We start from the raw sequence: 57,671 nt of genomic DNA on the forward strand, positions 1-57,671 counted from the left end.
TGTGATTGCTGAAGATCAGGGGATGCTATTAGGCGCACTTCGCTCTTTACTTAGTATGGAGGAGGATATGGAGGTTGTTGGCTTAGCAAAAAATGGTGAGGAAGCATTGATGCTTGTGGAAGAGCATCAACCTGATATTTGTATTATGGATATTGAAATGCCAGTGAAAACTGGACTAGACGCAGCAGAGGAAATGCATAGTACTGGTTCAGATTGTAAAGTCATTATTTTAACTACATTTGCTAGACCGGGTTATTTCGAACGTGCTAGAAAAGCGAGTGTCAGAGGCTATTTATTAAAGGATAGCCCTATAGAGGAGTTAGTGAGCGCAATCCGTACAATAATGGATGGTAAACGTATTTATGCACCAGAGCTCGTAGATTTTGTCTATGAAGATGATAGTGAAAATCCTTTAACGGAGCGAGAGAGCCAAGTACTGACACTTGTGGCAGAGGGTAAGACGACAAAGGAAATTGCTGCAGAGCTGTTTTTGTCTGCTGGCACGGTTCGTAACTATATTTCAACGATCTTAGAAAAACTGAACGTTGGCAATCGAATTGAGGCCATTGCACGCTTTAAAGAAAAAGGATGGAATAAATAAAAAGAGAACCTTATCGCATCATAAGCGAAAAGGTTCTCTTTTTTACTTGTTACGTTTAGTTAAACGACCAAGAACGAATGCACCTGCTGCTACTGCAAGAACAGTATTCGTTTTTTTCGTAAATACTTGTTTTGTGACAAGATTAAGGTTTTGAGGACGCTCAGCTAAACGGCGCATGAAATAGCCGTACCAATCTTCACCGAATGGAACGTACACACAGAAGTTATAGCCCTCTTTTGCAAGCTCTTTTTGCATATCTGTACGGAAACCATATAGCATTTGGAATTCAAATTTATCAAGTGGGATATTATGATCAGCTACAAAGCGTTTTACATGTGCAATGATATTGTGATCATGTGTTGCGATTGATGTAAATTTACCGTTTAGTAGGTGATATTCAATCAACTCAATAAAGTTTAAATCAATATCTAATTTGTCTTGATAGGCTACTTCAACTGGCTCTTTATAAGCACCTTTTACGATACGTAAACGGTAGTCCTTGAATTTTTCAATATCATCTTTTGCGCGGTAAAAGTATGATTGGATGACAGTACCAACATTATCAAATGTTTTAGATAGTTCTTCCACCATATCAAAGGAAGTTTGTAGGCGTCCATAGTCTTCCATATCAAAGTTTACAAAGATATCATATGAAGCGGCTTTTTCTACAATTTCATACAGATTGTCATAACAAAAATCAACATCAATATCTAAACCTAATTGAGATGGTTTTAATGAAATATGTGCAGCTACACCATTTTCGTGAATAGCTTCGATCACAGTAAGGATTTTTTCTTTAGCAGCAGTCGCTTCTTCTTTACTTGAAACAAATTCACCTAGGTTATCTACAGTACAAGAAATATTATGTGCATTTAGCTCTTTGATGCTTGCAATTGTTTCTTCGATATTTGTACCAGCTACTACACTTTGTGCTCCTAATTTTAGGCCATATTTCTTTGCAGCACTATTTAATAGTTGGTTCTCAGATAAATGGATGAAAAAATCGCGTAATAACATGGTCATTCTCCTAACTGCATTTTCTTTTTAGTATAACATAAATTTTTTAAACTATATTACATTCAGCCTAACAATTATTTCATTTCAAGTATTTGCATACGTTCATTAAATAACGCAGGATAACTTAAAAAACCAATCATAACACTGGATAATGTTGCAGTTGTTAGGAGAGCAAAGATAATTAAAAGTTGAAATTGGACTGCCTGAATAGGGTCAGCTCCTCCGATAATTTGACCACTCATCATACCTGGTAGCTGTACTAGTCCAATTGTCTTTTGACTCTCGATAGTAGGAATCATACTAGCTTTTATAGCATTAATTAATTGGCGATGAATAGCCTGTTTTGGTGTGCCACCTAGGGATAGTATTAGTTCCATCTGGTCCTTATGGTTAATAATTTCAGCCGTAAAACGATTTAAGAATAAAATGGATAGCACCATTGAATTACCGATTAACATCCCGCTAATGGGAATGATATATTGAGCAGTTGCTGGAACAATATGAAAGCCTAGCAAGACACTTTGTGTAATTATTTCTATTATGACAAGAGTTAGCGCTATTTTCCAGGTTATTCCTCTTATGCCTGCTCCTTTTTTTCGGGCATTTAACGTGGCAACGATAATCATTAATGCTACCATGAGGAAAATATAGCTATAACTATTTGCGTCAAAGACAAATTTTAATATATAGCCAACAGCAAGCAATTGAATGATGGAGCGTAATGTTGCGATGAGCGTATCTTTTTCAAGGTCTAACTTTAATATTTTGGATAAGAGTAACGGAATACAAACAAAAATTAATGTCAGTGATAAGGCAGTATAGGTCATTTGTTTACCCCCTGTACAAACTCGGCAACACGTGGATTTGTTGGTGCATTGAGTAAAGAGCTTTTACCAGTTTCCACGAGCTCCCCATTCATCATAACCCATGTATAGTGACCAATCGTTAATGCTTGTTGTAAATTATGAGTAATCCAAATCATGGTGACATTGTATTTTTTGTTAATGGTGACAATCAATTTTTCAATATCCTGTACGGATTGACGATCCAAGGCTGACGTTATTTCGTCTAATAATAAAATAGAGGATTGATTGATAAGTGTTCGAGCGATGGATACCTTTTGACGTTGTCCGCCTGATAGATCATTTGTAGATTGATGCAAGAAGCTTTCGTTTAACCCAACGTCCTCTAAATATTGAATAGCCTCCCGATCCGAAAGTTTTTGTCCTTGCAGTGTACGGGGAAGTGCAAGATTCTCTAACACTGTACCTGCTATCATAGGAGCTGCCTGTAAAGCAATACCAACATGCCTTCTTAAAGCTGTTGGATCATATGTAGAAATAGGTTGATTATCAACGAGTATATGCCCATTTGATGGTGAAAGAAGGCCATTACATAATTTAAGTAACGTTGTTTTACCTGCGCCAGAGGGGCCAACGAGAGTCGTAATTTGTCCTTTTGGAAATGACCCAGTAATTGACTTTAATATCATTTTGTCATTTACTGAAAAATGAACTTGTTGAAAGTGAATCGCAGGCTCATATAACATATTCATCTATTGAAACTCCTTTGCTTTAGTCAGTAAAATAACTGTAGCATGAAATGATGGAAGATGGTGTTGAAAAAAGAAAGAAGGGAATTTGGAAATGGAAATATTGTATTTCGATACTTTGACATATGCACAAGGTGATATGTATGTTGTGGCTTCAGACGAAGGACTTGTTTATATAGGAACACCAAATGCAGCATTCGATGAAGTGAAGGAGTGGGCTAAAAAACCATTCAAAGGATATTGTTTTGAAGAGAATTCGGAAAAATTACTACCATATAAAGAGCAATTAACAGCCTATTTTAAGAAGGAACTTATTGAATTTGACCTTCCAATCCATGTAAAAGGGACAGCATTTCAATTAGCAGTGTGGGATGCATTAAAAGAATTACCCTATGGGACAACAACAACTTATGGGAATATTGCTCAACGCATTGGTAACCCCAAAGCAGTTAGAGCGGTAGGGACTGCTATAGGAGCGAACCCAATTCTAGCGATTATTCCATGTCATCGCGTCATTGGCAAAAATGGTCAATTAACAGGCTTCAGAAGTGGCTTGGCTATGAAGCAATTTTTACTTGAGCTAGAGCAGGAATAATTTAATTGAAGCGAAGTAATTTATTGTAAATGGTAATTAGTTGCTAAATTAAAGAAACAAAGCGGTTCTAACAAAGATAAGAGCGCTTAGCTGAAAAATGATCGATTCTAGAGATTTGATCACTTTATACCAACTCTCCTACCTTTTCTGTAAATGAACGGTTTCCAATGTAGGAAAGTGCCAAAAGAAATCTGCCCCATTATCCAGAGATAAAGGAGCAGATGTTTCTACTAGCTATACATGTTGTTCTTCTTGAACATTGTTCTGTGCTTTACCGAAATGTGTTAAACGATGTGCGAAGGTTTCGCCTCGTACAGCAGAGCTTTTGAAAATATCTTGGTATTCGTACGCAGGCGTTCCGTGTTCCATTACATCTAACCCAGCAATTTCTTCTTCAGCCGTTACGCGTAATGGGACAAATGCTTTGATGATCAATAAACCTGCTGCTACAGATACACTAACCCACGCAATAGTTGCAATAACGCCGATTGCTTGAATACCTAATAGACCAAAACCCCCACCATAAAATAAGCCTTGCCCACCAATATCAAAAAGGCCAACTGCCAGTGTTCCCCAAATACCACAAATACCATGAACAGCAATTGCTCCAACAGGATCATCAACTTTTAGCTTCCACTCTAGGAAGCGTACACCTTCCACAAGTAGAGGTGCAGCAATTAAGCCGATGATAAGCGAGCCAAAAATGCTGACATTCGCTGCACCAGCAGTAATGCCTACAAGCCCAGCTAACGCACCGTTTAATGTAAGAGAGCCATCGATATGTCCGTATCGAAATTTTGTATAGAAGGCAGTAGCAACGACACCAGCCGCAGCTGCAAAAAACGTATTGGCAATAACACTAGGAACTAGCTCTGGATCGGCAGCTAATGTAGAAGCGCCATTGAAGCCGAACCAACCAAACCAAAGTAAAAATACGCCTAAAGCTCCTAGTGGAATACTGTGTCCTGTAATAACATTTACTCGACCATTTTCATATTTACCTAGTCGAGGTCCAACCATAACGGCTGCGACAAAGGCTGCAACAGCACCTGTTAAGTGAACAACTGTCGAGCCAGCAAAATCAACAAAACCTAAATCTGTTAACCAACCTTGACCACTCCAAACCCAGTGGCCTACTACAGGATAAACAACTAAAGACATAAGTATAATAACTCCAACATAAGCGAAAATATTAGTACGTTCTGCAACAGCCCCCGACAAAATAGTGGCTCCTGTTGCAGCAAACATCGTTTGGAAGATAAAGAAAGAAAGATCATCTACTCCTTTTAAAGCAAAGCCACTTGTGCCGAAAATGCCACCTACTGAGTCTCCGAACATAATGGCATAGCCACATAAAAAATAGACGATTCCACCAAGAGAAATGGTAAGAAAATTCTTCATGATGATATTGACTGCATTTTTTGAGCGGGTAAATCCAGCCTCAACCATAGCAAAACCTGCATGCATAAAGAATACTAAAATAGTGCCAAGCATCACCCAAATTAAATTAACAGATAATAGTACTTCATCCATCTATATCGCCCCCTTTATTCTACTGCAATCGATCCGACTTCTTTTGTTCGGATACGAATTGCTTGTTCTACTGGATAAATGAAAATCTTCCCGTCCCCAACTTTACCGGTTGCTGCTTCACGCAATAAAATCTCTACAATGGCATCAACTTTGCCATCGTCTACAATCATTTCTAATTTTAATTTAGGTAAAAATTCAATTTCATACGTATTGCCGCGGAAGAGTCCTGTTCGACCTAGCTGACGACCACAACCAGCGATTTCAGAAACGCTTAACCCTGCAATTCCTTCCTGTGCAAGACCATCCCGAACAGCTCCAAAAACTTCAGGACGAATGATTGCTTCAATTTTTTTCATGAGTACCAGCTCCTTGCGTAAATTTAATTTACATGTTAAAACGGTATTAAAAACAGTGCAATTGTTTTTTTGAATTCTATGTAAGGTTAGTTTACATAGAATATTTCTAGTCTCGAAGTATTTTAGAAAAAAGGTTTTTATATAGGGAATGAAAGCGGTACTAAAATTTGTGTCTAAAATGTGTACAGTTCTAAATTTTCTGACTATTTATGTTAGAAAACCTAACATCTACAAGAGGGAATGTAATACGCAAGAATTTGGGTATATAGTGTATACTAGGACTAATTATCAAAGCGGAAGAAGGGGTTTCTTTTGAGATCAAACTATGCAGATGATAGCTTAGCGCTACACACAGACTTATATCAAATCAATATGGCAGAATCCTACTGGGCGGATGGCATACATAATAAAAAAGCGGTTTTTGAATTGTATTTTAGAAAATTACCTTTTGGTAATGGCTATGCCATATTTGCTGGGTTAGAGCGAATGCTTGATTATCTACGTGATTTTCATTTTAGTGAATCGGATATTGCGTATTTACGTGATGAAGTAGGTTATAAAGATGACTTTATCCAGTATTTAAAGAACATCCGATTTACTGGAGAAATGTATTCCATGGTAGAAGGGGAACTGGTTTTCGCTAATGAACCAATCGTCCGAATTGAAGCTCCATTAGTAGAGGCGCAGCTAATTGAAACAGCCTTACTTAATATTGTTAACTATCAAACATTAATTGCTACAAAGGCTAGCCGTATCAAGCAAATTATTAAAAATGAAGTGGCAATGGAATTTGGTACAAGGCGTGCACAAGAGATGGATGCTGCTATTTGGGGAACACGTGCCGCGTTTATCGGTGGTTTTGCTTCCACAAGTAATGTTCGAGCAGGTAAACTTTTTAAAATTCCTGTCTCTGGTACACATGCCCATGCATTAGTGCAAGCTTATAAAAATGATTATGATGCATTCCATGCTTATGCAAAACGTCATCGCGATTGTGTGTTTTTGGTAGATACTTATAATACATTGAAATCAGGGGTGCCAACTGCAATTAAAGTAGCTAAAGAGCTAGGAGACAAAATTAATTTTATTGGCATACGCTTAGATAGCGGCGATATTGCTTTCTTATCAAAAGAAGCTCGTCGTATGTTGGATGCTGCAGGCTTCCATGATGCCAAAATCATTGTCTCAAACGATTTAGATGAATACACCATCTTAAATTTAAAAGCTCAAGGAGCAAAAGTGGATGTTTGGGGAATTGGTACAAAGCTTATTACAGCTTACGACCAGCCTGCGTTAGGTGCAGTATATAAAATGGTGGCTATCGAGAATAGCGAAGGGCAACTTGAAGATACAATAAAAATCTCAGCTAATGCGGAAAAGGTATCAACGCCAGGCTTGAAAAATGTCTATCGTATTATCGATAAAAAGAATGGAAAGGCAGAAGGAGACTACATCACAATGCACGATGAAAATCCTCAAGCTGAGGAACGTATCAAAATGTTCCATCCGATTCATACGTTTGTCTCAAAGTTTGTCACAAATTTTGAAGCAAAAAATTTACATCAGCATGTTATTAAAAATGGAGCGATCAATTATCAAAACCCTACATTAGAGGAAATGCGTGATTACGCGGCGGAGAATTTAGAGCTGTTGTGGGATGAATATAAGCGTGCGATGAATCCTGAAGAATATCCGGTCGATCTCAGTCAAAAATGCTGGGATAATAAGATGCGTAATATTGAAGAAGTGCATGCGATGGTTAAACGAATGTAAAAAGGAGTGACGGGTGCAATGACTTTACAGCAACAAATTATTGAGGAATTACGCGTACTGCCTAACATTGATGTACAGAGGGAAATACGTAAATCAATTGATTTTTTAAAGGAATATGCAAAACGCTATAGTTTTGTAAAAGGTTTTGTTCTTGGTATTTCTGGTGGTCAAGATTCAACATTAACAGGAAAACTAGCGCAGTTGGCTATTGATGAATTAAATGCAGAAGAGGGAGAAATGAAGTATTCGTTTTTCGCTGTACGATTACCGTATGGCGTACAAGCTGATGAACAGGATTGCCAAGATGCCATTGATTATATAAAGCCAACGAAGGTTTATACAGTAAATATAAAAGACGCAGTGGATGCTAGTGTGAGAGCTCTAACAAATGCGGGGGTTGAGCTGAATGACTTTGTGAAAGGGAATGAAAAGGCTCGTGAGCGTATGAAGGTCCAATATTCAATTGCTGCAATGAATGGAGCGGTTGTATTAGGAACAGATCATGCTGCGGAAGCTATTACAGGCTTCTATACAAAGTTTGGTGATGGTGGAGCAGACTTAATGCCAATCTTTCGTTTAAATAAACGACAAGGAAAGCAATTGTTAGCAGAACTTCAATGCCCTGAGCATCTTTATAAAAAGGTGCCTACAGCAGACTTAGAAGAAGATCGTCCCTCATTGCCAGACGAAGTGGCGCTAGGTGTGTCGTATGATCAAATAGATGATTATTTAGAGGGGAAAGAAATTCCAGAAGAACCTCGCCAAAGATTAGAAGGGTATTATTTGCGTTCCCAACATAAACGTCATATGCCAATTACAATATTTGATGATTTTTGGAAGTAAGATGAGCGAAAAGGGTTATAAAGAAAGTGGTTTCACTTTTGAAAATAGCTCTTTTCGCTCTTTTTTTATGTATTATGGTTCTATGTTGTTAATTGTCAGCATATAATGTCGATATAATTACCTATAAGGATAATAAAATGTAGGGGAGGGTAACTTTTTATGAGGACTTCTAGAGTGAGTGCAACGACAAGTAGTGTTTTTCGGCAGGAACAACAGTATTTACATGCTGGTGATCTCAGCCATAACTTTGGGCAAAATCCACAAAAGCAATTTCGGAATAGATTACAAAAAAATAAAGAGAAGACGTACAATTCAACAACTATTTCTGTAAATTCACAACTGCAGCAACCGATTACACCTATCCATATAGATAGCGCTAGTGATTTGGAAATTCGCCGTGAATTAAATGAAACGGCATTAAAGCTCAGTCGTTTAAACAAACAAAAGAAGCGTCTCAATAGTTACCGTTCTTCCATATAAGCCAAACTCTCCACATCAGTGTGGAGAGTTTTTATTTTTGAGGGGAAGTAAATGAAAGTACTAAATTCAAAATATTTGAAGTGAAGATGTTCATGGAATGTTCAAGGTAATTTTTCCATTTCTTCACAGCGATTTTTAACTAATTTCACAACTAATCTGTAGTGTAGGAGATGGCAACAAAAAACTAAACTTGGAGGATAAAGTTGTGAAAAAATTATGGTTACCTGCACTAATATTATTATTTGTACTTGCAGCTTGTGGTGGCGAAAAAAAACAGGTAGAAGAAACGGAAAATGAGCAAGAAACTACGAAAAATGAATCAGAAACCGTGCAAGTTGCTTCATTAGTAGATACACGGTTACAAGAGCCAGAAGAAGAGACAACTTGTGAAATGTGTAATATGAAAGTTTATATGAAAGACCATGATATGGGTGTATTTTCAGCACAGGCAATAAAAGAAGATGGAACAATCGCTTTTTATGACGATATTGGCTGTTTATTAAATGCAGAGGTTGCTAATGAAGAAAAAAACGAAAAATTTGTACGTGATTTTGTGTCGAAAGATTGGGCAAAGATTGAAGATGTAACAATTATAAAAACAGAGCTGAAATCTCCGATGAACTGGGGCTATATTTATTTCGTGGACAAGGCTGAAGCAGATAAATATATGCAAGAAAATTCGAAAGCTTATGTGGAGGAACTACAAAAAATTAAAGATGATGCATTGGAGAGACGTAAGAAAATGATGCAAAAAAAGGCTGAGGATGAAAAAGATGCATCCGGTTCTATGCATTCGAATGAGATGAATCAAGAAGGGCACGGTCATTAAATCATAGACTAGGGGAAATCCTCTAGTCTTTTCTTGCCGAATGAGGAGGTGAAAAGGGATGAAGCAAATCGTGTTGTTCTTTTTATTTTTTCTATTTACAAGTCAAACGGCATATGCAGAATTTGATATTCAATTTGCAATCGATCAAGCAAAAGCTGGAGATAGTATTCATATTCCTGCTGGTCGTTACCAAGGGAATTTCATCGTAAAGAAACCGATCAAACTGTACGGACAAAAAGGGACTGAGCTTTATGCTCAAAATGATGAACCTGTATTAAAAATTGAACATGCAACGAATGTTTCGATAGAAAATTTAAGGATAACAGCAAAAAATAAAGGAATTGTTGCAAATGAGATGGTGAATTTAGAGCTGAGAGCTATTGAATTAAAGGATATCCAAGTTGGTATACATATTCAACGTTCAAGGCATATTCGAATTTTAGAAAATAAGATCATTGGTAATTACTCACACTTTGCCGAAAAAGGAAATGGAATTGCGGTTTTTAAAAGTGAGGATGTCGCAATTGAACATAATACGATTAAACAAGTACAGGATGGTATATATGTTGAAGAAGTGAAGCGGGTCGACGTGCAGCGAAACAAAGTAACAAATAGCCGTTACGGAACACATTTTATGTATTCAAATGGTGTGAAGGTGTTGTTCAATACGTATTTACAGAATGTTACCGGTCTTATGGTAATGATGACTACTAATTTAGAAATAAGTAGTAATACAATCAGTACTCATAATGGCTTCAATAGTTATGGACTTATGATGTATGACACACAGGAGGCAATGGTAAGAAAAAATAGCTTTCTACATAATCGTGTAGGGGTAGCATTGCAGAAGAGTTCGGTGATTCAAATGCAAGAAAATCGCTTTCAAATGAATCAAACGGCATTAGAAGGTACAAAAGTTGATAAGCGTTCAACCGTTATGGAAAATCAGTTTACAGGCAATATATTAACAGCAAGGTCAGACAAACAAGGTTTACATCTAATGCATAATTTTTATGATGATTATACAGGGCTCGATGTGGCTGGTGATGGTTTTGGAGATGTTCCATACGTGGCTGTGTCGAGTTTTGGACAATGGATGGTGAGACAGCCTGTTTATCAATTTTTTGTGGCATCACCAAGCGTTGTTATCCTGACATCACTAGATCAACAGATTAATAAAACAGAACGAAACCTACTTGTAGATAGTGAACCGAAATTAATGAGTAATATGAAAAAGACAGAGCTTTCGTTAAATAGCAAACAATTGGTTATCGGTTTAGTTGTGACTATATGTAGTTTATGGCTATGGAGAAGGGAGACGAGAGTATGACTAGATGGATAACGATGCTAATTTTATGTGGCGTTATTTTAGTAGGTTGTGGTGAAAAAACATATCATCCGCATGAAATTAATAGTGAAACAGATATTTGTAAAGTTTGTAATATGAGTATTGTTCATAATGAATATGCAGGGCAAATTGTTTTGAAAAATGGAGACTATGAGATTTTTGATGATATTGGATGCTTGATGGATTACCTTAAGCTAAATGGCGATGGTGAAGTTGGAGCAGCCTATATTAAAAATAAAGCAACTAATCAATGGATGGATGTTTATAAAGCAATTTATGTATACAACAAAAATTATTGGACACCGATGAACTATGGTGTTATAGCATTTGCTACAAAAGACGAGGTGCAACATTGGATGAATGATGAAGGAGAAGGTCAACTATTAGCCTATCATGATTTGCTGACATTAAATTGGGGGATTCATGAGTGATGTTTGTAAAAATAGAGCTGAAGCAGATTCTAAGAAGTCGATGGATGCAACTAGTAGCTTTTCTGTTTACATTTGTTTTCGTTGCCATTATCGTGATTCAACAAATGGCATTACCAGATATTGAGGGCTTTACACGGCAAACTGCATCATTTTTAAGTGTGTTGTTATTTCTACTGCCGCTATTTATCATCACCATTGGCAGTATGAGTATAGCTGGGGATATAGAATCAGGTTGGTTATCGTTATTAAAAACATATCCTATGAAGCGGACGCAATATATTACAGGCAAATATGTGGCTATAGCACTTGCGTTTTTATTAGTAATCGTTGTGGCATTTGGTTTTGTATTAACAATAGGGGGCTTACTAGGTGGTGTACGGTTACCAATTGTTTTCGTTGTTCTTTCACTATTATGTATTTTTATCTTTGTGTCTTTAGGAATCTTGCTAGGGGCGTTTGCTAAAACAAGATTATTTGCACTTGCATTATCCCTTGTTGTATGGTCCTTTCTTTTATTGCTCATTTCTTATGCTTTAATGGCTCTAGGTGCAGTTGTACCTGGCCATATTTTACAAAGGCTGATCATCATAACGATACATATTAATCCAGCAGAATGGTTACGCTTTGGCTATTTTATATTTAGCAATCAAACTAGTGTGCTTGGTCCAGCCTTTTATGATATAACGAGGTTCTACTTATCATCAATTGGTCATGTGTTGTATGGAGTAATAACAATACTTTGGATTGTGCTGCCCTTAATGCTTGCTACGAAGTTGTTAAAGGAGGGGCATCAGCGATGATTCTATTAGAAGGAAAAAATGTAGCGAAGGTTTATGAAAATGATAGAGGATTAAAAGAAGCCTCCTTTATGCTGCAAGCTGGTCGAATTCTTGCATTGGTTGGAGGAAATGGAGCTGGAAAGAGTACTTTGATTCGTTTATTAACTAGTCAAGAGAAGCAGCAAGCTGGTGAAATAATATGGCATCAACCACAAACAATTCGTTTTATGCCTGATGATGTAAACTTTCCAACTATGCTAACTGCAGCTGAAATATTAGAGCTGTTAGCATCTTTAAAACAAGTAGATAAATATGAACAACAGAATGTACTGAAGCGTGTTTCCTTGTGGGATGTTCGGAAGCAAAGAGCTAAACACTTTTCCAAAGGGATGCTACAGCGGCTAAACCTAGCTCAAAGCTTACTTGGTAGCGGGTCATTGCTCATTTTAGATGAGCCAACGAATGGTCTAGATCCCTTTTGGATAGCACAGTTGAAAAACATGATGTTGGAGGAGAAGGAAAAAGGTAATACGGTTATCTTCTCTACTCATTTGCTGTCTTTTGCCGAAGAAATAGCGGATGATGTATTAGTTTTACATGAAGGGAAAATTATTCTTTCTGGAGCGATAACTGAAATTTTCTTGCAAGAAAATTCTACATCTTTAGAAGAAATATGGTTAAAAAGATTGAAATTGTAACATTCTAATGAGTAATGACGTTATATAATAAGGATTAAGCTTGTTTGAGTGTTATCAAACAAGCCTTTTTTATGAGTGATAGTAGGGAGTAGAAGTTTCAGATAATTGTTTTACAAGACAGATTTCGCTATGCTTAGAATAAGTTTGCTTGCAATTCACACAATTGCTTGATGGAATGGGAGGCTTTTCGATTAATGAATGCTCAAATACAGAATGTTTTAGAAAATATAGAAAAAGTAATGATTGGTAAAAGAGAAGTTGCTGAACTCAGTATTGTCGCACTATTAGCAAGGGGACATGTTTTGTTGGAGGATGTACCTGGAGTAGGAAAGACTATGATGGTGCGAGCGCTTGCAAAATCTTTTGATGCCCAATTTAAGCGTATTCAATTTACGCCAGATCTATTGCCATCAGATGTAGTCGGTATTTCTATTTATAACCCTAAGACAATGGAGTTTGAATTTCGTCCAGGGCCAATCATGGGGGATGTTGTATTAGCCGATGAAATTAACCGAACATCGCCAAAAACTCAATCAGCCTTATTAGAGGGGATGGAGGAGGCTTCTGTTACAATTGATGGGAATACTCTGATGATCAATCAGCCATTTTTTGTTATGGCTACACAAAATCCGATTGAACATGAAGGTACCTATCCTTTACCTGAAGCACAGCTTGATCGATTTCTCTTAAAGATAAAAATGGGCTATCCATCTAGGGGACAGGAAGTTGAAATTTTACGAAGAGCTGAGAATGGTAAAGCCATTGAAAAAATCGAAGCAGTGTTATCGGTAGCGCAATTAATTGAATTACAGGAGCTTGTTCAAGGTGTGCATGTGAAAGATTCTGTTAAAAATTATATGGTGGAGCTTGCTACACTAACAAGGGAAAATAATTATGTCTATTTAGGTGTGAGTCCACGTGCCACAATAGCGCTAATGAAAGCTTCTCAAGCTTACGCATTTTTGAAAGGGCGAAGCTATGTTACACCTGATGATGTTCAATATTTAGTGCCATTTGTTTTTAGCCATCGTTTAGTCTTAAAACCAGATGCACGCTACGATAACGTGACAGCAGACGAAATTATCCAGCGTATCATTGCCAAAACACCAGTTCCGACAAAGAGGTTTGCAGAACAATGAGGCGATGGAAAGCTTTTGTAGAAAAAAGTAAACATTTCCTATTAATCGCTTTTTTGATGATCATAACATTTTGTTATGCAATGTTCCAAGGTGGATTTGTAAGCTGGTTTGTATTTTTTACGGTTAGTCCGTTTTTAGTATATGCATTCATGTTCTTTATTGTTAGAGAAGATATTTTACTAATCGAACGCAAGATTGACCCGATTCATATTGAAAGAGGTCAATCAGCGAAGGTCCACATTGCGATAGAACGTAAAACACGTTTTCCATTTGCCTATATCGTAATGGAGGAACTTGTGGATAGTGAGGGATTAGTGCAAGCTAAAATACAAAATACGAATGCCATTAAATTTGTTGGATTTAAAAAAAACTTTAGCTGGCAATATGAATTGGAAGATATGCCACGTGGTGAACATCGCTACCTAGGCGTTACAATTGTTTTCTACGACTTTTTTGGCTGGGCAAAAAAGGTTGTCGTAGCAGAAAAGGACCAAACTATTTTAGTTTACCCAAGAATACAAGACATGAAATATGCTGCCCTTCAAACAAAATATGATGTTGGCCCTATGATGTCACCATACTCTATTGTGAAAGACACATCAATGGCTGTTGGATTAAGAGAGTACGTTCCGGGAGATCGTTTTTCATGGATTCATTGGAAATCATTTGCACGTACACAAACCTTGCAGTCTAAGGAATTTGAGGATCGACAATCATCTGAATTAATGTTAGTACTTGACGCTACAAAATCCTCCGTGTTTGAAGAAAAAGTGGAATTAGTAGCTTCAATGTTACAGATGATCGTTCAGGAGCGTGGAGAATTATCATTTATTTCCGCTGGAGAAATGACGAAAGTATTCCCTGCTATACAGGGTGATAAGCATTTAGATCAGGTCATGTATCATTTAGCTGCGATAAAACCTACAGAGAATGTAAAGTTTCGATTCCATGACCAACAAGCCTTTAAGCAAGTGGCAACACTGCTTTATGTGACAAGTGATGTTTCAGATGAATTACTACATACTCTTGCAAATATAGTGAAAAGCTGTATTTGTTTTGTAGTGGCCAAGCAGCCACCAGTGCAATCTGAGCTTACGATGCGGTATAAACATATACAAGTTATTTTTGTGAATCCAGTAGATTTCTATCATTTATTCACGGAGGTGACGAGACCGTGAAGCAATCATTAGGAGAATTTTTAGAATTAGCCATAGCGTATGTTATTGTATTTTTCATTTTGCGAGAATGGCTTATTCCCATTATGCAATTAACGAATACAGGCGGGATGCACCTTTTCTTAGTCTTTATCGGTATGTCTTTAGCGCTAAGTCTTTTCCGCGTACATCCTTTGTTATCAGGATTAGTGAAGTTTGGTTATATTACATGGTTTATTGTTTTTACCTATAGCCCTAGTCCTGTATTATCTGGTGATACTATACCTTTTTTATTGGCTGAATGGAAAGGGAACATGACCACGATCCTGACAGGTGATTTTGGACAGGTTTCAGATGTTTTCAGAACAGTATTATTTCTTGTGTTGATTTGGATGCTAGTTTATTTAATTCACCATTGGGTTTCGGTGAGAAAAAATATATTCTATTTCTTTGCCATGACCGTATTCTTTATTGCTACTTTGGATACATTTAGTGACTATGATGGTAAAGCCGCAATTGTAAAAGTTGTTGTTTTAGGATTAATCATGACAGGGGTACTTTTTGTCAAGCGTCTTTGGCTTCAAGTGGAAACTACAAGTACGGTAATGGAGAAATGGGAAATTGTTATTCCCATGCTAGTATCCGTATTGCTCGTTAGTTCTGTAGCATTCTTTTTACCAAAAACAGGACCAACATGGGCAGATCCTGTGCCGTTTATCCAAGGGGTTACTGGAAAAGATGGAAAAGGAAATGGTCAAAAATCAGTTGGTTATAGCCAAGATGATAGTCAGCTAGGTGGCCCATTCCAAGGAGATAATACATTAATATTCACTGCTTCTTCTCGTGATCGTCATTATTGGCGTATTGAAACAAAAGATACGTATACGTCAAAAGGCTGGATTGTGTCAGAGGGGAACTTTGGGAAAAATGTTTATGAGTCAAATACACCCATTCTGACTTCTTTACAAGTAGGGCCGCCCGAAAATGAACGTCAGATTCAATTAGATATTGCTGTTCCAATGCCATTTTTAATTCAAACCTATGGTATGCTTTCTGTTTCGGCTCAGGATTCCACTTTATTTATTCAAGATGAGCAGACTGAGAGAATGAATATAGAACAACAGGTAGGGGAATCGAAATCATTATCAAACTATTCATTGTCTTATAGCGAGCCTGTTTATAGTATGGAGCAGCTCCAGTTGTCATATCCAGCAACACTTGAAACAATGGATTCTTCATTTGACCGATTTTTGCAGTTACCAAACCAACTTCCCCAACGTGTAAGGGACTTAGCGTCTGAAATAACGCAAAAGAAAGATACCGTTTATGAACAAATTAAGGCTGTAGAAAGTTATTTTAGAACAAATGGTTTTAAGTACGATAAAACGCAAGCCGCCATTCCTGCTGAAAATCAAGATTATGTCGATCAATTTTTGTTCGATACAAAAGTAGGGTATTGTGATAATTTCTCCACGTCAATGGTGGTACTTTTACGTTCAGTAGGGATCCCAGCTCGTTGGGTAAAAGGTTTTGCTCCAGGAACTGCAGGCCCTATGTCAGATGGACTACGCGAATATCGCATCACGAATGACAATGCGCACTCATGGGTAGAAGCTTTTATACCTGGAACGGGATGGATGGAGTTTGAACCTACAATCGGTTTTACCGGCAATGTAAACATTGATTATGATATCCCGTTAGATACGTCTGACGAGGAAGAAGTATTGCAGCCAGAGCAAAAACCTGAGCAGCCACAACCACAAGAACAGGTAACCGAGAAGGAACAACCGAACTCAACATTTAGCTTTGATGCAATATGGTTATGGATGAAAAAGTTTGCTTATGTTTGGGTGATAATTGTTGTATTATTAATAATCACGGGTATTTCTTTATTTTTACAGCGTAAAACATGGATTCCAAAAATGCATGTTCGGGCTTACCGTAAAAAAGTAGCGGATTGGTCAAATTTCGATTCTTCTTACCATGTTTTACTAAAACAATTATCTCGTATTGGCTTGCGCAGAAATGATGGAGAAACGTTAAGTGCATTCGCAGAGCGTGTAGATGCAGCATTAGAAACAGATGAAATGCAAAAGCTGACGGTAGTCTACGAGCAACATATTTATGGGAAAGACAAAGAGGATGTTGATTTTGTGAAGCTGAAAGAAAGTTGGGAATATTTAATCAATCGCACTATCAGTTGATTTTAACGTAGACAAAGAGTAAAATGAAAAAAATTAAATGCAAGGATTGCTTTCATATAAGTTCGATAATAGGGTTCGGATGTTTCTACGAAATCACCATAAATGGTTTCTCTATGAAGGCGGATGTTTTCGTTAGGTGAAAAGTATAGTAAATCACTTTACTTTGCTACGCATTCGCCTTTATCAATATTCTAGAGCTTATGAACGCGTAGAAAGTTTTTTTACTTTCTTCGCGTTTTTCTTTGAACAAATGAAAATATCCTTTAAAAATCATAGAAGAGGTGGAAATTTTGACAGCTAGCCCTTTATTAAAAGAGCAAGAAAAAATCGTTGTACTAGACTTCGGTAGCCAATTTAACCAATTAATCACACGTCGTATTCGTGAATTTGGTGTTTTCAGTGAATTGCATCCACATACAGTAACTGCAGAAGAAATTAAAGATATGAACGCAACAGGTATTATTTTCTCAGGTGGTCCAAACTCTGTTTATGATGAAAATGCCTTCCATGTGGATCCAGCTATTTTCGAATTAGGTTTACCGATTTTAGGTATTTGCTATGGTATGCAATTAATGGCACATACAAACGGCGGTAAAGTTGAAGGTGCTGAAACACGCGAATATGGTAAAGCTGAAATTCAAGTAACAACACCAAACAAATTATTTGGTGAGTTACCTACAGAACAAATCGTTTGGATGAGCCATGGTGACCATGTAACAGAAGTTCCAGCTGGTTTTGAAGTCATCGCAACTAGCGCATCTTGTCCGATTGCTGCAATGGCAAACGTTGAACGTAAACTATATGCAGTACAATTCCATCCAGAAGTACGTCACTCTGTATATGGTAATGATCTATTACGTCAATTCGTATTCGATATCTGTGAAGCGAAAGGCGATTGGTCAATGGCAAACTTCATTGAGCTTGAAATTGCTAAAATTCGTGAAATCGTTGGCGATAAAAAAGTATTATGCGCACTTTCTGGTGGTGTAGACTCATCGGTTGTAGCGGTGTTAATCCATAAAGCAATCGGCGATCAATTAACTTGTATGTTCGTAGACCACAACTTAAACCGTAAAGGTGAAGTTGAACAAGTAATGAAAACATTCACAGAAGACTTTGACATGAATCTTATTAAAATCGATGCACGTAAACGCTTCATGGACAAACTTGCTGGCGTTTCTGATCCAGAGAAAAAACGTAAAATTATCGGCAATGAATTCATTTATGTATTTGATGAAGAGGCATCTAAGCTTGAAGGCATGGATTTCTTAGCACAAGGAACTCTTTACACAGATATTATTGAATCTGGTACTTCAACTGCGCAAACAATCAAATCACACCATAACGTTGGCGGTCTTCCGGAAGATATGCAATTCCAACTAATCGAGCCACTGAAAACTTTATTTAAAGATGAAGTACGTGCGCTAGGCTTAGAGCTTGGACTTGACGAAAAAATCGTTTGGCGTCAACCATTCCCAGGTCCTGGATTAGGTATCCGTGTGCTTGGTGAAGTAACAGAAGAAAAATTAGAAATCGTTCGCGAATCTGATTTCATTCTACGTGAAGAAATCGCAAAAGCTGGCCTTGATCGTGACATTTGGCAATACTTCACGGTATTACCTGATATCCGTTCAGTTGGTGTAATGGGTGATGCACGTACGTATGACTATGCAATCGGTATCCGTGCAGTAACATCTATCGACGGTATGACTTCAGACTGGGCACGCATTCCTTGGGATGTATTAGAGAAAATCTCTGTCCGCCTAGTAAACGAAGTAAAACATGTGAACCGCGTGCTGTATGATATTACATCTAAGCCACCTGCAACGATTGAGTGGGAATAACCTTGTGAATTATAAGGTTGTTTATACGCTGTAAATGTTGATGTATCAACGTTTATCTTGTGTTCTTAGTTAGTGAAATCACTTCTAACGTGCAACTATTTATATGTAAATTTAAACTCTCTTCTATTTAGTTTCAGCGACTAAAATAGGGGGGAGTTTTTTTTATTGGTTAAAATTATGGAACTGATAGATGATTTTGAATTGAATCAACAGGTTCAGGAACGGAAGAAGGAATATATTGCACTTTGTAGGTATCGTTTAAACCGCTGGAAAGACTACATGGAAGAACAGTTTAACATCACTGAAATTGAAGGCGTTAAAACCATTCATATTAAGCGATACATTCGTTTTTGTCAGGAGTTAGGTAAAGAGAAGGCAATTACAATCAACGGTAGTATAGCCACGCTAAGGGTGTTTTTTAATGACCTAGTAGCAGAAGAGTTTCTTGATGAAATGGATAATCCAATGAGAAGGATTAAGAACTTAAAAGAGGAACGTAAAGTCATTCATACTTTTAATGACGAAGAAGTGAAACGGATTTTACGTGATGTAAAGGAGTATACGTATTCAAATGTACGTGACAAGTTAATTCTTATCATTTTATTCGATACAGGCATCCGTGTTAGCGAACTGTGCGACATTAAAGTACAAGACATTACTAGTAAGCACATCGTCATTCACGGTAAAGGTTCGAAACAACGGTTAATTTATGTATCACGTATTATGAGAAGATATATGCGGAAGTACGAAGCGTTAAAAAAGTTACGATTCAAAAATAAGCATCCTGAAGAGATAGCAGACTATTACTTCTTAGACCAATCAGCTGAAAGGTTATCTAGGTCAAGGATAAATAAAATTCTGAAAGAACATTGTAAAAATGCTGGTGTTAGGAAAGAAGTAAGGTGTTCACCACACGATTGTCGCCATTATTTCGCACATAAGCAATTAAGGAATGGTACAGACATCTATAGCCTTAGCCGTCTAATGGGGCATTATGATACCCAAATTACGTCTAACTATTTACGAGGATTAGAAGAAGAAACCATACTACAAATAGGGAGAATAAAGTCACCTTTAAACAAAGTACGACTATAAAAAGAAAAAAGAGAGTGCTAGGAACACCCTCTTGAAGAAGTGCACTATATGTTTTGCGACATAGTAGTGCGAACCCATTAACAAATCGACCAACAATCGATAACTGAATATGAGTTATATTGCCTTTATTTTACTTGAAAAAAAGTTAAAAAGCAAAGGCCTAGTTTGCTATTGCCTTTTTTAGCAAAAACTCGTTGGTGGAAACCTAGTAACACCAATTAAAACTAAACTTGACAGGTTATGACGTTTCCGATGCACACAAACGTCTAGGATACCACTACAAGCTTCCTTGTTGGCTTGGGTATCTGAATGTGGTTGACGCACATAATCGGTCAGGAGTGGAAGTATTGAGTTGTTACGGCAACGCAAGATACACCATAGAATACGATTTTACAGAGTTCCACAATAGTTGGATATGTATTAACGTTTTATAGCAAGAACGCTATTTAACGGATTGTATGAACTCATGGGGGCAATAGTAGTGCAGTAGGTGTATTGTGAGAAATCACGCATTTAAACAAGGGCATACATACGGAAACCATAATTGACGTTTCATGAAAATACATAATGCAGATGTTTGTCTATGTTTCAGATTCTATTAATTTAGTTTTCTGAAACGTAGGCAATCATTTTTTGCACCAGCCGTTTTCCATATCTCGGTTTCATGGTGAAGGGAACTGTTAAAACTGTAAAGAGTTATTTTACTGAAAGTGAGATTTAATGAAGTGGATTTATAATTGTGACAAAGTTGTGCAGTCGATTTGTCTCATGTACTATCGTTATACGATATAACGTAATGTTAGAAAAATAAGATTGTACTTTCATTAAGGATTCAAATTAAGATATAGGTGTATATGTTTTTATTTATGAAGGAGAGGGCATTTATGTACTGGAATTATAGAGTTGTTGAATTTACTAATAAACAGAACAAACCATACTTTGAGATATGTGAAGTTCATTATGATGAAAACGATAAGCCTTATGCGTGGGGTGAAATAATGCCTGCTGAATCATTTGATGAATTAAAAGAAGATTACGAGTATATACGTAAAGCATTTGAAAGTCCTGTATTGAAAGTAGTTGAAGATAAATTAGTACAAGTGACAGATTAAAAGAGAAGTATCTACCTGTAAGGATATATCTTTAGGGAATCTATTATGGGTGAGTGGGAGTGAAAATGTTGGATAAAGTTACAGATGAAAAGCTGGAGTATTTTACTGGTGAAGTGACAAAGTTTTTTATGTTTTGCGTTACTTTAGTAGACGGTGGACAAAATTCTATGAAGATATACCCAATTGAATTAGGATGTAAGATGGCTGATTTTTATGAAAAAAATGAAAATCGCTATAACAAGCATCAGTTAGTCAACCAATTTATTAAAACTTATATGGGAATAGCACTGATAAAGGAGTATTCAAAAGTTAAAGACCATTTAGACAGTCTGTTTATAAAAAATGATGATGGACCAATAGACAGTATATTTGCAAAAACCGAGTTTGTTAAATGGAATCAGAAGGGCTTTTAAGTTCCTTACGATTCTTTCTTTATGGCTGTTGTTGCTATTCAACTAAACTGCCCAGTTATTTTAATAAGAAATAATTATAAATTTACATAAATATTCCATTATTTACTTATATATATCGTTTAGTACTATAATAATGAAAAGAAATAGTTTTAATACTCAGGGGGTATCTATATGATTCTTGGATTACATCATGCACAGATAACTATTCCGAAAGGTGCTGAAGAAGAAGGTAAGAAATTTTATTGTAATGTGTTAGGATTAGAAGAAATTGAAAAGCCCGTTTCACTTCAAGGGAGAGGGGGCTTTTGGTTACAAGTTGATGATAAAGAGATACATGTAGGAACAGAAGATGGCTTTGATAGATTAACAACGAAAGCCCACTTAGCATACCAAGTAGAAGATGTATCATATTGGAGGAGAGTATTGGTGGAAAATGATATAAAAATATTGGATTCAGTACCAATTCCAAATTTTGAACGTTTTGAGTTTAGAGACCCTTTTGGAAATAGAGTAGAGATTATTAAAGCAATTTAAGATTCATTTATTATTCAACTAACAAGTGCTTTAATTCAATAAGATTCAATAAGAAAAGTCGATTCCTTAACATACTGGAACTCGACTTTGTTTTTTATGATTATTGCATGAACTCTTTTAATTCTTTACCATTTTTGGCTGTGTAGCCATCGGAAATAGCTGTGTTCTAACTTCCTTTGCAATTTCTGAATTTCGCAATAGCATTCCTACACGTAGAATCGCACGTTTTGGAAATAGCCGTAAGCCACGTGAAGGAATAGTTATTTCACCCCCACCTAACACTGTAACGATTGTTTTCCCTCTACCAGTTTGTAAAAGATAGAACATCTACCTTTAAAGAATCAATAACTTCATCTTTCCTGTATGTGACAAACCCGTCTGAAATAATTTCGTCTTTGTGATTATGAACTAAAAATTTAATTACATCTTCGCTAACATCATAAAACGTTGCAACTTGCTTCAGTGTCGCCATTTCTAACGCTGGAAGTAGTAACAACCCTTTCATACGTTCAAGCACTTCCACACGCTTTACCAGCCGAAAAAGTTGTTGATACGTTAATTGCAAGAATACAGAATCATACGGGCATGTTTTAAGTTACTCGGAAGTAATATATGCCCGTAAAATCAATCTTTTGGAGTCTGTATATGGGAAAACATTAGTTCTGTTTGTCTACGCCTTTATATAACCACTAGCACAATAAACTGATTAGACCAATTCCAGTTAAGAATAATATTCCTATTCCATGTGGAGAATTTAAGGATTTTAAATAAAAAACGGTATCATGCATTTGCTATCACCCTATATTAGCTTGGGTTTGAAATGTATTATTTATGAATGTGGAAATATGGAATAACACTTAATATATCATTTTAGAAGTGAACCCTGCTTATATAAGTATGTCAATGAGACACCTTTTCTTTTAGCTACTTGTTTAATTAAATCTATCTCGTGGTACATAGAATTAGACAAAATTCCATTCTCTATATTTTTGCTAATATGATAATAAAACCCTGCTAACATTTCTAACGATAATTCACCGTATAAAGAATTTTTGTTATCAACCATTAACAGCCACCTTCGTTCCCCTTTTTAAACAAGTATATAGAATGCTTTTTTTATCGCAATATGGGATTTTAATTTAAAGCTGTTCCTTGAAGTGTTTCTATGCTTTCTTGTTTAACTATTTCGTCTACATAATATTCAATAAGTAAAACCTCCAAGTTCATTCTTTCTTCTGAACTCATATTTGACTTCATTGTTACATGTAGTTCTTTAATAACTTCCTTAGCAGTTTTTAAATTCATATATTTTCACCAAACCTTTCTACAAACAATGTTAATGGTATTCATTTTGCAACTGTATCGCAAGGCACAATTTTTACCACACATTGCATAGCTGATAGGGCATTGGTGTTAATTGTATTATTGAGGTAAATTTAGGGTAGAAAAACCTGGAAAAATAAGAAAAGCCCACCTTTAGTTGATGGGCTTTCTTGAAACGGTGGGCTTATTGGAATTTGAATATCCTATCCTTCAGATTTCCCCTTCGACTCTTTTTCCATACCGTTTAATTGTTGTTGTGTAAGGTCAGGAAATAGCTTCTTTATTTTTCTTGGATGGCGTTCCATGTAGTCCATAAATGAATAGTAACAGTCTTTTCTGCTTTTGCCATTTACGATTTTTTTAATTGTTGCCTTTGATACTGGAAATTGTTTTTCTATCTGATAAGGAAGAAGCTTTTTAACCTTGTTTAGATATAGGATTTTGTAAACATCCTTATCAGTGAGTTTTACGTTATATATGCTATTTGCCATACTACAAGTCCCCTTCCAAATAGTCAGTCAGAAGTGTTCTCATACGCTTTGATGGGATATATACGTTTATTTGTTGCCCATGTCTGATACGGCTTCTAAACAGCCACTGAAGCAATTCAGAAAGGGCAAAAGTATCTTCATCAACCTGAACGCCATGCTTAAAGAAGAAATTCTTTGTTACTGGATTCATAAAACGATTTGCTAGATAAATACATACAGATTTATCTTGATATTGATTGGTAGCCCTACAATTCACGGAAACAAAGGAATTTTTCAGACCCGTTGGTGTTAATGTATCTTGAAATTCTTTGAATGTTGTCCACATGACTTCATCCGTTGAAACCTTGCATTTATTGCGGTAGAAATTATAAGCGTTATCTTTGAGTACCTTTTTTATTGCTGTTTGTTTGGTTCTTGTTCGCAAATTACTCATGCTGAAATCTATACGCTTATCGCCAACTTTGTTCATATCCTTTCTATCAGCTGGTGAAGGTGTGTAAATATTAATGTTGTCCCTGATATGTGCAAGCTGTTCGTTGTGATATTGGTTGTATTCAGTTAGCTGATATGTGCCTTCAATGTTGGCAACAGAATGATAATTATATTGAACTCTGAACAGGTCAAAATATGCCCGTTGAATTTGCCCATCAAATAAATATGTCAGTAAATAAATTTCATCAAAACAATGGAAAGATTCTGCTGGAAATGTCCAATACAAGACAACGGGTTGCCCTTCATCATTCTCATACATCATCAAATTTCCAGCGTTAGCAAGGTTGCGTATTTTAGTGAAATAACCGTCATCGCTATCGTATTCAGGCTTATTCCAGCGTACAAAACCCCCATCATCCACCTTTATAATTCCTTCACTGTATAATAGCCGTAAATCGGACTTTGTATATTCTTCTAATGGTGCAATTACATTCATTACTTCATCCAAAATAAGTGTATAGTTTTCGCTTGCTAATAAGTCTAATAGTTCCGCATCCACACGCTGGAATAACGAATGAGTTGAAGCAATATCAGCACCTTCAGAAATCAGGCGTTTAATATCTTCAAGTTTTGTGCCATCTTCATTTGATGGCTGAACAAATTCTCTACTGATACAATCTGAAATGATACGTTCCACTTCATCCGTGAATGGTGTTATGTAGATGAATTTTTGCCGTGCTGGTGCATTGTTCATATGATGGATAGCCCAACTGGATTTCCCACTTCCCATAATTGAATCAATGACTTTGATTGTTGGTGTGTTCAGTTGTCGTACTGAATTGATTAGATTCATGGTGGTATTCCCCCGATTTCGTAAATGTTTCTTCATCCCTTTAAACAAGGAAATGGGGAAATTCAGACAAGTAATTTGATGTTGAAAAGAATCTTTACTTTCACTGCTTAGTAAACGATTGCTGAAACCCTTGATATGACTGGGTTTGTAGCAGATTTCCTTTAAAAGAGACGAGTATAAAAAAGAAAAAAGAAGATGCTTCGCACGTGGAAGAAAAGCACTTCCACGCTAAAATGAAAACTAAAGTAGTAATCTGAAAAGGGAATCTGAAAAGTAGTACGGTAGAATTGTTCAGCAGATTAAAAAAATCAGTAAAAGTTGTATTTCAACATCTTCGAGTGAAGCGAGAAGGCGTAAGCAAGCCTTTGAACTTAATCTTTTGTTGTCATTAATCTTTTAAAATTGTTTATTGTTAGTTTGGCTATTGTTAAGTGTACAAAAAATGAACGGGACTTATGTAATATTCTTTAACGTGTAATTAAGAAGCAGCTGTTAAATTATTTAAATAAGTGTGGTCTGAATCGACAGGAAAGATTGTTGATGGGTTGTAGCAACAATAAAAGCAACCAAAAAGGAGACCACCACAAATGAAAACAATGATAAATACAGATGCCCGTATAGTTAAAACACTAATGAGAAAGCACCTTACAGTGAAAGAATTACATTCAGCAGAACAAGGTAAATTCTACTTTGCGAAAAGTGGTGATTTCATATTTCCGATTCATGGGAAGTTTGCTATTTCGATTAATGGATTGGATATAGGGGGTGCCGTAATTGCTGATGGAATGCCAGTATTTGATGAGGTAAGAATAGCCCATTTATTAAATATTTTAGGGAAAGACGGTTGGTATAAATGTTATTTTGAAAAGTAATTCAAAGCTAATGTTGATTGGAAGGCACTGCATAAAATCAGTGTCTTTTCTTGTATCCTTTTTTAAGTGTGGATATGTCTAAAATATATCTGTAATATAGCCATATTATTGATGGAATACAGCTGAAATTTACATGTTATGAAGTCGATGGATCTGAAAGGAAATAAGGTGTCAACTATTTCACCTTTGTATGTTATAACGCTTCCCATTGTTCTAACAGCGTTTTTCATATTTCTTTGTCTTATATGGGGAAATAAACAACGTTGAACAGGTGAAGCCGTGTGCGTTGATGATGCTGAAGGTACTGATAATTGTGTCATGAATGTGTCTGAATATCAGTGAAATGACTGGTGAAAATACAGCTGAAAACCCCATATAATGCACCCCGTGGACGTAAACGAAAATGAGTGCCTATCTTCTTTTGCAGGCAATTTATAACGATTGTAGCCCATCCCTGAAGGCGTTCTAGCTTTCATATTGGAAAATAAATGAAGCCCGTTAAAATGAAGTGTGTGGGCTTAGATGGGGTGTGTTCCTGAAGTGTATTTAACAAAGAAGTAAATAAAAAAAGAACCAGTGTAATCAAACCAGTTCTTTAGCCTTTGCATATATGGTTGAACGGGGTACACCAGTCATTTTTGCAATCTCATTGACTGATAACCCATTATTGCCCCTATCCTGAAAGAGTGACAATGCTTTCTTTACTTGCTTTTCATCTTGTCCAACACGCCCCATATGTGTACCCTTTGCCTTTGCCCGTTCTCTACCTTCAGATGTTCTTTCATTGATTAAATCCCGTTCAAATGTAGCAATAGCACCTAGCATTGTAAGCATTAGCTTTCCATTAGGTGTAGTGAAATCAATGCCTTCTTTAATGAATACTAGGCCAATTCCCCGTGCTTCTAAATCTTCAGCAATCTTTAAAAGGTCAAATGTAGAACGTGCTAGCCTATCCAATTTATGAACTACCAGCTTATCGCCTTCACGTAAATATTCCAGTGCTTTCTTCAGTTCTGGTCTATCAGACTTTGCACCACTTTCCTTCTCCATAAAAATCTTTTCACAGCCGTATTCTTTTAATACTTCAATCTGATTAGTCAAATCTTGTCCCTTTGTTGAAACTCTTGCATAGCCTATAATTTCCATATGTATCACTTTCCTTTTTCAGTCTTAAAGTCTAAAGGACTTATGTACAATGTATTTTAGACTAACTTTTAGACGTTGTAAAGTATTATTTTTAGATGTTTTGGGTTGTCTTTGTTGGGTGTCCTGAAGTTGTAACTTTTAGACGGTGGGTGTGCTTTATTTAATAGAGTTACGCTACTATCAGCCACGGCCTATTACTACCCATATCCACATACACATTCGTACTCCATATGAAGAAGGAATGCATTTTTAATAAGTATCATTTTCATACAAACGAAGTAAATTGTATGCTTGAATATTAATGTTCAAAAATAAATTAATAATAAATATTGATAGGGGGTACACGGGGGACAGGGGTACTCTTTTTATTAATTTAGTGTATTAAAAATGGATATCCTATTTTTAGCACCCTATATTTTAAGTACCTTTTCAGTAAGTGACCTGAATGCCTTCTATCCACCAGAATCCCTTCTTGTAACTACCGTGAAAGTGACTTGTAAGCAAGTGAAATCCTTCTAAACGTATAAGTACCCACCTGAATCCGTCTGAACGCTTGTTGTAAATCGCATCTATTGCACTTATGTCCTGAAAATTCCAAGGGGGGGCATTCATAAATAGTGATTCTGATATATGGGATATCCAACATTAAATTTTTTTCTAATTTTTTGTACTGTAAGTTTTCCTGTGTTTTCCCCAGTGTGTACCAGTTGTATGTCATGGGTACAAACCACCATCTTTTGAATCGGTGTCTTACAAATGCCCCTTTTCACGAACCCTATATATAGAGAAACCTAAGCATAAAGCATTTAGTTGAATCAGCCATTCACTACTACATATTAGACTAACGGGCAACCTTCAGGGTTGTCCTTTTTCTATTGCCTTATGACTAATAAATTATCAGCACAAAGAGTATAAAAGGGGGCTTGAAAAAAATGAACATTACACTATTTCGCATATTACGGGGCTTTTATGGACTGAATCAAACTGGATTAGGGCAACTACTCGGCAAATCACAGAGTACGATTGCTTGTTATGAAATTGGCACTATTGAGATTCCAGCAAAAGTTGCTGAACGTATGAAAGAACTTGCAAAGGAAATCGGCATAACGGAACTTGACCTGATGGTGCTTCAGCAGTTAGTAGCTGAATCAGCAAAAGCACAAGCAGTATTAAAAACGAAAGCTGGTGAACAACCATGACACTACAAACAAAAATTGAGTACCTTATTTCCACCATTGGAAAGAGTAAATATGATTCTTCTCACGTGAATAGCAAACTTACTTCAGCGATTGCTGAAGCCCGTGAAATCACATTCAAGTATCAGGCTAATTCGGTGCATTCAGACTTACAAGAACACCTGAAAACTTTCAAATCATATGGCAAGCAGAACAAGGCAAGATTAATTGCCACTTTGGAAGATGTTCAGCGTGAATTAAATTATAAGCACCCTAACAAGAAGTTGGCTTTGTACTGGTTGAATACAATCCTAGAAACCAGCTACTACACAGACAAATTACAAAAGCGATTGCTAAAAGATGCCACCGTAAAAAGTAAAAAAACAGTTCAAATTGAAGTGCTGGAGGTGAGTTAGTATGACCATATACGATGAAAAGTTATTAAAGACTGTTCCCGTGCCCCCTGATTTAACAGATAGGCATGTAGCACTTGCACAACAGTACACCCGTGCAAAGATGCTGGAAGGGCATACCATAGCTGGTTTCTGTAAAGCAAATAGAATCAGCACAAATACATGGTATGATTTTCTCGAAATTCCTTCCTTCATAAAGTACATGGCAGATATACAGAATCTTGTTATACCAGCAGATGAAAAGGATGCATTTCAGCAAATGAAAAAACACATCTTGAAGATTCCTTATAAAGAAAATCCTACTATTAAAGAAACAGAGTTGTTTATGGATGTATTCGGGTATTTAGCAGAGAATGACAAACGCATTCAAATGGAACGATTAGGATTGACTAAAACTTCATCTGGGACTTCCAATGCTATGAGTGTGGAAGAACGCAAGACACAATTGCTGGGAAGGCTTATGAAGAAGGGCTAGGTATTGAACAATTGAAGATTAATATTCAAAAAGGGGAATAGATACTATGAAAAATATAAAGAAAATAGTGGCTGGCTTGTTGAACAAAGCTTCCGATGCATCCACAAGCTATGAACTTGCATTGGAACGTAAACAAGAAGAGTTGGTTCAGCTACAGCTACACCTTCAGGATGAACAAATAAAGTTAAAGGATTATCACAAACTAGCATTGCTTCAGCAAGTTTCTGAACAAACGTATGAGGAACAGAAGCAAGTTGTGACATCTATGACTGATAAAATTCAATCTATCCAGCTTGAAATGAAACAAATTGAATTGTATAAGACCGAAGATGTAAATGCCGTGATTGCGGAGATTCAATCTAACAAAGCAGAAATGAATAAGGCACAGCAAGAGGAAATACAAGCAATTAAAGAAGGCATTGCAGAAGCAAAGAGTGAATATCTGCAAAAGCTTTCAATTTTAGGTGAACAGTATGATTCTGCAATTAAAGAAGAAGGACTACTGCAAAGCTTCTTAGTGGATTTAGGAAAGCAACCTAACGTCTATCTGCCATACAAAATGGAGATTTTAGGTGCTGGTGCAACAGTTTCGATTCATGAAGTAGAAAACAACCTTTAAAACAACCAAATATTAGTGCACCCATGCACCCCAACAAAGCTAACTGATGAAATCCAGTTGGCTTTTTTCATTGCAAAAAACTTACAAAGAAATGGAGATTGATTTTATATGCCAGGAATTACACTTACTGAAGCTAGCTACTTAACAAGCAACCCAATGAAGAAAGGTATCATCCAAACGATTGCACGTGAATCAGCTGTATTAGAAGTATTGCCATTCGAAACGATTTTTGGTGCTACGTATGGCTTTATCCGTGAAGAAACAGACGGTGGTGCAACTTTTCGTGCAGTAAATGAAGAATATATTGTTGAGAACCCTACCAATTCGGAACACTTCGAGGAACTACGCAGACTAGGTTCAAAGGTTGAAGTTGACCGTTATATTGAATTGACTGGAAATCTAAACAATGTACGTGCTGAAGCCACAGCAAGCAAGGCAAAGGCTATTGCCAACCACTTTACACAGACTTTCTTCCACGGTGATTCATCTGTAAACCCTATGGAGTTTGACGGCTTAAATAAGCGAATGGACGCTACACAGGTAGTTGATGCTAGTGGCTTCCCATTACACACAGGATTAATCCACCAGCTGTTAGATAAAGTGCAAGGCGGGGCGGACGTAATTTTTATGAACAAAAAAACACGCCGTAAAGTAAATGAATTATTCATGGCACAGAAAGCCTTCATTGAACCTTCACAAGATGCCTTCGGACGTCCAGTGCAACGCTTCGGAGATGTTCGAATTGCAGTTGTAGAAGATGCATTCTTGCCTGACAACGCTATCTATGCAATGTCACTTGGTCCTGATGCAGTAACTGGTATTCAGGCTGGTGAAATTACAGCCGTAGATAATGGGTTACGTGGGACTACCTACGAAACTTTAATTGAATGGTACGTCTCAATTGTGGTAAGCAATCCTTACAGTGTTGCGAAATTAAAAGACTTTACAATCTAGTAGCAATCTGAAGACTTCAGCCATCTTCAGATTGTTTTATTACCAGCTATGCCCCCATAGTTGTCACCCTATTAGTTCGTTATGAACTGGTAGGGGATTTTTTTTGCATTGTTATACATTTTATTCTAGTCAAACAGCACTTAAATCCCATGTTATTATGCTACAACCCATGTTAAAATATGACTAATACATAATTAATATATACTTAAAATACATGTTTAGAGGTGTTGGAATATGGCAATTGAAACATTAAAGATTATCGAGAGACTTCAAGAAATTTCTACAGATATAGGTGTAATGAAAACAGACTTGAAAGGCGAGATTAAAGAATTGAAGAAAGAAGTTGCTGAAGTACACCAGCGTCTTAGGGTAGTCGAAATCAAACTTGAATCATTAGAAAAGATGGTAGTGATAACTGACGCTACTTTACTACAATAAATTAAACTATGAACATAAGCATTTACAATGAAACTGAATATTTAGAAAATACATCGGATAACGACCAGTTGGCTAACCTTCCTTAAAGATGTTTTCTATATTATTAAATTGCCTTGACTTCAATGTCAGGGATGAAGCTACTGATGATGTAATTTTGAATATTGTACTTCTACGGAAGAAAATAAGGATATAAATTTATTGAAGGAAAAGTTAATCCAAGAAGCTACTCATTAGGATGAAGTTGAATATACTGAGGTGTACTAAAATGACAAACAACACAAACGAACTTACACAAATGATGGAAATGCTTCAAGGTATGCAAGCTAAAATGAATGAAATGAACCAAGACATGAACCAACGCTTTGATGGTTTGGAAAAGGAAATCAAAGAACTACGAATTGAAGTAAATGAGTTCAAACAGGTTTCTACGGAAGAACACAATAGAGTGGTTGAAAATGTTGACACTATCACACAGAAAACAGCTAAACATGCAAGGTATATTAATTACCTAGCTGGTGAAGTTGGCAAGCACAGCATGATTTTAAATGTAATAGACAAGAAGTAAAACAAGGCATTCAAATGAGTGCCTTTTTATTCCGACTGAAAGGGGAAATTAACAATGGATGATATGAACGATAATGAAGCTAAAAAAGCGATTATGGGCATGTTGAAGGAACTTCAAAACAATATGGATAGCTTTCATGCAGATATAAAAGAACTAAACACTGAAATGCATACAAGCTTTGATTCACTGGATAAAAAGCTTGATTCGATAGATGGGCATTTTGCGTCAATGCATACAAGTTTTGATTCAATCGACTCTAATCTTGATAAAATCAGTCAACTAGCTGAAGAAGAAATACAACGTGAAAAGAACCGAACGGCACAGTATGCCGAAATGTTGGAAAGACTAAAGTTTCCTGAATAGATAGAGGAATAACAAGAAACATCTTAGGAGTGGTCAAAATGACAAACGAAAACTTAATTATTGAAATGCTTCAAAACATCACTAAAGGCATGGACGACATGAAAGCTGAAATGAAAGCTGAAATGGCTGAAATGAAAGCTGAACTTAAATCTGAAATAGCTGAAGTGAAACAAGAACTATCTGAAGTGAAAGGTAAGGTCGACAGTCTTGGTGAAATGGTTGAACATACCGTGAAGCTACAGCAAGATTCAGATGAACAACTATCTAATACATTGAAATACATCACTGATAAGATTTTAGAACACGACATCGCAATCCATACTTTACGCAACAAGCAATAAAACAGGGCACTCTTTCGAGTGCATTTTGTAAATATAATGATAGGTTGTTGACCCATAATGAGTAGTTTCCTTATTAATAATCTAGATTTTTTATGAAAAACGTGCTACTATTTAGAAGTTGAAATTAAATAGAAGTTTAACTTACATATAAAATTAATTGCCCTGACATTTGGCAATACTTCACGGTATTACCTGATATCCGTTCAGTTGGTGTAATGGGTGATGCACGTACGTATGACTATGCAATCGGTATCCGTGCAGTAACATCTATCGACGGTATGACTTCAGACTGGGCACGCATTCCTTGGGATGTACTAGAGAAAATCTCTGTCCGCCTAGTAAACGAAGTAAAACATGTGAACCGCGTGCTGTACGATATTACATCTAAGCCACCTGCAACGATTGAGTGGGAATAATAGCAAAAGCCCTAAAAGCTCTAAGAGGTTTTTAGGGCTTTTTTGATTTCATTCTTTCTGAATTTATGGCTGAATGAAGTTTCCTAACATGCAAAAATTGCTGGTAAAGTGATGTATGTAGTAAACTAAATGAATGCAAAAGAAATTATATTAGTCAGATTAGGGGGGATTTAAATGGAGAAAAATAAACCAAAAATACATACATTAGCAGTTGGGATGCCAAAAGAGTTGATTGATAGTAAAGGGCGTTCAATGATTACGGGGATTGAAAAACAAAGCGTGCAGGAAGTTTACTTGTCCTCTCATGGCTTCGAAGGAGATGATGTGGCAGATAAAAAACATCATGGTGGCCCTGACCGCGCAGTTTGTTTATATCCTGCGGAGCATTACATCCAATGGGAACAGGAACTTGGGAAAACGTTGCCCATTGCTGCATTTGGTGAAAATTTAACAGTAACAAATATGTTAGAAGCAGATGTTTGTATTGGTGATGTTTATAAAATTGGAGATGCTGTCATCCAAATTACACAGGGGCGTATTCCGTGTAGCACGATCGATAGATATACAGAGGCAAACATATTGCTCAAGCGTTTAATCGAAACAGGCTATACAGGTTTCCTTGCACGTGTACTAGAAGAAGGGACAATCTGTGCAGAATCAACAATTGAGCTTGTAGAAAAGCATCCTGCATGTATATCTGTTTTGTATTGCAATGAAGTGTACTTTAAAAACAAAGATGCGATCGCAATGAAACAAATACAAGCAGTAGATGCATTAGCAGAAGATTGGAAAGAAAAATTAGAAAAAAGAATTCAGGTCTTGCAAAGTAAAGTGACGAGTTAAAACATAAGTTCAAAAGAAGGATCCTCTAGAATTTCTAGGGGATTTTTTCTTTAAACGGATAAATGGAATGTTCAGTACAAAGCTTCTTTAGTAACGTTTTTAATAGAACCTGAACAATAAATAAGAATTTTACACGAACTTTCGTATTTCTTTTTAGAAAAATGTTCGGAAATAGGGTTGAAATCTAAAAAACGAAATGATATATTACGAATGTAAATTAAATACGTCGTCGTATAATGTCGGGGATAAGGCCCGTGAGTTTCTACCAAGTTACCGTAAATAACTTGACTACGATTTAGGTTTATACATAAACGTATAAACACTAATTTGTTTCACACACTAATTGTGATGAAATATATCGTAGACATGCGACTAGTAGAGTAGTCGGCGTGTCTTTTTTGTTTTCGATATTGAGGACGACCACACGGAGGATTTTTTGATAATGAAAAAATATTTCATGTTCGATGAATTAGGAACTAATTATCGCCGCGAAATAATAGGTGGTATTACAACCTTCCTTGCAATGGCATATATTCTAGCTGTTAACCCAGGTATTCTAGAAAATGCAGGGATGGATAAAGGTGCTGTTTTCGTAGCAACAGCATTAGCAGCAGCAGTCGGTTCTTTGATTATGGGGATTTTCGCTAAATTCCCGATTTCACTTGCTCCTGGAATGGGGCTAAATGCATTCTTTGCATTTACTGTAGTCGGAGCATATGGTATTCCATGGCAAACTGGTTTAACAGGTGTGTTCTTCTCAGGGATTATCTTTATTATTTTATCTTTAACTGGTATCCGTGAAACCGTTATTAACGCAATTCCAGTACAACTTAAATATGCAGTTTCTGCAGGTATTGGTTTGTTTATCACTTTTGTTGGTTTACAAGGAGCGGGGATCATTGTCGATAGCCCAGCTACTTTAGTCACTTTAGGAAGTTTCACAGGCGCTACATTATTAGCGGTTTTCGGTATTATTCTTTCAGTTATTCTTATTATTAAATTGCGCAGTATTGGTATTTTCTTAGGTATGGTGATTACAGCAGTTATTGGGATGATCACAGGTATCATTGATCCCCCAACAGCGGTTGTATCAGCTATCCCAAGTGTAGATTCTACATTCATGGTAGCATTAGAACCACTAGGTGATATTGGTACATTATTGAATGTGAAGTTCTTAGTAGTAGTATTAACATTCTTGTTTGTTGATTTCTTTGATACAGCCGGTACTTTAATGGCTGTTGCGACACAAGCAGGCTTAGTAAAAGATAATAAACTACCACGTGCTGGCCGTGCCTTAATGGCAGATGCACTAGCAACAACTATCGGTTCTTTATTTGGTACATCAACAACAACTGCATACGTAGAGTCAACTTCTGGAGTTGCTGCAGGTGCTCGTTCAGGATTCTCGGCAGTTGTAACAGCAGTACTATTCTTAGTAGCATTATTCTTCTCACCATTATTAGCGGTTGTAACACCAGCAGTTACTGCTCCAGCTTTAGTAATCGTAGGGGTACTTATGGTATCGTCATTACGTTTAATTGATTGGGATAAATTCGAAATAGCAGTACCTGCATTCTTTACAGTGTTAATGATGCCACTTGGTTATTCAATTGCTACTGGTATTGCAATCGGCTTTGTATTCTACCCAATTACAATGTTATTAGCAGGTCGAAAAAAAGAAATTCATCCAATGATGTATGGTCTATTCTTTGTCTTCCTTGCATACTTCATTTGGGTACGTTAGTTAAACAGACACCTCTCATTGTTAGTAAGATACTAATCATGAGAGGTGTTTTTTTATTAAAAATAAAAAGCAATAAATTGTTGGTTAGAGCAATCAAAAATTAAGTTGATCCTAATTAAAAGAGTTATGGTTTTTATACATTATATAGAAGAAACTCGTTTTTAAATAATGAGAATAGTTTTACTTTAACGAAAGGCTTGCAAACTTAAATTTAAGATGATATATTTAAACACGTTGTTACGAAACAAACGAACAACTTCAAAAATATTAACATAAACAGTTGACAACATGTTAACAATATGTTAAATTATAAAAAGTTACTTAGCGTAACTAGTAAATGAACCTTGAAAACTGAACAAGCAAAACGTAATCAATAAAGTTTTAAGTAGCTAGCTTTGCTAGTGAACAAAATACTAAGCTCTTTAGCGCCGATGGTAGTTGGGGGCTTCCCCCTGTGAGAGTAGGACGTCGCTAGGCAATAAAAAAAGTCATGGATCTATTCCATGGCTTTTTTTATTATGTGAACTATTATAAAATGCTATAATATATTTAATATTTTCAAGCAGATTTAAAGATAAATTCTTTCAACTAGATACATTTTGGATTTAATAATGGAGGAATCAAAATGAGGCAGAACATTTTTTCTGCGATTTCGATCTCGAGTCTTCTACTTATATTCTTTATGTTTGGTTATGATTCAGCAAAATGGTATGGAGGCTTTTTTACACTTCTCTATCATATAAATATGTTTATGCCGTTTATTTTAGGTGGTTTAGGCATTGTCAGTGCTCTATTAGGCATCAAAGGATATCGTCTGGTTCTTGTTGTCCTTCATTTGTTCCTACAGCTATTATTTTTTTGTATCTATTTAAAGGTATTTTATGGTTCATAGTCATTAATCAAAACTGCGGAGAGAAATCTGCAGTTTTTCTATATATTTAAGTTCTTACATACTTCTGTAAGCAACAAAAGGTATAATGAATTACAAATTGGTTGAATGAATATGTACAGTGGAAAGGAAGAAAAAGTTGGGAAAAAAGCAAATTTGGTATGAGGTACAAGAAAACGAGTCAATTGAGGATTGTTTGGCAAGAATGCGGAAAGACGGCTTTATGGTCATAGGACGAAAAGAAGAGCCGCTTTTTCATATCGTAGATGGTGAGCCAGCTTATTTACGTCAAAAAATACAGTTTAAAGGTATACCTGCTCAAGATATCGAATGATTTTGACTAAAAACCGAACGTTTTTTTTAACCTAATAAAAAATGTTCGCATTTTTGCATTGACGATAAGACAATCCCTTGTTAAAATGTGAGAAGGAAAAACAAATAAATCCCACATATATGCTAGAGGATTGGCTCTAGTGTCTCTACCCGGCACCGTAAATGCTGGACTATGCGGGAAAGCACTTTTGGCATATGGTGAGAAGGTCTTTGTACAGCTATGTACATGGAGATGATCTTGTCCTAATAGTCCTCAAGTAAACTGCTTTCACGTGTAATGGTAGAGAGTAGTTTATTTGGGGATTTTCTTTGTAAATAAATAAGAATTGCAGTAGCTAATCAAAATAGAGGCTAGCACAATAAATAATTGATCATTTTTCTATCGTTTAAAAGGAGCGACAATTTATGAATCCGAAAATCGGTGTCATTATGGGTAGTTCAAGTGACTGGGAAACAATGAAACATGCATGTGATATTTTAGAAGAATTACAAGTACCGTACGAAAAGAAAGTTGTATCTGCACATCGTACACCTGATTTAATGTTTGAATATGCAGAGGCAGCTCGAGGACGAGGAATACAAGTAATTATTGCTGGAGCAGGTGGGGCTGCACATTTACCAGGAATGGTGGCAGCTAAAACAACATTACCTGTCATCGGTGTACCAGTTCAATCACGTGCACTGAATGGACTTGATTCACTATTATCCATCGTTCAAATGCCTGGTGGCGTACCTGTAGCAACTGTAGCAATTGGCAAAGCAGGAGCGACTAATGCAGGGTTACTTGCAGCTCAAATTTTGTCAACAACAGATGCGGAGCTTGCTAATAAATTAGATGCTAGACGTGAAGCAACAAAGCAGCAAGTATTAGAAAGTACAGGTGACTTAGTGTGACGAAGATTATTTATCCTGGACAAACGATAGGCATTATAGGCGGAGGACAACTTGGTCGAATGATGGCGCTGGCTGCAAAGGAGTCTGGTTTTAAAGTGGCTGTTCTTGAGCCAACAATGGACTCACCGTGTGGGCAGGTAGCTGATATTCGTATTGTAGCTCCATATGATGATGAAGCTGCTTTAGAAGAACTTGCAGAAGTAAGTGATGTTATCACTTATGAATTTGAAAATATTGATTATGAAGGCTTAAAGCGTTTATCTCAAATGGCTTATGTTCCTCAAGGAGCAGAGTTGGTACGTATTACACAAAACCGTATAACAGAGAAAGAAGCTATTGTGAAAGCTGGTTGCCCAGTAGCACCATATATTGTCGCAAAAACTTATGAAGAATTAGTAGCCAATATTGATTTGATTGGTTATCCTTGTATAGTCAAAACAGCAAGAGGTGGTTATGATGGCAAGGGACAGCAGCTTTTAAAATCAACTGAAGATTTACCTTTAGCGAAAGAATTATTCATGCATTCGCAGTGTATTGCAGAAGGATTTGTTCCTTTCGTAAAGGAAGTATCGGTCATTGTTCAAAGAAATGGTCATGGTGAATCGTATTGTCAGCCAGTTGGAGAGAACATTCATGTTCATCATATTCTTCACGAGACAATTGTACCTGCTCGCATAACTGAAAGCACAGCTCAAGCTGCGGAACGAGAAGCTTTGAAAATTGCAGATTACTTACATTTAGTAGGAACGCTAGCAGTAGAAATGTTTGTATTAGAAGATGGTAGTATTGTTATCAATGAATTAGCACCAAGACCTCATAATTCTGGTCACTATTCAATTGAAGCATGTAATGTTTCACAATTTCATCAGCATATTCGTGCTGTTTGTGGATGGCCGTTACGTAAGCCGCAATTATGGGCACCGTCCATTATGGTCAATGTATTAGGGCAGCATGTCGTGCCACTCAGTAACTCAATTGCTAAATATCCTGAATGGTCCATACATCTTTATGGGAAAGCTGAAGCTAAGGTCAACCGTAAAATGGGCCATGTGACGATTATGACAAAAGACTTAGAAGCTACACTACAACAAATCGAGAGTTCTGGCATTTGGTCAGAATAGAAGGAGATAAGCGATGATTGAACGTTACACAAGACCCGAAATGGGCGCAATTTGGACAGAACAAAATAAATACCAAGCTTGGCTAGAGGTTGAAATTTTAGCTTGTGAAGCATGGGCAGAGTTAGGCGATATCCCAAAAGAGGATGTTGCTAAAATTCGTGAAAATGCTTCATTTGATGTGAATCGTATTTTAGAAATTGAACAAGAAACTCGTCATGACGTTGTAGCCTTTACTCGTGCTGTCTCTGAAACACTTGGAGAAGAGCGTAAATGGGTGCATTATGGTTTAACTTCTACAGACGTAGTAGATACAGCCCTTTCTTATTTAATCAAACAAGCAAATGATATTTTACGAAAGGATATCGTAAATTTCATTGATATTATTGCTGCTAAGGCAAAAGAACATAAACATACAGTTATGATGGGACGCACACATGGTGTTCATGCTGAACCAACAACTTTCGGTTTGAAACTTGGTTTATGGTATGAGGAAATGAAGCGTAACCTTGAACGTTTTGAAGCGGCTGCCAAAGTAATTGAAACAGGGAAAATGTCGGGAGCTGTTGGAACATATGCCAATATCGATCCTCGTGTTGAGCAATACGTTTGCGATAAATTAGGCCTTGCAGCTTCACCGATTTCAACACAAACTTTACAGCGTGACCGCCATGCTCAGTATTTAGGGGCATTAGCTTTAATCGCTACTTCAATTGAAAAATTCGCAACAGAAATTCGTGGGCTACAGAAATCTGAAACACGTGAAGTGGAGGAAGCTTTTGCAAAAGGTCAAAAAGGATCATCAGCAATGCCACATAAACGTAATCCAATTGGTTCTGAAAACATGGTTGGTATGTCTCGTTTAATGCGTGGTTATATGGTGACAGCTTATGAAAATGTAGCTTTATGGCATGAACGTGATATTTCACATTCATCTGCAGAGCGCGTTATTTTACCGGATGCAACAATTACTCTTAACTATATGCTAAATCGCTTCGGTAATATTGTGAAAAACTTAACAGTATTCCCTGAGAACATGAAACGTAATATGGATCGTACATTTGGTCTTATTTATTCTCAACGCATCTTACTAGCATTGATTGATAAAGGTTTAGTACGTGAGGAAGCTTATGATACAGTACAACCTTTAGCAATGCAGGCTTGGGACGAGCAAGTTCAATTCCGTACATTAGTCGATGCAAGTGAAAAAATCACATCTTATTTAACAAAAGAAGAGTTGGATGATTGTTTTGATTACAACTACCACTTACAGCATGTTGATATGATTTTTGAACGACTAGGACTTAACTAATATTTATTTAGCCATCTAATAATAAATGTTAGAGCCACCAGTAAAAGTTTCAGAGTTGAATCGTAGAGATATGGTTCAATTCTGAACATTATTACAAGCGTATCTCATAATATCAGGGGGAAAACGAAATGACTAAAGGTCAACTTTTGTATGAAGGTAAAGCAAAAAAATTGTACACAACAGAGGAAGCCGATGTTCTTCTTGTTGAGTATAAGGATAGTGCAACAGCATTCAACGGAGAAAAAAAAGAAGAAATTGAAGGCAAGGGCATTTTAAATAATCGCATTACTTCATTAATTTTCGAAAAATTACGAGCTAACGGAATTGCGTCACATTTCGTAAAACTATTATCTGATACGCAACAGCTTGTAAAAAAAGTAGAAATTATTCCGATTGAAGTGGTTGTTCGTAATATCGCTGCAGGAAGTTTAGCAAAACGTCTTGGTCTTGAAGAGGGTACAGCTTTAAAAAGACCAATCGTCGAATTTTATTATAAAGATGATGAATTAGGCGATCCACTTATTACAACAGAGCATATTGACGTCCTAGATCTTGCGACACCTTCTGAAGTAACTGCTATTTATGATGGCGCACTAGCCGTTAACAAAGTTCTACAACCTATCTTTGAAGATGTTAATGTCACATTAATTGATTTTAAATTAGAATTTGGTCGTGATATGGATGGCAATGTATTATTAGCTGATGAAATTTCACCAGATACTTGCAGACTTTGGGACGCTACAACAAAGCAAAAGTTAGACAAAGATGTTTTTCGTCGTGACCTTGGTAATTTAACTGAAGTTTATACTATTATACTTTCTAGACTCGGAGGCAAATAACAATGAAAAAAGTAAAAATCTATGTAACATTACGTGAGAGCATTCTTGATCCTCAAGGCTCTGCAGTACAGGGTTCTTTAGCTAAAATGGGCTACGGTGAAGTAGAAGATTTACGTATCGGTAAATATCTTGAACTATCAATTAAAGATACAGAACGTGACATTGATACTCTAGTAAAAGAAATGTGTGAAAAGGTTTTAACGAACGTTGTAATTGAAGACTACCGTTACGAAGTCGAGGAGGCTATTTAATCATGAAATTCGCAGTACTCGTATTCCCTGGGTCAAACTGTGATATCGATATGTATCATGCGATTAAAGACGAGCTAGGTGAAGAAGTAGAATATGTATGGCATACAGCAACAGATCTAAGTGGTTTTGATGGCATTTTAGTACCTGGAGGATTCTCCTATGGAGATTATCTTCGTTGTGGCGCAATGGCTAATCAATCTAACATTATGGCAGAAGTTAAGAAGGCAGCAGATGCTGGTAAACCTGTATTAGGTGTATGTAACGGCTTCCAAATCCTAACGGAAGCAGGTTTATTGCCAGGAGCCTTATTACGCAATAAAAACCTCAAATTTATGTGCCGTACAGTGCAGCTTAAAGTTGAAAACAACAATACATTATTCACAAATCAATATGAGCAAGGTCAAATCATCAATATTCCAATCGCACATGGTGAAGGTAACTACTACTGTGACGAGGAAACTTTACAATCACTAAAAGATAATAATCAAATCGTATTCACATACTCAGGTGACAATCCAAACGGTTCTTTAGAAGATATCGCAGGGATTATAAACGAGCGCGGCAATGTATTAGGGATGATGCCACACCCAGAGCGAGCTGTTGATGCACTGGTGGGCGGCGCAGACGGTCTAGCAGTATTTAAATCAATCGTGAAGCAGTGGAGGGAAAATCATGTCAACAACTAAGTTTGAGCCAACAGCACAGCAAATTAAAGATGAAAAGCTATACGCTGGAATGGGGATGTCAGACGAAGAATTTGCAATGGTAGAAGGTATTTTAGGACGTCTACCTAACTGGACAGAGACAGGTCTTTTCTCAGTAATGTGGTCTGAACACTGCTCTTACAAAAATTCAAAGCCAGTACTACGTAAATTCCCTACAAAAGGACCTCAAGTACTACAAGGACCAGGTGAAGGTGCGGGTATTGTGGATATTGGTGATGAGCAAGCGGTCGTATTTAAAATGGAATCGCATAACCATCCATCTGCAATAGAACCTTATCAAGGGGCTGCAACGGGTGTGGGTGGCATTATCCGTGATGTTTTTTCAATGGGTGCACGTCCAATCGCTATGTTAAACTCATTACGCTTTGGTGAATTAAAGTCAGCACGTGGTAAATATCTATTTGAAGAAGTAGTAGCGGGTATCGCAGGTTATGGTAACTGTATTGGAATCCCAACAGTAGGTGGCGAAATTCAATTCGATCCTTGCTATGAAGGCAATCCACTTGTGAATGCTATGTGTGTCGGTTTAATTGATCATAAAGATATTCAACGAGGTATTGCAGCTGGTGTAGGTAATACAGTGATGTATGTAGGAGCGAAAACGGGTCGTGATGGTATTCATGGTGCAACATTCGCCTCTGAGGAATTAACTGAGGAATCAGAAAACCAACGTCCAGCAGTACAAGTTGGCGATCCATTTATGGAGAAACTTTTACTTGAAGCATGTTTAGAGGTTGTAAAATCTGATGCTTTAGTTGGTATTCAAGATATGGGTGCCGCTGGTCTTACTTCTTCTTCAGCAGAAATGGCTTCAAAGGCTGGTTCTGGTGTAGAAATGAACTTAGACTTAGTGCCTCAACGTGAAACAGGAATGTCAGCATATGAAATGATGTTGTCTGAGTCTCAAGAACGTATGCTTTTAGTTGTGAAAAAAGGTCGCGAAGATGAAATTAAAGCGATTTTCGATAAATATGATTTAGATGCAGTAGCGATTGGCCGCGTTACAGATGACAAAATGCTTCGTCTGCTACACAAAGGACAAATAGTGGCAGAGGTACCTGCAGACGCATTAGCAGAAGATGCACCTGTTTACCATAAACCATCTGCAGAGCCTGCTTACTATGCAGAGTTCCAAGCAATCGAAAACACTGAGCCTGCTGTGACAGATTATAAAGAAACACTAAATGCTTTATTAAAAGCACCGACAATTGCTTCTAAAGAATGGGTATACGATCAATATGATTATCAGGTACGTACATCAACAGTTGTTAAACCAGGCTCTGACGCTGCCGTTATTCGAGTACGTGGCACAAATAAAGGGTTAGCAATGACAACAGACTGTAACTCTCGTTATATCTATTTAGACCCTGAAGTAGGTGGTGCTATCGCGGTAGCCGAAGCAGCTCGTAATATCGTGGCAACTGGTGGTACGCCACTTGCGATTACAGACTGCTTAAACTTTGGTAATCCAGAGAAACCAGAAATCTTCTGGCAAATTGAAAAATCTGCTGATGGTATTTCAGCAGCTTGTACGGCATTAAATGCGCCAGTAATTGGAGGTAACGTTTCACTTTATAATGAGCGTTCAGGCGAAGCGGTGTATCCAACGCCGACAATTGGTATGGTTGGTCTTATTGAAGACTTAGCCCATGTAACGACACAGGAAGTAAAAGCTGCAGGGGATATTGTCTTTGTTATTGGTGAGACAAAAACAGAATTTGGTGGTTCAGAGCTTCAAAAGCTATTAAATAATGGTGTTATTTCAGGGAAAGCGCCATCTATCGATTTAGAGGTTGAAGCGACACGTCAGCAAGCTTTATTAAAAGCGATTAAAGCAGGCCTTGTTCAATCTGCTCATGATGTAGCAGAGGGCGGTCTAGCTGTTGCAATTGCGGAAACAACATTTGGCGCAAACGGTCTTGGTGTGGACGTAACATTAACAGGCTCTGCAACAACAGCGTTATTCAGTGAGAGTCAATCTCGTTTTGTTGTCACAGTTAAAGAAGAAAATGCTGCAGCATTTGTAGAAATCATCAAAGATGCTCAAAAAATTGGTGTCGTAACAAACGATGCACTTGTGAAAATCAACGGGGACAAAGGTGTGCTTGTAGAAGGTACAGTGGAGGAATTCCGTTCTAATTGGAAAGGAGCAATCCCATGCTTGCTGAACTCAGAGGCTTAAACGAAGAATGTGGGGTGTTTGGTATTTGGGGTAACCCAAATCCAGCACACCTTAGCTATTACGGGCTTCATGCTCTTCAACACCGTGGACAAGAAGGCGCTGGAATTGTCGTTTCAGACGGACAGCATCTTCGCGCGGTGAAAGGCGAAGGACTAGTTAATGATGTTTTCAACGAAGATAAATTAAAAGCAGTGAACGGTAAAGCAGCTATTGCGCATGTTCGTTACACAACTGCTGGTGGTGGCGGTATCGAAAATGTACAGCCATTATTATTCCATTCCTCAACTGGTAGCCTTTCAATTGCCCATAACGGTAACTTAGTCAATGCGACACATTTAAAGCAGTATCTAGAGCGACAAGGTAGCATTTTCCACTCTAGCTCGGATACAGAAGTGCTGGCGCATCTTATTAAGAAAAGCTCACATTCACCATTCCGGGCGAAGGTGAAAAATGCCCTATCTCTTTTAAAGGGTGCCTATTCTTTCTTAATTATGACAAAGGATGAAATGCTTGTTGCACGTGATCCACATGGTTTACGTCCATTATCTCTTGGAAAGCTAGGAGATGGCTGGGTGGTAGCTTCTGAAACTTGTGCATTCGATTTAATTGGTGCAGAATTCGTTCGTTCGGTAGAACCAGGCGAATTAATCATTATTAACGATGAGGGCGTAAAATCAGATCGTTTTGCTGATATGGATAAACGTTCAATGTGTGCGATGGAATATGTTTATTTAGCACGTCCTGATTCGGATATTGATGGTATTAACGTTCATATGGCACGAAAACGTATGGGTAAACAGCTTGCTCGTGAGTGTGCACATATTGAGGCAGATGTTGTAACAGGTGTTCCTGATTCAAGTATTTCAGCAGCGATTGGTTTTGCAGAAGAAAGTGGAATCCCTTATGAATTAGGACTTATTAAAAACCGTTATGTTGGTCGTACGTTTATTCAGCCGACACAAGAGTTACGTGAACGTGGTGTAAAAATGAAACTTTCACCTGTTGTTCAAGTCGTAAAAGGAAAAAAAGTAGTAATGGTAGATGATTCTATCGTTCGTGGTACAACATCTCGTCGCATTGTCAAAATGCTAAAAGATGCTGGTGCAGCGGAAGTTCATGTTGTTATTTCCTCACCGCCGATGACAAATCCTTGTTATTATGGCATTGATACATCAACGCACGAAGAACTGATTGCTTCTAGTCATAATGTAGATGAAATTCGTGAAGCAATTGGGGCAGATTCTCTAACTTTCCTTTCTGTTGAGGGGATGGTAGAAACAATTGCACGACCATATGAAGATGAAAACAGAGGGCTTTGTCTTGCTTGCTTTACAGGCAAATATCCAACAGAGATTTTCCCGGATACGATCTTGCCTCATGAAAAAGAATTATTACGTTAAGAAAAACATCGCAACAAATTAGTGTACTCTAGAGAATTTACAGTCATTTCTATCTAGGAAACTTAGGCGACTTGGATGATAAGGAGGAACTCTGCGTGTCAAAGGCATATGAACAAGCAGGTGTAAATATTGAAGCGGGCTATGAAGCCGTAAAACGAATGAAGTCTCATGTTGAACGTACGAACCGTCTAGGTGTAATGGGGACGTTTGGTGGCTTTGGTGGCATGTTTGACTTGTCACAACTTAATCTTAAGGAACCTGTTCTTATTTCAGGGACAGATGGTGTTGGAACAAAGCTAAAGCTAGCCTTCATGGTAGACAAACACGATACAATCGGTGTGGACTGTGTAGCAATGTGTGTAAATGATATTGTTGCCCAAGGAGCAGAACCACTGTACTTTTTAGATTACGTAGCTCTTGGAAAAGCAGAGCCTGCAAAAATCGAACAAATTGTCAAAGGTGTTGCAGATGGCTGTGTGCAATCTGGTGCGGCCCTAATAGGTGGCGAAACTGCAGAAATGCCTGGTCTTTATGAAGAAGATGAATATGATCTAGCTGGCTTTGCAGTGGGTGCTTGTGAAAAGTCTGCTATTGTGACAGGTGAAAAAATTGCAGAAGGCGATGTACTGATTGGGATTGCCTCAAGTGGTGTACATTCAAACGGTTATTCTTTAGTGCGTAAAATTGTCTTTGCAGATCATCAGTATGCGGTGGATGCGATTATAGAAGGCTATGAAGATCTAGGCCCAATCGGTGAGGCGCTTCTAGTGCCAACAAAGTTATATGCTAAACCCGTTCTAGCAGCTTTAAAGGCAGCAGATGTACATGGCTGTGCACATGTTACAGGTGGCGGTTTCTATGAAAATCTACCACGCATGATGCCAGAAGGACTAGCAACGGAAATCGACTTAGGTTCTTGGCCTGTATTACGTATCTTTGAATTCCTAAAAGAAAAAGGTCAGCTAGAAGATAAAGATTTATACAATGTGTTTAACATGGGTATTGGCTTTGTAATAGCTGTGCCAGCAACTGAAGCTGATAAAGTAATTGCTGCAGTAGAAGCAAATGGTGAAAAGGCCTATACAATCGGACGTGTTATAAAAGGTGATGGCGTAGTATTTAATGGCTCACATGATGGGAGTTTAGTGTAATGACTGCACCAACAAAAATCGCCGTGTTCGCGTCAGGCAGCGGTAGTAATTTTCAAGCCATTCAAGAGGCCATTGAACGTGGTGAACTTCATGCAAAGGTCGCACTTGTGGTCACAGATAAGCCTGGAGCATTTGTAGTAACACGTGCTGAAAACTTTGGGATTCCAGTGTTAGCATTGAATCCAAAAGAGTTTGTCTCGAAGTCAGCATATGAGACAGCTATTATCGAAGCTTTACATGAGTGCGATGTGAAATGGATTGTGCTTGCAGGATATATGCGTTTAATCAGTGATGTATTATTAGCAGCCTTTCCACAGCGAATTGTTAACATTCACCCTTCCCTACTGCCGGCTTTTCCTGGAAAAGACGCTATTGGACAGGCCATCAATCATGGTGTGAAAATCACAGGTGTAACAGTGCATTTTGTTGATGAAGGGATGGATACTGGTCCAATTATCGCTCAGGCAGCGGTACCTGTCATTGAAGGAAATCGCGAGGCAACAGAAGCTGAAATTCATAAACAAGAGCATTTGTTATATACAAAGGCATTACAGCAATTATTACAGTAACTGAAGAAGGAGTTAGGTCGAGAACCCTACTCAATTTAAACAAGACCTAACTCTATTAATCTATTAAAGGTCAGTTCGTGGACAGCACGATAAAAATTAGGAGGATATTGTTGTGACAAAACGTGCATTAATCAGTGTTTCCAATAAAGATGGTATTTTAGAATTTGCAAAGGAATTAGTAGCATTAGGTTATGAAATTTTATCAACTGGCGGTACAAAAAAAATGTTACAGGACAATGCAGTAGCTGTAACAGCAGTAGATGAAGTAACGAAATTTCCTGAAATTTTAGATGGTCGTGTGAAAACATTAAATCCAATGATTCACGGTGGTCTATTAGGAAAGTTTGACGATGCGTCTCATCAAGCACAGATGAATGAGCATGGAATTGAGCCAATTGAAATTGTTTGTGTTAATCTATATCCATTTGTTGAAACAATTTCAAAGCCTAATGTAACTTGGGATGATGCAATTGAAAACATTGATATCGGTGGCCCAACAATGTTACGTTCTGCTGCAAAAAACCATCAATATGTAACAGTAATCGTGGACAGCAATGACTATGCAATTGTATTAGAGGAACTTAAAGCAGACGGTGCCACAACAATTGAAACACGTCGTAAACTAGCTGCGAAAGTTTTCCGTCACACAGCCGCTTATGATTCCTATATTTCAAATTACCTGACTGAAGAAGAGTTCCCAGAGAGCTTAACGATGACATATGAATTAAAGCAAAATTTACGCTATGGCGAAAACCCTCATCAAAAAGCGGCCTTCTACCAAAAGCGTCTTGGCTCTGACTTTTCATTAGCATTTGCTACACAATTGCATGGTAAAGAGTTATCTTACAATAATATTCAAGATGGTAATGCAGCTTTACAAATTGTAAAAGAATTTGAATTGCCAGCTGCCGTAGCGGTGAAACATATGAATCCATGTGGTGTTGGCACAGGTGTCACGTTAGAGGCAGCATTCGATAAAGCATATGAAGCAGATCCAACATCTATTTTTGGCGGTATTATCGCATTAAATATGGAAGTGGATGCAGCAACTGCTGAGAAGCTAAGTCATATTTTCCTAGAAATTATTATTGCACCTGCTTTCTCACAAGAAGCATTAGATATTTTAACGAAAAAGAAAAATATCCGCTTACTAACAATTCCTTTCGAGCAAGCGAAACAAGATTCATTCAATGTAGTATCAGTAGAGGGTGGCCTACTTGTACAGGAACCAGATCGTTATGGCTTTAGCAATGCGGATATTAAAGTTGTGACAGATCGTGAACCAACAGAGCAAGAATGGGAAGCATTGCAACTTGGTTGGTCTGTTGTCAAACATGTGAAATCAAATGCGATTGTTGTAACAGACTCTCACATGACACTTGGCGTTGGCGCAGGTCAAATGAACCGTGTAGGTGCAGCTAAAATCGCCTTTGAACAAGCTGGAGAAAAAGCAAAAGGTGCTGCATTAGCATCAGATGCATTTTTCCCAATGAGTGATACTGTGGAGGCTGCAGCAGCTGCAGGAATTACAGCAATTATTCAACCAGGTGGTTCGATTAAAGATCAAGATTCCATTGATAAAGCAAATGAATACGGCATTGCAATGGTATTCACAGGCGTACGTCACTTTAAACATTAATTGTTAAAGCATATAGGAAACAAAACAGACCGAGATGTTGGTTCATCTCGGTCTTACTTACAAAGAGGAGGATTCTCTAAAAATGAATGTACTAGTAATCGGAAGCGGCGGTCGTGAGCATGCAATCGCTAAACAATTTAGCATCTCTCCATCAGTGAACAACGTATTTGTAGCGCCAGGAAATGATGGGATGCGAGGCGAGGTAGAAGTTGTTGCTATTGATACAATGGATTTCGCAGGTCTCGCTCAATTTGCTAAGGAAAATGATATAGCATTAACATTTGTTGGCCCGGAACAGCCGCTTGCTGAAGGCATTGTCGATTTCTTTACAGCTAGAGGTTTACGTATTTTCGGTCCTACAAAAGTGGCTGCTCAAATAGAAAGCAGTAAATCCTATGCAAAAGAAATTATGAATAAATATAATATTCCTACAGCAGCACATGAAACGTTTTCTGAAGCAGAAAAAGCAATAGCCTACATTAAAGAACAAGGAGCGCCTATTGTCATTAAGGCGGATGGTTTAGCGGCTGGTAAGGGTGTTGTTGTGGCAATGACAGAGGAAGAAGCAATTGAAGCAGTAGAGGATATGATTGGAAATCAACGCTTTGGTGAATCCTCTTCACGTGTTGTCGTGGAAGAATTTTTAGACGGTGAAGAATTCTCCTTCATGTCCTTTGTGCATAAAGGGCAAATTTATCCGATGGTTATTGCACAAGATCATAAACGAGCTTATGACGGTGATAAAGGGCCAAACACAGGAGGTATGGGTGCTTATTCACCAGTACCACAAATTCCACAAGAGGTAGTTGATATTGCTTTTCAAACGATTGTAGAACCTACTGTTAAAGGGATGGAGGCAGATGGTGCTTCCTTTACAGGTATTTTATACGCAGGGTTAATTTTAACGAAGAAAGGTCCTCAGGTCATAGAGTTTAATGCTCGCTTTGGTGATCCAGAAACGCAAGTTGTATTGCCACGTATGGTTTCAGATTTTGGTGCATTTATGATGGCGCTAATGGATGAACAGCCTTTTGATTTACAGTGGTCAGAAGAAGCGATGCTTGGTGTTGTCATTGCAGCAGAGGGTTACCCAGGAGACGTTGAAAAAGGTAAGATATTACCAAATTTAGAGGCACTTTCGACATCACATGCAGTTTTCCATGCAGGTACAAAATTAGTAGACGGTCAATTCGTTGGTAATGGTGGACGTGTACTGTTAATTGGTGCAAAAGCAGCTACTTTACAAGAAGCACAGGAAAAGGTTTATGAAGGTATTGCAACGGAAACATGGGAGCACTTTTTCTTCCGTAAAGATATTGGTTGGCGTACATTTAAGTAATTATTATTTTCACTAAATATTTTTCATCGTCTTTTGAAACCTCTTGTTGTTTCAAAACGTAAGAGGTAAGAGCCGTCTCAATAATAGATTGGGACGGCTCCTTTGACTAAGAAGGATTCTGAGCTTTATTCGTTGAAGAATCGCTACTATTTGAGGAATTTTGAGTTGAAGTGATGGTGTCAGATTGTTTTGAAGCAGTAGCTTGTGAACCTGAAGAATTACCAGCTATAGCAGAGGAAAAATCCTTCATGAGCTTATCGATTTGTTCAGTAGACATAGAATTTTGCCCGCTGAACATACTTTGCATAGAGGTGTTCATGGCATTCTGCATATTGGAGCTTAAAAGTGCTTTCGTTGGACAATATTTAAAAAGTCCCTCAGCCATTTTCATGGCACCTAATGCAATCATTAATCGACCTTTTGTACAATTAGGATTTCTAGAAACTTTAGCGATACCAAATGCGGTCAAACTCGTCCCCATGGCAAAACGACAAAATGCATTCTTTTCGCTTAAATTTGCTTGCTGCATCATCATACTTCCTCCTTTAGTCATTGTGGAAAAAATAAGCGAGGTGCACTTTGCTTTATGAAAGTGCTGTGTTACGATTGAAACAAGATGATTGCATAAAGCATAATTTTTATGAAAATATGCGATTATGCAGTAGTAGTATGTGATTTCAAGTTGGATTTACACAATGAAAAATTACGTAATTTAGGAAGGAGCGAATAGTATGGATCCAGTATGGAAAATAACAAAAATACGTCAGCAATTAGCAGTAATCGATGGGAAAAAGGCACCAGATATCGTACTGAAAAATGCACGTTATTTGCATAGTATGTTAAAACAATTTATTGTAGGAAACATTTGGATTTTGGGAGATCGCATTGTCTATGCTGGTGACAGAATGCCTCCTTTATTAGAAGGAACAGAAGTGGTGGATTGTACGGGAAAAACAATTGTACCTGGCTATATTGAACCACATGTTCATCCGTTTCAGCTTTATCATCCACAGTCATTTGCAGATTTTTGTGGTCAGCTCGGGACAACGACTTTTATTTCGGATAATTTAAGTTTTGTTTTAAATTTGGAAAATAAGAAAGCGTTTTCAATTTTAGAGAGTTTGAAAAAGCTGCCCTTTTCTTTTTATTGGTGGACTCGCTTTGATTCACAAACTGAATTGGAGCAAGAGGAAGAGGTTTTCTCTAATACCTCTATATTAGAGTGGTTAGAGCGAAGTGATGTCTTGCTTGGTGGAGAGCTGACAGGCTGGCCTAAACTGTTGCATGGTGACGATCAAATGCTTTATCGTATGCAAATGGCTAAGGGACTCGGAAAAAAAATTGAAGGACATTTCCCAGGAGCTTCAGAAAGAACGTTGGCACGCATGAAACTGCTTGGTGCTGATGGGGATCATGAGGCAATGACAGTGGAAGAAGTAGAGCGTCGTATCCTGCAAGGCTATGCTGTTACATTACGTCATTCCTCCATTCGACCGGACTTACCGCATCTATTAAAAGGAATAGTAGAAAAACAGCTTCCAATTTTTGATCATTTAATGATGACGACAGATGGTTCGACACCTTCATTCCATGAGGATGGTGTGATGGATAAATGCATTCAAGTAGCTTTAGATGCAGGGGTATCTCCTATCGATGCTTATCAAATGGCTTCCTATAATGTGGCACGTTATTATAACATGTCCAATTTACATGGTTTTATCGCGACGGGGCGTTTTGCTTCGCTCAATATTTTACAAGATGAATATCATCCTGTTCCAGAAAGTGTCATATCAAAGGGTGTCTGGTTGAAGCGTGATGGGGATCGTGTGCATAGAATGGCGCCAATTGATTATTCTGCCATCCCAGCTTTAGATTTAGATTTTTCATTAGATTCACAGGATTTCCAGTTTTCTATGCCGTTTGGTATTCAATTAGTCAATGATGTCATTACAAAGCCTTATAATTCTTTAATCACTAAAGAAGGGCAATTGGCAAATCATGATGAGTGCTATTTAATGCTCATTAACCGAAAAGGCAAATGGCATGTAAATACAATGATTAAAGGATTTGCAACAGATGTCCAAGGCTTTGCATCCTCTTACTCCAACACGGGTGACATATTGTTAATTGGAAAAAATAAAGACGATATGATGAAAGCCTTCGAAGAAATGAAGGCCATGAATGGTGGTATTGTTCTCGTCGAAAAAGGAGAAGTTATAGCGGATATCCCATTAACAATTGGTGGACTTTTATATGATGGAGATGTATTCACTTTAACAGAGAAAGAAAAGGCTTTAAAACAAGCTTTAGCAGATCGAGGCTATCAATTAGGAGATGCCATTTATACACTATTATTTTTACAATCTACTCATTTACCGTATATTCGTATAACACCACAAGGAATTTTCGATGTCATGAAGAATAAGTTATTATTACCTGCTGTTATGCGCTAATTCATGAAAGTGTTTCAGTTGTTTAAACAATTACAAATATGTGTAATTGTTCAAAGGAGAGATATGCTTGTGTTCAAATCGAGAAAATTATGGATTGCTATTGCATTTAGTGCTTTGGTGATCGGGGGATGTTCAAAGGATACACCAAAAGTCAAAGAGGATGATGAACCAATTGTAGAGGAAGAAGCAGTTGTGGAGGAGCCTGTGCAACAACCAGCTTTTGTTGCACCACTTACTGGGGAGGCTGTAAAAGAAGAAATTACACAGCGACCAATTATCGTAACCATTAATAATCATCCAGCGGCACGCCCACAATCAGGCTTAGCTGCGGCGGATATTGTTTATGAAATGCTTGCAGAAGGTAATGTGACACGCTTTTTAGCAGTATACCAAAGTGAACTGCCTGAAAATATTGGGCCAGTTCGCAGTGCACGCTCTTATTTTATCGATATGGCCAAGGGATTTGATGCCTTTTATGTAGCACATGGCTATAGCCCAGAGGCGAAAACAATGCTTGATCATCGTATCGTCGACAATATCAACGGTATGGCTTATGATGGTATTCTGTTTAAACGTTCTAACGACCGCGTTGCACCACACAATTCCTATATTACAGCAGAAAACATTCTAAAAGGTGCTGAAATGGTAGGCGCTTCAATGAATTACAGTGAAAAAGTACTTCAGGCTTTTTATGAACCAGATGAACGTGGTAAAATAGGTATTGAAACAAGTCAAGTTGACATTTATTACGGAAATAATGAAGATTTCCATAACGCGTATGTGTATGATCATCAAACTAATCACTATGAACGACAATCGGCTAGCGTGGACACTAAAGATATGTTAACAGGCGAAACAGTGTCATTGGCAAATGTTCTATTTTTCGAAATGGATCACCAAACAATTGATGATATTGGTCGCCAAGCAATTGATTTAACGTCTGGTGGAAATGCGTATGTATTTCAAAATGGCTATTTGAGGGAAGTCAAATGGGCTAATGTTAATGGAATACCAATGGCTGTAGAGCAAACAGGGGATCCTGTAAAGCTTGTACCAGGAAAGTCGTGGGTTCATTTCGTACCATCTTCGCCAGGGTTACAAGCAATGGTGAAAACGCAGCCTTAAAGGGAGGAAAATTGCATGCAAATCGAAAAAATTCGGGGGCATCAAACAGATCAATTATTTAAAGCAGTGTTAGAGTTGAAGGACATCGAGGAATGCTATAAGTTTTTTGATGATTTATGTACGATTAGTGAAATTCAATCGTTGGCACAACGCTTTGAGGTTGCACATTTATTACGATTAAAGAAAACCTACGAATCCATTAAAAAGGAAACAGGGGCAAGTACTGCAACTATTTCGCGTGTGCGTCGCTGCTTCGATTATGGGAATGATACATATGATGAAATGTTAGGTCGTTTGTATCCTGATGAAAAACCATTTCAAGCACCAAAAGAATAGTCAGATAAAAGGCTGAGTAGAAGTTCTACTCGGTCTTTTTCATTTTTTTGTCGTGAATCATAAGCTATACTTGTAAACGAATAGATAGAAAATGATAGGTGGTAAACATAGATGGATTATTTAGAATGGAGACATGTGTTCAAGCTAGATCCAGCGAAGGACATTTCAGATGAAGACTTAGAAAAAATTTGTGAATCTGGGACAGACGTTATTTTGGTTGGTGGAACAGATAATGTAACATTAGATGGGGTATTAGATTTACTTGTTCGCGTGCGTCGTTTTGAGGTGCCAATAGCACTTGAAATTTCTACGATCGATGCGGTAACACCAGGTTATGACTATTATTTCATTCCAACGGTATTAAATAGTGATGATCCAAAATGGATTAAAAATTTACATCATGAGGCTATTAAGGAATACGGCGATATTATGGTATGGGATGAATTAGTAGCGGAAGGCTATTGTATTTTAAATCCTGATTGTAAAGTAGCCCATGTAACGGGTGCGAAAACAGATTTAACGATTGATGATGTGGTAGCTTATGCACGCATGGCAGAAAATTTCTTTAAACTGCCTGTTTTTTATTTAGAGTACAGTGGAATGTATGGCAATCTAGAGGTAGTTAGTGCTGTTAAAAACGAACTAAAGCATACTAAACTCTTTTATGGTGGTGGCATAACATCTGCAAAGCAAGCAGAGGAAATGGCGCAGGTTGCAGATACGGTAGTAGTTGGAAATATTATTTACGAAGATTTAAAAGCTGCACTTGCGACTGTTAAGGCTGTTAAAAATACGTTATAATTTTAGAACAAATGTTTGTAAGGCGGTGCGAAATGGAACAGTTAACAAAAAATTTACTAGCAGGCATGAATCCTGAACAGGAAAGAGCAGTTAAAACAACTGAAGGACCATTACTGATTATGGCGGGTGCTGGGTCAGGAAAAACACGAGTTTTAACACATCGTATTGCCTACCTAGTTATCGAAAAGGAAGTATATCCTTCTAAAATTTTAGCGATTACATTTACGAATAAAGCAGCACGAGAAATGCGTGACCGTATTGATGGCATTCTTGGCAATGGTACTGGCGATAGCATGTGGGTATCGACTTTCCACTCCATGTGTGTAAGAATTTTACGCCGTAATATCGATCAGCTAGGCATTTCTCGTAATTTCTCTATTTTAGATTCTACGGATCAGCTTTCAGTCATTAAAAATGTGATGAAGGAAGAAAATATTGACCCAAAACGTTTTGAGCCACGAGCAATTTTAAATGCTATTAGTGCAGCAAAAAACGAGTGTATAACAGCGGATGATTACGCTGGACAAATGAATGATAAAAACCCTTATGAACAAACTGTTGCACGTGTCTATAAAGGCTATGAGAAAAGATTACGCCGTAACCAATCCCTCGATTTTGACGATTTAATTATGACAACGATTACTTTATTTAAACGTGTACCTGAAGTGCTAGAATATTATCAAAATAAATTTCAATATATTCATGTAGATGAATACCAGGATACCAATAAATCTCAATATTTACTTGTACAGTTACTGGCAAAGAAATTTAAAAATATTTGTGTTGTAGGGGATTCCGATCAGTCTATTTATCGTTGGCGCGGTGCAGACATTGGAAATATTCTATCCTTTGAGAAGGATTATCCAGCTGCAAAGGTGATTATGCTTGAGCAAAATTATCGTTCAACTAAACGCATCCTACAGGCAGCCAATGACGTCATTCAAAATAATACAACACGTTACCCAAAAGAATTACGCACAGAAAATTCAGAGGGTGAAAAGATTGCACTATATAAAGCTTATAACGAGCAAGAGGAAGCGCAATTTGTTGTACAAACAATTCAACAGTTAATTGAAAAAGAAAATCGTTCATTTGATGACTTTGCTATTTTATATCGTACAAACGCTCAATCTCGTGTAATGGAGGAAGTGCTTGTTAAGTCCAATATGGCCTATCAAATAGTAGGCGGAACAAAGTTCTATGATCGAAAAGAGATAAAGGACTTACTAGCATACTTACGACTTATTGCCAATAATGATGATGATTTATCACTAGCACGTATTATTAATGAGCCAAAGCGCAGTATTGGTGCAACTTCCTTTGAAAAAATGGCACGTTATGCAATAGATCAGGATCGTTCAATTTTTGACGCGATGAATGATCTTGTCTTTATGGGGCTATCAGGGAAAGCAGCAAATTCAGCGGAGCAATTTTATGCCATGATTAAAGGCTTTACACAAATGCAGGAATATCTATCTGTCACTGAAATTGTAGAGCAAGTTATTGATAAATCAGGCTACCGAGCAATGCTACAAAACGAAAAAACAATTGAAGCAGAAAGCCGTTTAGAAAATATTGAAGAGTTTCTATCTGTCACAAAGGCTTTTGAGGAGCGCAGTGATGATAAAAGCTTAATTGCCTTTTTAACAGATTTAGCCCTAATTGCTGATATAGATGCACTCGACAAAGAGGATGCATCTAAGGGCAATATTATTTTAATGACGATGCATGCCGCTAAAGGCTTAGAGTTCCCTGTTGTCTTTATTATCGGTATGGAGGAAAACATCTTCCCTCATTCCCGTTCGCTAGACGATCAAGATGAAATGGAAGAGGAACGTCGCCTTATGTATGTTGGTGTGACGCGCGCTGAGGAACGTTTATATTTGACATGTGCACAAAGCCGAACGATTTTTGGTCGTTCAAGCTTTAATAATGCCTCACGATTTTTAGGTGAAATTTCTCAAGATATTACAGAGTCCATTTCGAAGGCAGGGACAAAATCAACAGTACCATTTGCTACAAATCGTTCAACAGGTGGCCTTCAAAAGCGTACACTTGGTGCTATTCAGCAAACACAACCTGCTACAGCACGTTTACAAGCAACGGGTGGAGATCAATTTGGGTGGAAGGCTGGAGATAAGGCGATTCATAAAAAATGGGGAACAGGTATGGTTGTTAGTGTAAAAGGTGAAGGTGATAGTACAGAGCTTGATATCGCATTCCCACAACCAATTGGTATTAAGCGATTACTTGCTCAATTTGCACCGATTGAAAAAGCGTAAGCGGAGGAACGGTAAATGAACGAAATAGAACAGCGAATAGCGGAGTTAAATAAATTATTACATGAATATGGCTATGCCTATTATGTATTAGATAAACCTGTCGTAGCAGATAGTGTCTATGACCAGCTATTACAGGAACTGATTGCATTAGAAGAAGCGAACCCATCCCTTATTTACCCCGATTCTCCTACGCAGCGTGTTGGTGGAGCAGTGGTAGAGGGCTTTAGGAAAGTGACTCAT

The 57,671-nt window shown here is 37.4% G+C and carries 63 protein-coding genes, 1 pseudogene and 3 riboswitches (2 of these 67 only partly in view); of the genes and pseudogenes, 51 read left to right on the plus strand and 13 right to left on the minus strand.

Translation table 11 applies throughout. The features are described from left to right. Positions 1-601: the 3' portion of a response regulator transcription factor gene (locus tag V1L66_RS03190; RefSeq protein WP_016993691.1), read on the plus strand. It extends 11 nt beyond the left edge of the window; the window shows 601 of its 612 coding nt (coding positions 12-612); the start codon falls outside the window, past its left edge; the stop codon is at positions 599-601. Between the two features lie 42 nt (positions 602-643). Here the strand turns inward: V1L66_RS03190 and V1L66_RS03195 are convergent, their stop codons facing one another. From V1L66_RS03195 to V1L66_RS03205, 3 genes are all read right to left on the minus strand, one after another. Beyond that, positions 644-1,618, minus strand: coding sequence for a proline dehydrogenase family protein (locus tag V1L66_RS03195; protein ID WP_036076039.1), 975 nt, complete (start codon positions 1,616-1,618; stop codon positions 644-646). 74 nt (positions 1,619-1,692) lie between these two features. Beyond that, complete coding sequence (locus tag V1L66_RS03200) at positions 1,693-2,445, minus strand: ABC transporter permease (protein WP_333005906.1); 753 nt, start codon at positions 2,443-2,445, stop codon at positions 1,693-1,695. After that, positions 2,442-3,173, minus strand: a complete 732-nt coding sequence (locus V1L66_RS03205) for an ATP-binding cassette domain-containing protein (RefSeq protein WP_036076042.1) — start codon at positions 3,171-3,173, stop codon at positions 2,442-2,444. Before V1L66_RS03205 ends, V1L66_RS03200 begins: the two co-directional genes overlap by 4 nt. Positions 3,174-3,264: 91 nt before the next feature. On the opposite strand from V1L66_RS03205, the gene V1L66_RS03210 reads away from it, so the two are divergent. Beyond that, the gene (locus tag V1L66_RS03210; RefSeq protein ID WP_312126812.1) at positions 3,265-3,765 is read left to right on the plus strand and encodes a methylated-DNA--[protein]-cysteine S-methyltransferase; all 501 of its coding nucleotides are present in this window, start codon (positions 3,265-3,267) and stop codon (positions 3,763-3,765) included. A gap of 234 nt (positions 3,766-3,999) precedes the next feature. Here the strand turns inward: V1L66_RS03210 and V1L66_RS03215 are convergent, their stop codons facing one another. Then, complete coding sequence (locus V1L66_RS03215; protein WP_131522325.1) at positions 4,000-5,298, minus strand: ammonium transporter; 1,299 nt, start codon at positions 5,296-5,298, stop codon at positions 4,000-4,002. Positions 5,299-5,312: 14 nt separating this feature from the next. Continuing rightward, the gene (locus tag V1L66_RS03220) at positions 5,313-5,654 is read right to left on the minus strand and encodes a P-II family nitrogen regulator (RefSeq protein ID WP_016995352.1); all 342 of its coding nucleotides are present in this window, start codon (positions 5,652-5,654) and stop codon (positions 5,313-5,315) included. Between the two features lie 312 nt (positions 5,655-5,966). Here V1L66_RS03220 and V1L66_RS03225 point away from each other — a divergent pair, with 312 nt between their 5' ends. The 16 genes from V1L66_RS03225 to V1L66_RS03300 all read left to right on the plus strand — a co-directional run bounded on the left by V1L66_RS03225 (position 5,967) and on the right by V1L66_RS03300 (position 22,330). Then, positions 5,967-7,427 carry a nicotinate phosphoribosyltransferase gene (locus V1L66_RS03225; protein WP_082148178.1) on the plus strand — a complete coding sequence of 487 codons (1,461 nt, stop codon included), beginning with the start codon at positions 5,967-5,969 and terminating at the stop codon, positions 7,425-7,427. An 18-nt stretch (positions 7,428-7,445) separates the two neighbouring features. Next, positions 7,446-8,270 (plus strand): ammonia-dependent NAD(+) synthetase, encoded by an 825-nt coding sequence (gene nadE / locus V1L66_RS03230; RefSeq protein WP_048395002.1) that lies wholly within the window; start codon positions 7,446-7,448, stop codon positions 8,268-8,270. A 159-nt stretch (positions 8,271-8,429) separates the two neighbouring features. Next, positions 8,430-8,750 carry an NAD synthetase gene (locus V1L66_RS03235; RefSeq protein ID WP_333005907.1) on the plus strand — a complete coding sequence of 107 codons (321 nt, stop codon included), beginning with the start codon at positions 8,430-8,432 and terminating at the stop codon, positions 8,748-8,750. A 205-nt stretch (positions 8,751-8,955) separates the two neighbouring features. Beyond that, complete coding sequence (locus V1L66_RS03240; protein ID WP_333005908.1) at positions 8,956-9,579, plus strand: nitrous oxide reductase accessory protein NosL; 624 nt, start codon at positions 8,956-8,958, stop codon at positions 9,577-9,579. Between the two features lie 58 nt (positions 9,580-9,637). Next, positions 9,638-10,909 (plus strand): NosD domain-containing protein, encoded by a 1,272-nt coding sequence (locus tag V1L66_RS03245; RefSeq protein WP_333005909.1) that lies wholly within the window; start codon positions 9,638-9,640, stop codon positions 10,907-10,909. Beyond that, positions 10,906-11,358, plus strand: coding sequence for a nitrous oxide reductase accessory protein NosL (locus V1L66_RS03250; protein WP_333005910.1), 453 nt, complete (start codon positions 10,906-10,908; stop codon positions 11,356-11,358). Before V1L66_RS03245 ends, V1L66_RS03250 begins: the two co-directional genes overlap by 4 nt. Then, positions 11,358-12,158, plus strand: a complete 801-nt coding sequence (locus tag V1L66_RS03255; RefSeq protein ID WP_333005917.1) for an ABC transporter permease subunit — start codon at positions 11,358-11,360, stop codon at positions 12,156-12,158. The genes V1L66_RS03250 and V1L66_RS03255 overlap by 1 nt, the downstream gene beginning before the upstream one ends. Then, positions 12,155-12,835 carry an ABC transporter ATP-binding protein gene (locus V1L66_RS03260; protein ID WP_333005911.1) on the plus strand — a complete coding sequence of 227 codons (681 nt, stop codon included), beginning with the start codon at positions 12,155-12,157 and terminating at the stop codon, positions 12,833-12,835. Before V1L66_RS03255 ends, V1L66_RS03260 begins: the two co-directional genes overlap by 4 nt. Positions 12,836-13,029: 194 nt before the next feature. Beyond that, positions 13,030-13,974, plus strand: coding sequence for a MoxR family ATPase (locus V1L66_RS03265; RefSeq protein ID WP_016994773.1), 945 nt, complete (start codon positions 13,030-13,032; stop codon positions 13,972-13,974). Then, positions 13,971-15,152, plus strand: coding sequence for a DUF58 domain-containing protein (locus V1L66_RS03270; protein WP_333005912.1), 1,182 nt, complete (start codon positions 13,971-13,973; stop codon positions 15,150-15,152). The genes V1L66_RS03265 and V1L66_RS03270 overlap by 4 nt, the downstream gene beginning before the upstream one ends. Next, complete coding sequence (locus tag V1L66_RS03275; RefSeq protein ID WP_333005913.1) at positions 15,149-17,332, plus strand: transglutaminase domain-containing protein; 2,184 nt, start codon at positions 15,149-15,151, stop codon at positions 17,330-17,332. Before V1L66_RS03270 ends, V1L66_RS03275 begins: the two co-directional genes overlap by 4 nt. 32 nt (positions 17,333-17,364) lie before the next feature. Further along, positions 17,365-17,466: riboswitch (purine riboswitch) on the plus strand. A 156-nt stretch (positions 17,467-17,622) separates the two neighbouring features. After that, complete coding sequence (gene guaA, locus V1L66_RS03280; protein ID WP_036076059.1) at positions 17,623-19,176, plus strand: glutamine-hydrolyzing GMP synthase; 1,554 nt, start codon at positions 17,623-17,625, stop codon at positions 19,174-19,176. A gap of 165 nt (positions 19,177-19,341) precedes the next feature. After that, positions 19,342-20,271, plus strand: a complete 930-nt coding sequence (locus V1L66_RS03285) for a tyrosine-type recombinase/integrase (protein ID WP_333006999.1) — start codon at positions 19,342-19,344, stop codon at positions 20,269-20,271. An 884-nt stretch (positions 20,272-21,155) separates the two neighbouring features. Further along, positions 21,156-21,383, plus strand: coding sequence for a hypothetical protein (locus V1L66_RS03290; protein ID WP_340822189.1), 228 nt, complete (start codon positions 21,156-21,158; stop codon positions 21,381-21,383). Positions 21,384-21,451: 68 nt separating this feature from the next. Further along, positions 21,452-21,796, plus strand: a complete 345-nt coding sequence (locus V1L66_RS03295) for a hypothetical protein (protein ID WP_333006900.1) — start codon at positions 21,452-21,454, stop codon at positions 21,794-21,796. A gap of 171 nt (positions 21,797-21,967) precedes the next feature. Further along, on the plus strand, positions 21,968-22,330 hold the full coding sequence (locus V1L66_RS03300; protein WP_333006901.1) for a VOC family protein: 363 nt from the start codon (positions 21,968-21,970) through the stop codon (positions 22,328-22,330). A 117-nt stretch (positions 22,331-22,447) separates the two neighbouring features. Here V1L66_RS03300 and V1L66_RS03305 read toward each other — a convergent pair whose 3' ends face one another. The 6 genes from V1L66_RS03305 to V1L66_RS03330 all read right to left on the minus strand — a co-directional run bounded on the left by V1L66_RS03305 (position 22,448) and on the right by V1L66_RS03330 (position 25,429). Next, on the minus strand, positions 22,448-22,657 hold the full coding sequence (locus V1L66_RS03305) for a hypothetical protein (protein ID WP_333006902.1): 210 nt from the start codon (positions 22,655-22,657) through the stop codon (positions 22,448-22,450). Next, a complete protein-coding gene (locus V1L66_RS03310) occupies positions 22,632-22,835 on the minus strand; it encodes a hypothetical protein (RefSeq protein WP_333006903.1) in 204 nt (67 codons plus the stop codon). The genes V1L66_RS03305 and V1L66_RS03310 overlap by 26 nt, the downstream gene beginning before the upstream one ends. A 360-nt stretch (positions 22,836-23,195) precedes the next feature. Beyond that, the gene (locus V1L66_RS03315) at positions 23,196-23,396 is read right to left on the minus strand and encodes a hypothetical protein (protein ID WP_333006904.1); all 201 of its coding nucleotides are present in this window, start codon (positions 23,394-23,396) and stop codon (positions 23,196-23,198) included. Between the two features lie 68 nt (positions 23,397-23,464). Beyond that, positions 23,465-23,635, minus strand: a complete 171-nt coding sequence (locus tag V1L66_RS03320; protein ID WP_333006905.1) for a hypothetical protein — start codon at positions 23,633-23,635, stop codon at positions 23,465-23,467. Between the two features lie 221 nt (positions 23,636-23,856). Beyond that, a complete protein-coding gene (locus V1L66_RS03325) occupies positions 23,857-24,144 on the minus strand; it encodes a hypothetical protein (protein WP_333006906.1) in 288 nt (95 codons plus the stop codon). A gap of 1 nt (position 24,145) precedes the next feature. Next, on the minus strand, positions 24,146-25,429 hold the full coding sequence (locus V1L66_RS03330) for a hypothetical protein (RefSeq protein ID WP_333006907.1): 1,284 nt from the start codon (positions 25,427-25,429) through the stop codon (positions 24,146-24,148). Between the two features lie 587 nt (positions 25,430-26,016). Here V1L66_RS03330 and V1L66_RS03335 point away from each other — a divergent pair. Then, positions 26,017-26,301, plus strand: coding sequence for a hypothetical protein (locus V1L66_RS03335; protein WP_333006908.1), 285 nt, complete (start codon positions 26,017-26,019; stop codon positions 26,299-26,301). Positions 26,302-26,883: 582 nt separating this feature from the next. On the opposite strand, the gene V1L66_RS03340 is transcribed toward V1L66_RS03335, so the two are convergent. After that, positions 26,884-27,447, minus strand: a complete 564-nt coding sequence (locus V1L66_RS03340) for a recombinase family protein (protein ID WP_333006909.1) — start codon at positions 27,445-27,447, stop codon at positions 26,884-26,886. 932 nt (positions 27,448-28,379) lie between these two features. On the opposite strand from V1L66_RS03340, the gene V1L66_RS03345 reads away from it, so the two are divergent. From V1L66_RS03345 to purD, 26 genes and pseudogenes are all read left to right on the plus strand, one after another. Continuing rightward, complete coding sequence (locus V1L66_RS03345; protein WP_333006910.1) at positions 28,380-28,646, plus strand: hypothetical protein; 267 nt, start codon at positions 28,380-28,382, stop codon at positions 28,644-28,646. Continuing rightward, entirely contained in the window at positions 28,643-29,038 is a 396-nt protein-coding gene (locus V1L66_RS03350; RefSeq protein WP_333006912.1) for a hypothetical protein, read from the plus strand. The genes V1L66_RS03345 and V1L66_RS03350 overlap by 4 nt, the downstream gene beginning before the upstream one ends. A gap of 1 nt (position 29,039) precedes the next feature. Next, the gene (locus tag V1L66_RS03355) at positions 29,040-29,510 is read left to right on the plus strand and encodes a hypothetical protein (RefSeq protein WP_312124145.1); all 471 of its coding nucleotides are present in this window, start codon (positions 29,040-29,042) and stop codon (positions 29,508-29,510) included. 46 nt (positions 29,511-29,556) lie between these two features. Then, positions 29,557-30,129 (plus strand): hypothetical protein, encoded by a 573-nt coding sequence (locus V1L66_RS03360; protein ID WP_333006914.1) that lies wholly within the window; start codon positions 29,557-29,559, stop codon positions 30,127-30,129. 108 nt (positions 30,130-30,237) lie between these two features. Beyond that, the gene (locus tag V1L66_RS03365; RefSeq protein WP_333006915.1) at positions 30,238-31,083 is read left to right on the plus strand and encodes a major capsid protein; all 846 of its coding nucleotides are present in this window, start codon (positions 30,238-30,240) and stop codon (positions 31,081-31,083) included. Positions 31,084-31,317: 234 nt separating this feature from the next. Then, positions 31,318-31,521, plus strand: coding sequence for a hypothetical protein (locus tag V1L66_RS03370; protein ID WP_333006916.1), 204 nt, complete (start codon positions 31,318-31,320; stop codon positions 31,519-31,521). Between the two features lie 265 nt (positions 31,522-31,786). Then, positions 31,787-32,086 (plus strand): hypothetical protein, encoded by a 300-nt coding sequence (locus V1L66_RS03375; protein WP_333006917.1) that lies wholly within the window; start codon positions 31,787-31,789, stop codon positions 32,084-32,086. A 54-nt stretch (positions 32,087-32,140) separates the two neighbouring features. After that, positions 32,141-32,449: a hypothetical protein gene (locus tag V1L66_RS03380; RefSeq protein ID WP_333006918.1), complete on the plus strand. Its 309-nt coding sequence runs from the start codon at positions 32,141-32,143 to the stop codon at positions 32,447-32,449. A gap of 38 nt (positions 32,450-32,487) precedes the next feature. Then, a complete protein-coding gene (locus tag V1L66_RS03385) occupies positions 32,488-32,790 on the plus strand; it encodes a hypothetical protein (protein ID WP_333006919.1) in 303 nt (100 codons plus the stop codon). Positions 32,791-32,954: 164 nt separating this feature from the next. Then, positions 32,955-33,206 (plus strand): annotated as a pseudogene (locus tag V1L66_RS03390) (GMP synthase (glutamine-hydrolyzing)); the annotation flags it as partial. Between the two features lie 174 nt (positions 33,207-33,380). After that, positions 33,381-34,049 (plus strand): MOSC domain-containing protein, encoded by a 669-nt coding sequence (locus V1L66_RS03395; protein WP_312126838.1) that lies wholly within the window; start codon positions 33,381-33,383, stop codon positions 34,047-34,049. Between the two features lie 209 nt (positions 34,050-34,258). Further along, positions 34,259-34,360, plus strand: a riboswitch (purine riboswitch). Positions 34,361-34,491: 131 nt separating this feature from the next. Then, complete coding sequence (locus V1L66_RS03400; RefSeq protein ID WP_036076061.1) at positions 34,492-35,793, plus strand: NCS2 family permease; 1,302 nt, start codon at positions 34,492-34,494, stop codon at positions 35,791-35,793. A 625-nt stretch (positions 35,794-36,418) separates the two neighbouring features. Then, positions 36,419-36,685: a hypothetical protein gene (locus tag V1L66_RS03405; RefSeq protein ID WP_036076848.1), complete on the plus strand. Its 267-nt coding sequence runs from the start codon at positions 36,419-36,421 to the stop codon at positions 36,683-36,685. Between the two features lie 136 nt (positions 36,686-36,821). Next, positions 36,822-37,016, plus strand: coding sequence for an NETI motif-containing protein (locus V1L66_RS03410; protein ID WP_036076850.1), 195 nt, complete (start codon positions 36,822-36,824; stop codon positions 37,014-37,016). A 93-nt stretch (positions 37,017-37,109) separates the two neighbouring features. After that, positions 37,110-37,208, plus strand: a riboswitch (purine riboswitch). 212 nt (positions 37,209-37,420) lie between these two features. Then, a complete protein-coding gene (purE, locus tag V1L66_RS03415; RefSeq protein ID WP_016992386.1) occupies positions 37,421-37,909 on the plus strand; it encodes a 5-(carboxyamino)imidazole ribonucleotide mutase in 489 nt (162 codons plus the stop codon). Beyond that, positions 37,906-39,030 (plus strand): 5-(carboxyamino)imidazole ribonucleotide synthase, encoded by a 1,125-nt coding sequence (gene purK, locus V1L66_RS03420; RefSeq protein ID WP_016992385.1) that lies wholly within the window; start codon positions 37,906-37,908, stop codon positions 39,028-39,030. Before purE ends, purK begins: the two co-directional genes overlap by 4 nt. A gap of 13 nt (positions 39,031-39,043) precedes the next feature. Beyond that, positions 39,044-40,339 carry an adenylosuccinate lyase gene (purB, locus tag V1L66_RS03425; protein WP_016992384.1) on the plus strand — a complete coding sequence of 432 codons (1,296 nt, stop codon included), beginning with the start codon at positions 39,044-39,046 and terminating at the stop codon, positions 40,337-40,339. 128 nt (positions 40,340-40,467) lie between these two features. Further along, positions 40,468-41,178: a phosphoribosylaminoimidazolesuccinocarboxamide synthase gene (purC, locus tag V1L66_RS03430; protein ID WP_312127141.1), complete on the plus strand. Its 711-nt coding sequence runs from the start codon at positions 40,468-40,470 to the stop codon at positions 41,176-41,178. A gap of 2 nt (positions 41,179-41,180) precedes the next feature. Continuing rightward, positions 41,181-41,429, plus strand: coding sequence for a phosphoribosylformylglycinamidine synthase subunit PurS (gene purS, locus V1L66_RS03435; protein ID WP_016992383.1), 249 nt, complete (start codon positions 41,181-41,183; stop codon positions 41,427-41,429). Positions 41,430-41,431: 2 nt separating this feature from the next. Continuing rightward, positions 41,432-42,115, plus strand: a complete 684-nt coding sequence (gene purQ / locus V1L66_RS03440) for a phosphoribosylformylglycinamidine synthase subunit PurQ (RefSeq protein WP_016992382.1) — start codon at positions 41,432-41,434, stop codon at positions 42,113-42,115. Next, on the plus strand, positions 42,102-44,336 hold the full coding sequence (gene purL, locus V1L66_RS03445) for a phosphoribosylformylglycinamidine synthase subunit PurL (protein WP_016992381.1): 2,235 nt from the start codon (positions 42,102-42,104) through the stop codon (positions 44,334-44,336). Before purQ ends, purL begins: the two co-directional genes overlap by 14 nt. Further along, positions 44,312-45,736 (plus strand): amidophosphoribosyltransferase, encoded by a 1,425-nt coding sequence (gene purF / locus V1L66_RS03450; RefSeq protein ID WP_004225733.1) that lies wholly within the window; start codon positions 44,312-44,314, stop codon positions 45,734-45,736. The genes purL and purF overlap by 25 nt, the downstream gene beginning before the upstream one ends. A gap of 95 nt (positions 45,737-45,831) precedes the next feature. After that, positions 45,832-46,887, plus strand: coding sequence for a phosphoribosylformylglycinamidine cyclo-ligase (gene purM / locus V1L66_RS03455; protein ID WP_016992380.1), 1,056 nt, complete (start codon positions 45,832-45,834; stop codon positions 46,885-46,887). Next, entirely contained in the window at positions 46,887-47,456 is a 570-nt protein-coding gene (gene purN, locus V1L66_RS03460) for a phosphoribosylglycinamide formyltransferase (RefSeq protein ID WP_004225729.1), read from the plus strand. The genes purM and purN overlap by 1 nt, the downstream gene beginning before the upstream one ends. 112 nt (positions 47,457-47,568) lie before the next feature. Beyond that, positions 47,569-49,095 (plus strand): bifunctional phosphoribosylaminoimidazolecarboxamide formyltransferase/IMP cyclohydrolase, encoded by a 1,527-nt coding sequence (gene purH, locus V1L66_RS03465; protein ID WP_312127144.1) that lies wholly within the window; start codon positions 47,569-47,571, stop codon positions 49,093-49,095. Between the two features lie 82 nt (positions 49,096-49,177). Continuing rightward, positions 49,178-50,434, plus strand: coding sequence for a phosphoribosylamine--glycine ligase (gene purD, locus V1L66_RS03470; RefSeq protein WP_258860132.1), 1,257 nt, complete (start codon positions 49,178-49,180; stop codon positions 50,432-50,434). A gap of 106 nt (positions 50,435-50,540) precedes the next feature. On the opposite strand, the gene V1L66_RS03475 is transcribed toward purD, so the two are convergent. Further along, the gene (locus V1L66_RS03475) at positions 50,541-50,966 is read right to left on the minus strand and encodes a YgaP-like transmembrane domain (protein ID WP_333005012.1); all 426 of its coding nucleotides are present in this window, start codon (positions 50,964-50,966) and stop codon (positions 50,541-50,543) included. A 199-nt stretch (positions 50,967-51,165) separates the two neighbouring features. Between V1L66_RS03475 and V1L66_RS03480 the strand changes: the two genes are divergently transcribed. The 6 genes from V1L66_RS03480 to ligA all read left to right on the plus strand — a co-directional run. Then, positions 51,166-52,887, plus strand: a complete 1,722-nt coding sequence (locus V1L66_RS03480; RefSeq protein WP_036076871.1) for an adenine deaminase C-terminal domain-containing protein — start codon at positions 51,166-51,168, stop codon at positions 52,885-52,887. A gap of 69 nt (positions 52,888-52,956) precedes the next feature. Then, positions 52,957-54,012 carry a DUF3048 domain-containing protein gene (locus V1L66_RS03485; RefSeq protein ID WP_016992376.1) on the plus strand — a complete coding sequence of 352 codons (1,056 nt, stop codon included), beginning with the start codon at positions 52,957-52,959 and terminating at the stop codon, positions 54,010-54,012. Positions 54,013-54,027: 15 nt separating this feature from the next. Beyond that, on the plus strand, positions 54,028-54,348 hold the full coding sequence (locus tag V1L66_RS03490; protein WP_004225717.1) for a YerC/YecD family TrpR-related protein: 321 nt from the start codon (positions 54,028-54,030) through the stop codon (positions 54,346-54,348). A gap of 111 nt (positions 54,349-54,459) precedes the next feature. Further along, on the plus strand, positions 54,460-55,149 hold the full coding sequence (locus V1L66_RS03495) for a heptaprenylglyceryl phosphate synthase (RefSeq protein WP_036076874.1): 690 nt from the start codon (positions 54,460-54,462) through the stop codon (positions 55,147-55,149). A 32-nt stretch (positions 55,150-55,181) separates the two neighbouring features. Beyond that, positions 55,182-57,431, plus strand: coding sequence for a DNA helicase PcrA (pcrA, locus tag V1L66_RS03500; protein WP_312126531.1), 2,250 nt, complete (start codon positions 55,182-55,184; stop codon positions 57,429-57,431). A 15-nt stretch (positions 57,432-57,446) separates the two neighbouring features. After that, positions 57,447-57,671, plus strand: the 5' portion of a protein-coding gene (gene ligA, locus V1L66_RS03505; RefSeq protein WP_036076877.1) for an NAD-dependent DNA ligase LigA. 1,779 nt of this gene lie beyond the right edge of the window; only the first 225 of its 2,004 coding nucleotides appear in the window; its start codon is at positions 57,447-57,449; its stop codon lies off the right edge, out of view.

Source organism: Lysinibacillus sp. IITD104 (assembly GCF_036698265.2).
In the GTDB taxonomy this organism is placed as follows: Bacteria; Bacillota; Bacilli; order Bacillales_A; family Planococcaceae; genus Lysinibacillus; species Lysinibacillus boronitolerans.

What these genes read in the sequence shown, in the direction of transcription:
- V1L66_RS03195 (WP_036076039.1), bottom strand. Translation starts at nt 1,618, where the DNA reads ATGTTATTACGCGATTTTTTCATCCATTTATCTGAGAACCAACTATTA.
- purL (WP_016992381.1), top strand. Translation starts at nt 42,102, where the DNA reads ATGTCAACAACTAAGTTTGAGCCAACAGCACAGCAAATTAAAGATGAA.
- purS (WP_016992383.1), top strand. Translation starts at nt 41,181, where the DNA reads ATGAAAAAAGTAAAAATCTATGTAACATTACGTGAGAGCATTCTTGAT.
- V1L66_RS03270 (WP_333005912.1), top strand. Translation starts at nt 13,971, where the DNA reads ATGAGGCGATGGAAAGCTTTTGTAGAAAAAAGTAAACATTTCCTATTA.
- V1L66_RS03340 (WP_333006909.1), bottom strand. Translation starts at nt 27,447, where the DNA reads ATGGAAATTATAGGCTATGCAAGAGTTTCAACAAAGGGACAAGATTTG.
- nadE (WP_048395002.1), top strand. Translation starts at nt 7,446, where the DNA reads ATGACTTTACAGCAACAAATTATTGAGGAATTACGCGTACTGCCTAAC.
- V1L66_RS03330 (WP_333006907.1), bottom strand. Translation starts at nt 25,429, where the DNA reads ATGAATCTAATCAATTCAGTACGACAACTGAACACACCAACAATCAAA.
- pcrA (WP_312126531.1), top strand. Translation starts at nt 55,182, where the DNA reads ATGGAACAGTTAACAAAAAATTTACTAGCAGGCATGAATCCTGAACAG.
- V1L66_RS03495 (WP_036076874.1), top strand. Translation starts at nt 54,460, where the DNA reads ATGGATTATTTAGAATGGAGACATGTGTTCAAGCTAGATCCAGCGAAG.
- V1L66_RS03365 (WP_333006915.1), top strand. Translation starts at nt 30,238, where the DNA reads ATGCCAGGAATTACACTTACTGAAGCTAGCTACTTAACAAGCAACCCA.
- V1L66_RS03350 (WP_333006912.1), top strand. Translation starts at nt 28,643, where the DNA reads ATGACACTACAAACAAAAATTGAGTACCTTATTTCCACCATTGGAAAG.
- V1L66_RS03370 (WP_333006916.1), top strand. Translation starts at nt 31,318, where the DNA reads ATGGCAATTGAAACATTAAAGATTATCGAGAGACTTCAAGAAATTTCT.
- V1L66_RS03395 (WP_312126838.1), top strand. Translation starts at nt 33,381, where the DNA reads ATGGAGAAAAATAAACCAAAAATACATACATTAGCAGTTGGGATGCCA.
- V1L66_RS03355 (WP_312124145.1), top strand. Translation starts at nt 29,040, where the DNA reads ATGACCATATACGATGAAAAGTTATTAAAGACTGTTCCCGTGCCCCCT.
- V1L66_RS03210 (WP_312126812.1), top strand. Translation starts at nt 3,265, where the DNA reads ATGGAAATATTGTATTTCGATACTTTGACATATGCACAAGGTGATATG.
- purD (WP_258860132.1), top strand. Translation starts at nt 49,178, where the DNA reads ATGAATGTACTAGTAATCGGAAGCGGCGGTCGTGAGCATGCAATCGCT.
- purB (WP_016992384.1), top strand. Translation starts at nt 39,044, where the DNA reads ATGATTGAACGTTACACAAGACCCGAAATGGGCGCAATTTGGACAGAA.
- V1L66_RS03405 (WP_036076848.1), top strand. Translation starts at nt 36,419, where the DNA reads ATGAGGCAGAACATTTTTTCTGCGATTTCGATCTCGAGTCTTCTACTT.
- purE (WP_016992386.1), top strand. Translation starts at nt 37,421, where the DNA reads ATGAATCCGAAAATCGGTGTCATTATGGGTAGTTCAAGTGACTGGGAA.
- V1L66_RS03335 (WP_333006908.1), top strand. Translation starts at nt 26,017, where the DNA reads ATGAAAACAATGATAAATACAGATGCCCGTATAGTTAAAACACTAATG.
- V1L66_RS03380 (WP_333006918.1), top strand. Translation starts at nt 32,141, where the DNA reads ATGGATGATATGAACGATAATGAAGCTAAAAAAGCGATTATGGGCATG.
- V1L66_RS03245 (WP_333005909.1), top strand. Translation starts at nt 9,638, where the DNA reads ATGAAGCAAATCGTGTTGTTCTTTTTATTTTTTCTATTTACAAGTCAA.
- V1L66_RS03315 (WP_333006904.1), bottom strand. Translation starts at nt 23,396, where the DNA reads ATGGTTGATAACAAAAATTCTTTATACGGTGAATTATCGTTAGAAATG.
- V1L66_RS03205 (WP_036076042.1), bottom strand. Translation starts at nt 3,173, where the DNA reads ATGAATATGTTATATGAGCCTGCGATTCACTTTCAACAAGTTCATTTT.
- purC (WP_312127141.1), top strand. Translation starts at nt 40,468, where the DNA reads ATGACTAAAGGTCAACTTTTGTATGAAGGTAAAGCAAAAAAATTGTAC.
- V1L66_RS03220 (WP_016995352.1), bottom strand. Translation starts at nt 5,654, where the DNA reads ATGAAAAAAATTGAAGCAATCATTCGTCCTGAAGTTTTTGGAGCTGTT.
- V1L66_RS03325 (WP_333006906.1), bottom strand. Translation starts at nt 24,144, where the DNA reads ATGGCAAATAGCATATATAACGTAAAACTCACTGATAAGGATGTTTAC.
- V1L66_RS03250 (WP_333005910.1), top strand. Translation starts at nt 10,906, where the DNA reads ATGACTAGATGGATAACGATGCTAATTTTATGTGGCGTTATTTTAGTA.
- V1L66_RS03475 (WP_333005012.1), bottom strand. Translation starts at nt 50,966, where the DNA reads ATGATGCAGCAAGCAAATTTAAGCGAAAAGAATGCATTTTGTCGTTTT.
- purN (WP_004225729.1), top strand. Translation starts at nt 46,887, where the DNA reads ATGACTGCACCAACAAAAATCGCCGTGTTCGCGTCAGGCAGCGGTAGT.
- V1L66_RS03300 (WP_333006901.1), top strand. Translation starts at nt 21,968, where the DNA reads ATGATTCTTGGATTACATCATGCACAGATAACTATTCCGAAAGGTGCT.
- V1L66_RS03385 (WP_333006919.1), top strand. Translation starts at nt 32,488, where the DNA reads ATGACAAACGAAAACTTAATTATTGAAATGCTTCAAAACATCACTAAA.
- V1L66_RS03480 (WP_036076871.1), top strand. Translation starts at nt 51,166, where the DNA reads ATGGATCCAGTATGGAAAATAACAAAAATACGTCAGCAATTAGCAGTA.
- V1L66_RS03490 (WP_004225717.1), top strand. Translation starts at nt 54,028, where the DNA reads ATGCAAATCGAAAAAATTCGGGGGCATCAAACAGATCAATTATTTAAA.
- V1L66_RS03260 (WP_333005911.1), top strand. Translation starts at nt 12,155, where the DNA reads ATGATTCTATTAGAAGGAAAAAATGTAGCGAAGGTTTATGAAAATGAT.
- V1L66_RS03360 (WP_333006914.1), top strand. Translation starts at nt 29,557, where the DNA reads ATGAAAAATATAAAGAAAATAGTGGCTGGCTTGTTGAACAAAGCTTCC.
- V1L66_RS03400 (WP_036076061.1), top strand. Translation starts at nt 34,492, where the DNA reads ATGAAAAAATATTTCATGTTCGATGAATTAGGAACTAATTATCGCCGC.
- V1L66_RS03320 (WP_333006905.1), bottom strand. Translation starts at nt 23,635, where the DNA reads ATGAATTTAAAAACTGCTAAGGAAGTTATTAAAGAACTACATGTAACA.
- V1L66_RS03345 (WP_333006910.1), top strand. Translation starts at nt 28,380, where the DNA reads ATGAACATTACACTATTTCGCATATTACGGGGCTTTTATGGACTGAAT.
- V1L66_RS03375 (WP_333006917.1), top strand. Translation starts at nt 31,787, where the DNA reads ATGACAAACAACACAAACGAACTTACACAAATGATGGAAATGCTTCAA.
- V1L66_RS03265 (WP_016994773.1), top strand. Translation starts at nt 13,030, where the DNA reads ATGAATGCTCAAATACAGAATGTTTTAGAAAATATAGAAAAAGTAATG.
- V1L66_RS03305 (WP_333006902.1), bottom strand. Translation starts at nt 22,657, where the DNA reads ATGTTCTATCTTTTACAAACTGGTAGAGGGAAAACAATCGTTACAGTG.
- purF (WP_004225733.1), top strand. Translation starts at nt 44,312, where the DNA reads ATGCTTGCTGAACTCAGAGGCTTAAACGAAGAATGTGGGGTGTTTGGT.
- V1L66_RS03235 (WP_333005907.1), top strand. Translation starts at nt 8,430, where the DNA reads ATGAGGACTTCTAGAGTGAGTGCAACGACAAGTAGTGTTTTTCGGCAG.
- V1L66_RS03215 (WP_131522325.1), bottom strand. Translation starts at nt 5,298, where the DNA reads ATGGATGAAGTACTATTATCTGTTAATTTAATTTGGGTGATGCTTGGC.
- V1L66_RS03310 (WP_333006903.1), bottom strand. Translation starts at nt 22,835, where the DNA reads ATGAAAGGGTTGTTACTACTTCCAGCGTTAGAAATGGCGACACTGAAG.
- V1L66_RS03255 (WP_333005917.1), top strand. Translation starts at nt 11,358, where the DNA reads ATGTTTGTAAAAATAGAGCTGAAGCAGATTCTAAGAAGTCGATGGATG.
- V1L66_RS03200 (WP_333005906.1), bottom strand. Translation starts at nt 2,445, where the DNA reads ATGACCTATACTGCCTTATCACTGACATTAATTTTTGTTTGTATTCCG.
- purQ (WP_016992382.1), top strand. Translation starts at nt 41,432, where the DNA reads ATGAAATTCGCAGTACTCGTATTCCCTGGGTCAAACTGTGATATCGAT.
- V1L66_RS03290 (WP_340822189.1), top strand. Translation starts at nt 21,156, where the DNA reads ATGTACTGGAATTATAGAGTTGTTGAATTTACTAATAAACAGAACAAA.